At 35.2% G+C, this 57,671-nt stretch carries 56 protein-coding genes, 1 tRNA gene and 3 pseudogenes (1 of these 60 running past the window's edge); 16 read left to right on the top strand and 44 right to left on the bottom strand.

What is annotated here, in order from left to right; translation table 11 throughout:
* From ACFQU5_RS13200 to ACFQU5_RS13140, 13 genes are all read right to left on the bottom strand, one after another.
* On the bottom strand, positions 1 to 233 hold the 5' portion of the coding sequence (locus ACFQU5_RS13200) for a MaoC family dehydratase N-terminal domain-containing protein (RefSeq protein WP_390288477.1). The gene continues 217 nt to the left of window position 1, outside the view; the window shows 233 of its 450 coding nt (coding positions 1–233); its start codon is at positions 231 to 233; its stop codon lies beyond the left edge, outside the window.
* Between the two features lie 17 nt (positions 234 to 250).
* Positions 251 to 1,015: a beta-ketoacyl-ACP reductase gene (locus ACFQU5_RS13195; protein WP_390288475.1), complete on the bottom strand. Its 765-nt coding sequence runs from the start codon at positions 1,013 to 1,015 to the stop codon at positions 251 to 253.
* Between the two features lie 105 nt (positions 1,016 to 1,120).
* Positions 1,121 to 2,089 (bottom strand): MBL fold metallo-hydrolase, encoded by a 969-nt coding sequence (locus ACFQU5_RS13190; protein ID WP_390288473.1) that lies wholly within the window; start codon positions 2,087 to 2,089, stop codon positions 1,121 to 1,123.
* A gap of 100 nt (positions 2,090 to 2,189) precedes the next feature.
* Entirely contained in the window at positions 2,190 to 3,812 is a 1,623-nt protein-coding gene (locus ACFQU5_RS13185; protein ID WP_390288471.1) for an ABC transporter substrate-binding protein, read from the bottom strand.
* Between the two features lie 40 nt (positions 3,813 to 3,852).
* Positions 3,853 to 4,758: an ABC transporter permease gene (locus ACFQU5_RS13180; protein ID WP_390288469.1), complete on the bottom strand. Its 906-nt coding sequence runs from the start codon at positions 4,756 to 4,758 to the stop codon at positions 3,853 to 3,855.
* 45 nt (positions 4,759 to 4,803) lie between these two features.
* Positions 4,804 to 5,751, bottom strand: coding sequence for an ABC transporter permease (locus tag ACFQU5_RS13175; protein WP_390288467.1), 948 nt, complete (start codon positions 5,749 to 5,751; stop codon positions 4,804 to 4,806).
* Complete coding sequence (locus ACFQU5_RS13170; RefSeq protein ID WP_390289317.1) at positions 5,744 to 7,747, bottom strand: ABC transporter ATP-binding protein; 2,004 nt, start codon at positions 7,745 to 7,747, stop codon at positions 5,744 to 5,746. Before ACFQU5_RS13170 ends, ACFQU5_RS13175 begins: the two co-directional genes overlap by 8 nt.
* A gap of 72 nt (positions 7,748 to 7,819) precedes the next feature.
* A complete protein-coding gene (locus tag ACFQU5_RS13165; protein ID WP_390288465.1) occupies positions 7,820 to 9,370 on the bottom strand; it encodes a class I adenylate-forming enzyme family protein in 1,551 nt (516 codons plus the stop codon).
* Positions 9,371 to 9,681: 311 nt separating this feature from the next.
* Positions 9,682 to 10,893 (bottom strand): MFS transporter, encoded by a 1,212-nt coding sequence (locus ACFQU5_RS13160; RefSeq protein ID WP_390288463.1) that lies wholly within the window; start codon positions 10,891 to 10,893, stop codon positions 9,682 to 9,684.
* 294 nt (positions 10,894 to 11,187) lie between these two features.
* Complete coding sequence (locus ACFQU5_RS13155) at positions 11,188 to 11,586, bottom strand: Zn-ribbon domain-containing OB-fold protein (protein ID WP_390288461.1); 399 nt, start codon at positions 11,584 to 11,586, stop codon at positions 11,188 to 11,190.
* Complete coding sequence (locus ACFQU5_RS13150) at positions 11,587 to 12,726, bottom strand: acetyl-CoA acetyltransferase (RefSeq protein WP_390288459.1); 1,140 nt, start codon at positions 12,724 to 12,726, stop codon at positions 11,587 to 11,589. It lies immediately after the preceding gene.
* A 147-nt stretch (positions 12,727 to 12,873) separates the two neighbouring features.
* Positions 12,874 to 14,040, bottom strand: coding sequence for an acyl-CoA dehydrogenase family protein (locus tag ACFQU5_RS13145; protein ID WP_390288457.1), 1,167 nt, complete (start codon positions 14,038 to 14,040; stop codon positions 12,874 to 12,876).
* A gap of 370 nt (positions 14,041 to 14,410) precedes the next feature.
* A complete protein-coding gene (locus tag ACFQU5_RS13140; RefSeq protein ID WP_390288455.1) occupies positions 14,411 to 15,142 on the bottom strand; it encodes an alpha/beta fold hydrolase in 732 nt (243 codons plus the stop codon).
* Between the two features lie 201 nt (positions 15,143 to 15,343).
* Here ACFQU5_RS13140 and ACFQU5_RS13135 point away from each other — a divergent pair, with 201 nt between their 5' ends.
* Positions 15,344 to 16,801 carry a M20 family peptidase gene (locus ACFQU5_RS13135; RefSeq protein WP_390288453.1) on the top strand — a complete coding sequence of 486 codons (1,458 nt, stop codon included), beginning with the start codon at positions 15,344 to 15,346 and terminating at the stop codon, positions 16,799 to 16,801.
* 53 nt (positions 16,802 to 16,854) lie between these two features.
* Here the strand turns inward: ACFQU5_RS13135 and ACFQU5_RS13130 are convergent, their stop codons facing one another.
* Positions 16,855 to 17,214 (bottom strand): DinB family protein, encoded by a 360-nt coding sequence (locus ACFQU5_RS13130; protein WP_390288451.1) that lies wholly within the window; start codon positions 17,212 to 17,214, stop codon positions 16,855 to 16,857.
* Between the two features lie 263 nt (positions 17,215 to 17,477).
* Complete coding sequence (locus ACFQU5_RS13125) at positions 17,478 to 17,990, bottom strand: hypothetical protein (RefSeq protein ID WP_390288449.1); 513 nt, start codon at positions 17,988 to 17,990, stop codon at positions 17,478 to 17,480.
* A 170-nt stretch (positions 17,991 to 18,160) separates the two neighbouring features.
* Here ACFQU5_RS13125 and ACFQU5_RS13120 point away from each other — a divergent pair, with 170 nt between their 5' ends.
* The 5 genes from ACFQU5_RS13120 to qoxD all read left to right on the top strand — a co-directional run bounded on the left by ACFQU5_RS13120 (position 18,161) and on the right by qoxD (position 22,438).
* Entirely contained in the window at positions 18,161 to 18,301 is a 141-nt protein-coding gene (locus ACFQU5_RS13120; protein WP_390288447.1) for a hypothetical protein, read from the top strand.
* Between the two features lie 322 nt (positions 18,302 to 18,623).
* Positions 18,624 to 19,544 carry a cytochrome aa3 quinol oxidase subunit II gene (qoxA, locus tag ACFQU5_RS13115; protein ID WP_390288445.1) on the top strand — a complete coding sequence of 307 codons (921 nt, stop codon included), beginning with the start codon at positions 18,624 to 18,626 and terminating at the stop codon, positions 19,542 to 19,544.
* A gap of 68 nt (positions 19,545 to 19,612) precedes the next feature.
* On the top strand, positions 19,613 to 21,559 hold the full coding sequence (gene qoxB / locus ACFQU5_RS13110; RefSeq protein WP_390289314.1) for a cytochrome aa3 quinol oxidase subunit I: 1,947 nt from the start codon (positions 19,613 to 19,615) through the stop codon (positions 21,557 to 21,559).
* Positions 21,559 to 22,155 carry a cytochrome aa3 quinol oxidase subunit III gene (gene qoxC, locus ACFQU5_RS13105; protein WP_390288443.1) on the top strand — a complete coding sequence of 199 codons (597 nt, stop codon included), beginning with the start codon at positions 21,559 to 21,561 and terminating at the stop codon, positions 22,153 to 22,155. The genes qoxB and qoxC overlap by 1 nt, the downstream gene beginning before the upstream one ends.
* A gap of 1 nt (position 22,156) precedes the next feature.
* On the top strand, positions 22,157 to 22,438 hold the full coding sequence (gene qoxD, locus ACFQU5_RS13100; RefSeq protein WP_390288441.1) for a cytochrome aa3 quinol oxidase subunit IV: 282 nt from the start codon (positions 22,157 to 22,159) through the stop codon (positions 22,436 to 22,438).
* A 50-nt stretch (positions 22,439 to 22,488) separates the two neighbouring features.
* Here qoxD and ACFQU5_RS13095 read toward each other — a convergent pair whose 3' ends face one another.
* The 11 genes from ACFQU5_RS13095 to ACFQU5_RS13045 form a co-directional block, all read right to left on the bottom strand.
* Positions 22,489 to 22,692 carry a hypothetical protein gene (locus ACFQU5_RS13095; RefSeq protein WP_390288439.1) on the bottom strand — a complete coding sequence of 68 codons (204 nt, stop codon included), beginning with the start codon at positions 22,690 to 22,692 and terminating at the stop codon, positions 22,489 to 22,491.
* 667 nt (positions 22,693 to 23,359) lie between these two features.
* On the bottom strand, positions 23,360 to 23,980 hold the full coding sequence (locus tag ACFQU5_RS13090; protein WP_390288437.1) for a dihydroxyacetone kinase subunit L: 621 nt from the start codon (positions 23,978 to 23,980) through the stop codon (positions 23,360 to 23,362).
* A gap of 9 nt (positions 23,981 to 23,989) precedes the next feature.
* Positions 23,990 to 24,988, bottom strand: coding sequence for a dihydroxyacetone kinase subunit DhaK (locus tag ACFQU5_RS13085; protein WP_390288435.1), 999 nt, complete (start codon positions 24,986 to 24,988; stop codon positions 23,990 to 23,992).
* Positions 24,969 to 26,036: an ABC transporter permease gene (locus tag ACFQU5_RS13080; protein WP_390288433.1), complete on the bottom strand. Its 1,068-nt coding sequence runs from the start codon at positions 26,034 to 26,036 to the stop codon at positions 24,969 to 24,971. The genes ACFQU5_RS13085 and ACFQU5_RS13080 overlap by 20 nt, the downstream gene beginning before the upstream one ends.
* Positions 26,037 to 26,048: 12 nt before the next feature.
* Positions 26,049 to 27,062: an ABC transporter permease gene (locus ACFQU5_RS13075; RefSeq protein ID WP_390288431.1), complete on the bottom strand. Its 1,014-nt coding sequence runs from the start codon at positions 27,060 to 27,062 to the stop codon at positions 26,049 to 26,051.
* A 7-nt stretch (positions 27,063 to 27,069) separates the two neighbouring features.
* Positions 27,070 to 28,575: a sugar ABC transporter ATP-binding protein gene (locus tag ACFQU5_RS13070; RefSeq protein ID WP_390288429.1), complete on the bottom strand. Its 1,506-nt coding sequence runs from the start codon at positions 28,573 to 28,575 to the stop codon at positions 27,070 to 27,072.
* A gap of 36 nt (positions 28,576 to 28,611) precedes the next feature.
* Positions 28,612 to 29,658 (bottom strand): autoinducer 2 ABC transporter substrate-binding protein, encoded by a 1,047-nt coding sequence (locus ACFQU5_RS13065; protein WP_390288427.1) that lies wholly within the window; start codon positions 29,656 to 29,658, stop codon positions 28,612 to 28,614.
* 17 nt (positions 29,659 to 29,675) lie between these two features.
* On the bottom strand, positions 29,676 to 30,482 hold the full coding sequence (locus ACFQU5_RS13060; protein ID WP_390288425.1) for a BtpA/SgcQ family protein: 807 nt from the start codon (positions 30,480 to 30,482) through the stop codon (positions 29,676 to 29,678).
* Between the two features lie 11 nt (positions 30,483 to 30,493).
* Positions 30,494 to 31,582, bottom strand: a complete 1,089-nt coding sequence (locus ACFQU5_RS13055; protein WP_390288423.1) for a M42 family metallopeptidase — start codon at positions 31,580 to 31,582, stop codon at positions 30,494 to 30,496.
* 17 nt (positions 31,583 to 31,599) lie between these two features.
* On the bottom strand, positions 31,600 to 33,096 hold the full coding sequence (locus ACFQU5_RS13050; protein ID WP_390288421.1) for an FGGY-family carbohydrate kinase: 1,497 nt from the start codon (positions 33,094 to 33,096) through the stop codon (positions 31,600 to 31,602).
* 41 nt (positions 33,097 to 33,137) lie between these two features.
* Positions 33,138 to 33,857 carry a DeoR/GlpR family DNA-binding transcription regulator gene (locus ACFQU5_RS13045; protein ID WP_390288419.1) on the bottom strand — a complete coding sequence of 240 codons (720 nt, stop codon included), beginning with the start codon at positions 33,855 to 33,857 and terminating at the stop codon, positions 33,138 to 33,140.
* 630 nt (positions 33,858 to 34,487) lie between these two features.
* Between ACFQU5_RS13045 and ACFQU5_RS13040 the strand changes: the two genes are divergently transcribed.
* Both ACFQU5_RS13040 and ACFQU5_RS13035 read left to right on the top strand, forming a co-directional pair.
* Positions 34,488 to 35,606, top strand: a complete 1,119-nt coding sequence (locus ACFQU5_RS13040; protein WP_390288417.1) for an S-layer homology domain-containing protein — start codon at positions 34,488 to 34,490, stop codon at positions 35,604 to 35,606.
* A gap of 181 nt (positions 35,607 to 35,787) precedes the next feature.
* A tRNA-Val gene (locus tag ACFQU5_RS13035) sits at positions 35,788 to 35,860 on the top strand.
* Between the two features lie 79 nt (positions 35,861 to 35,939).
* Here the strand turns inward: ACFQU5_RS13035 and ACFQU5_RS13030 are convergent.
* Positions 35,940 to 36,605, bottom strand: a complete 666-nt coding sequence (locus ACFQU5_RS13030; RefSeq protein WP_390288415.1) for a site-specific integrase — start codon at positions 36,603 to 36,605, stop codon at positions 35,940 to 35,942.
* A pseudogene (locus ACFQU5_RS13025) lies at positions 36,595 to 36,765 on the bottom strand (ArsR/SmtB family transcription factor); the annotation flags it as partial. The gene ACFQU5_RS13030 and the pseudogene ACFQU5_RS13025, both read right to left, overlap by 11 nt.
* A gap of 195 nt (positions 36,766 to 36,960) precedes the next feature.
* On the opposite strand from ACFQU5_RS13025, the pseudogene ACFQU5_RS13020 reads away from it, so the two are divergent.
* Positions 36,961 to 37,219 (top strand): annotated as a pseudogene (locus ACFQU5_RS13020) (IS3 family transposase); the annotation flags it as partial.
* Between the two features lie 119 nt (positions 37,220 to 37,338).
* Here the strand turns inward: ACFQU5_RS13020 and ACFQU5_RS13015 are convergent.
* Positions 37,339 to 38,340, bottom strand: coding sequence for an LLM class flavin-dependent oxidoreductase (locus tag ACFQU5_RS13015; protein WP_390288413.1), 1,002 nt, complete (start codon positions 38,338 to 38,340; stop codon positions 37,339 to 37,341).
* Between the two features lie 257 nt (positions 38,341 to 38,597).
* Here ACFQU5_RS13015 and ACFQU5_RS13010 point away from each other — a divergent pair, with 257 nt between their 5' ends.
* Positions 38,598 to 39,005, top strand: a complete 408-nt coding sequence (locus ACFQU5_RS13010; RefSeq protein ID WP_390288411.1) for an Lrp/AsnC family transcriptional regulator — start codon at positions 38,598 to 38,600, stop codon at positions 39,003 to 39,005.
* Between the two features lie 156 nt (positions 39,006 to 39,161).
* On the opposite strand, the gene ACFQU5_RS13005 is transcribed toward ACFQU5_RS13010, so the two are convergent.
* A complete protein-coding gene (locus tag ACFQU5_RS13005) occupies positions 39,162 to 39,611 on the bottom strand; it encodes an Lrp/AsnC family transcriptional regulator (protein ID WP_390288409.1) in 450 nt (149 codons plus the stop codon).
* 114 nt (positions 39,612 to 39,725) lie between these two features.
* Between ACFQU5_RS13005 and ACFQU5_RS13000 the strand changes: the two genes are divergently transcribed.
* A complete protein-coding gene (locus ACFQU5_RS13000) occupies positions 39,726 to 40,268 on the top strand; it encodes a cysteine hydrolase family protein (protein WP_390288407.1) in 543 nt (180 codons plus the stop codon).
* A 259-nt stretch (positions 40,269 to 40,527) separates the two neighbouring features.
* Here ACFQU5_RS13000 and ACFQU5_RS12995 read toward each other — a convergent pair whose 3' ends face one another.
* The 9 genes from ACFQU5_RS12995 to ACFQU5_RS12955 all read right to left on the bottom strand — a co-directional run bounded on the left by ACFQU5_RS12995 (position 40,528) and on the right by ACFQU5_RS12955 (position 47,084).
* Positions 40,528 to 41,466, bottom strand: coding sequence for an anti sigma factor C-terminal domain-containing protein (locus ACFQU5_RS12995; RefSeq protein ID WP_390288405.1), 939 nt, complete (start codon positions 41,464 to 41,466; stop codon positions 40,528 to 40,530).
* Positions 41,459 to 41,965, bottom strand: a complete 507-nt coding sequence (locus ACFQU5_RS12990; RefSeq protein WP_390288403.1) for an RNA polymerase sigma factor — start codon at positions 41,963 to 41,965, stop codon at positions 41,459 to 41,461. Before ACFQU5_RS12990 ends, ACFQU5_RS12995 begins: the two co-directional genes overlap by 8 nt.
* A 357-nt stretch (positions 41,966 to 42,322) precedes the next feature.
* A complete protein-coding gene (locus tag ACFQU5_RS12985) occupies positions 42,323 to 42,820 on the bottom strand; it encodes a hypothetical protein (protein ID WP_390288401.1) in 498 nt (165 codons plus the stop codon).
* 237 nt (positions 42,821 to 43,057) lie between these two features.
* Complete coding sequence (locus tag ACFQU5_RS12980) at positions 43,058 to 43,417, bottom strand: DUF3221 domain-containing protein (protein ID WP_390288399.1); 360 nt, start codon at positions 43,415 to 43,417, stop codon at positions 43,058 to 43,060.
* A 161-nt stretch (positions 43,418 to 43,578) separates the two neighbouring features.
* Entirely contained in the window at positions 43,579 to 44,418 is an 840-nt protein-coding gene (locus ACFQU5_RS12975) for an aminoglycoside adenylyltransferase domain-containing protein (protein WP_390288397.1), read from the bottom strand.
* A gap of 215 nt (positions 44,419 to 44,633) precedes the next feature.
* Positions 44,634 to 45,338: an MraY family glycosyltransferase gene (locus ACFQU5_RS12970; protein WP_390288395.1), complete on the bottom strand. Its 705-nt coding sequence runs from the start codon at positions 45,336 to 45,338 to the stop codon at positions 44,634 to 44,636.
* 844 nt (positions 45,339 to 46,182) lie between these two features.
* Positions 46,183 to 46,476, bottom strand: coding sequence for a YolD-like family protein (locus ACFQU5_RS12965; RefSeq protein WP_390288393.1), 294 nt, complete (start codon positions 46,474 to 46,476; stop codon positions 46,183 to 46,185).
* A 48-nt stretch (positions 46,477 to 46,524) separates the two neighbouring features.
* Positions 46,525 to 46,866: a YhjD family protein gene (locus ACFQU5_RS12960; RefSeq protein ID WP_390288391.1), complete on the bottom strand. Its 342-nt coding sequence runs from the start codon at positions 46,864 to 46,866 to the stop codon at positions 46,525 to 46,527.
* Positions 46,863 to 47,084, bottom strand: coding sequence for a transcriptional regulator (locus ACFQU5_RS12955; RefSeq protein ID WP_390288389.1), 222 nt, complete (start codon positions 47,082 to 47,084; stop codon positions 46,863 to 46,865). Before ACFQU5_RS12955 ends, ACFQU5_RS12960 begins: the two co-directional genes overlap by 4 nt.
* 483 nt (positions 47,085 to 47,567) lie before the next feature.
* On the opposite strand from ACFQU5_RS12955, the pseudogene ACFQU5_RS12950 reads away from it, so the two are divergent.
* Positions 47,568 to 48,745 (top strand): annotated as a pseudogene (locus ACFQU5_RS12950) (IS110 family RNA-guided transposase).
* A gap of 153 nt (positions 48,746 to 48,898) precedes the next feature.
* Here ACFQU5_RS12950 and ACFQU5_RS12945 read toward each other — a convergent pair.
* Positions 48,899 to 49,564, bottom strand: coding sequence for an HAD family hydrolase (locus ACFQU5_RS12945; protein ID WP_390288387.1), 666 nt, complete (start codon positions 49,562 to 49,564; stop codon positions 48,899 to 48,901).
* A gap of 815 nt (positions 49,565 to 50,379) precedes the next feature.
* Here ACFQU5_RS12945 and ACFQU5_RS12940 point away from each other — a divergent pair.
* The 3 genes from ACFQU5_RS12940 to ACFQU5_RS12930 all read left to right on the top strand — a co-directional run bounded on the left by ACFQU5_RS12940 (position 50,380) and on the right by ACFQU5_RS12930 (position 52,618).
* Positions 50,380 to 51,387 carry a DUF3231 family protein gene (locus ACFQU5_RS12940; protein WP_390288385.1) on the top strand — a complete coding sequence of 336 codons (1,008 nt, stop codon included), beginning with the start codon at positions 50,380 to 50,382 and terminating at the stop codon, positions 51,385 to 51,387.
* 97 nt (positions 51,388 to 51,484) lie between these two features.
* The gene (locus ACFQU5_RS12935; RefSeq protein ID WP_390288383.1) at positions 51,485 to 51,868 is read left to right on the top strand and encodes a hypothetical protein; all 384 of its coding nucleotides are present in this window, start codon (positions 51,485 to 51,487) and stop codon (positions 51,866 to 51,868) included.
* 429 nt (positions 51,869 to 52,297) lie between these two features.
* Positions 52,298 to 52,618, top strand: a complete 321-nt coding sequence (locus tag ACFQU5_RS12930; protein ID WP_390288381.1) for a hypothetical protein — start codon at positions 52,298 to 52,300, stop codon at positions 52,616 to 52,618.
* Positions 52,619 to 52,631: 13 nt separating this feature from the next.
* Here ACFQU5_RS12930 and ACFQU5_RS12925 read toward each other — a convergent pair whose 3' ends face one another.
* The gene (locus ACFQU5_RS12925) at positions 52,632 to 53,072 is read right to left on the bottom strand and encodes a GNAT family N-acetyltransferase (protein WP_390288379.1); all 441 of its coding nucleotides are present in this window, start codon (positions 53,070 to 53,072) and stop codon (positions 52,632 to 52,634) included.
* A gap of 450 nt (positions 53,073 to 53,522) precedes the next feature.
* Positions 53,523 to 54,917 (bottom strand): MocR-like pyridoxine biosynthesis transcription factor PdxR, encoded by a 1,395-nt coding sequence (gene pdxR, locus ACFQU5_RS12920; protein WP_390288377.1) that lies wholly within the window; start codon positions 54,915 to 54,917, stop codon positions 53,523 to 53,525.
* Positions 54,918 to 55,025: 108 nt separating this feature from the next.
* On the opposite strand from pdxR, the gene ACFQU5_RS12915 reads away from it, so the two are divergent.
* Positions 55,026 to 55,571 (top strand): pyridoxamine 5'-phosphate oxidase family protein, encoded by a 546-nt coding sequence (locus tag ACFQU5_RS12915; protein WP_390288375.1) that lies wholly within the window; start codon positions 55,026 to 55,028, stop codon positions 55,569 to 55,571.
* A gap of 205 nt (positions 55,572 to 55,776) precedes the next feature.
* On the opposite strand, the gene ACFQU5_RS12910 is transcribed toward ACFQU5_RS12915, so the two are convergent.
* Complete coding sequence (locus tag ACFQU5_RS12910; protein WP_390288373.1) at positions 55,777 to 56,913, bottom strand: MFS transporter; 1,137 nt, start codon at positions 56,911 to 56,913, stop codon at positions 55,777 to 55,779.
* 213 nt (positions 56,914 to 57,126) lie between these two features.
* Positions 57,127 to 57,671: IS3 family transposase (locus ACFQU5_RS12905; RefSeq protein WP_390288371.1), on the bottom strand; the 545-nt coding region annotated here is incomplete at its 5' end.

Here is a 57,671-nt window from a genome sequence, read left to right as displayed (position 1 = left end):
CCATGGATTAACCCTTTTAAAGGCAGCTTTAGTCCTTCAATTGAACCCGACCTTAACACTCGCGGAAATGTAGGAGGTGCGATGTTCGTACCGAATCTAGATTGCTTTCCTGTTTCTTCATCTACAAAAATTGGGTGATTATCGCCAATTGACTCTGCAAAGCGTCTAACCAATTCACTTTCAACGACATTTCTAACTTTGATGGAAGTTAGACCAATATAGTCTTTATACATTTCGTCTCTCCTTTCTATTAATTTGTAGGTCCGCCCGCTACATAAATTACTTGACCGTTTACGAAAGAAGAATTTTCATCTGCAAAGAAGGCAACTGCATTGGCAATATCACTAGGTTTACCAACTCTGCCAACCGGGATTCTACTTGCCCCAGCTTTTAAGAAATCTTCAAAAGGTACGCCCATTCGTTGTGCAGTTGCTTTTGTCATATCTGTCTCAATGAATCCTGGTGCGACTGAGTTTGACGTAATTCCAAACTTCCCAAGCTCTCTAGCCAGCGTTTTTGTTAAACCTTGCAGACCAGCTTTTACAGTAGAGTAATTAGCTTGGCCAGGGTTCCCGAGTGCAGAAGTTGAAGAAATATTGATTATTCTTCCATACTTTTGCTGAACCATATATTTCTGTGCTGTGCGTGTTGTATTAAAGGCTCCTTTTAAATGAACGTCAATTACTTGATCCCAATCACTGTCCGTCATTTTAAACAGTAAATTATCTCGAATGATTCCCGCGTTGTTTACTAAAATATCAATTGAACCGAACTCTTTAACTACCTGCTCCATGGCAGCTTCTACTTCATCAGCTTTTACCACATTTGCTTGGATAGCTAAAATATTAATTCCTTTTTCCTTAAATTCCGCTTGAACTTCTTGCAAAGCTTCTTCATTTATATCAATAATGGCTATCTTAGCCCCATCTTCTGCGAAAGTCTCCGCAATTCCTTTGCCGATACCACGGCTGCCACCTGTAATAAATGCCACTCTATTTTCAAATCTTCCTGTCAAATCAAATTCCTCCTAAATTTATACTAAAATTATGTCCTAACATTCTATTAGCAGTTTTATAGAATTATTCAGATAAGCGTAATATTTCTTATAGTCCATAGCTTTTCATCGTTCATTTACTAAACGATATTGATAGACCCCGTTTTGTTTTTCAGCAATCACAATATTTCGCTCTTGTAATAAGTCCAGGACACTGACGATTTCAAACACGAATGTGATAACAGCCTTTTCGTATCTACCTCGATACATATCTTGAATGATTTCAAAACCTGTTGCCTCGCCTCCTGCTTTTTTCAAAGTGTTGATTACACGTTGTGTACGGTTTTCAATATTTCTTATATGTCCATCAATCGCTTCATTTAGATTGTCAATGACAGGGCCGTGACCTGAATAAGTTAGTCTGACAGGTAGTTTTCTGCATTTTTCTAAATTATTTAGGTATTGCAGTAAAGGTTTTGGTCGCTCAGTCCCTTGTATAGGTGCGTCTAAAAAAATCCCGCCATGGACCCCTTTAATGATGTTATCTCCACAAATAAACAGTTGTTCATCTGCATTATAAAGGGAGATATGATCTTGTGAATGACCTGGGGTTTCAATAACTTGAAACCCAGGTAAACCTGGTACGTAATCTCCTTCTTTGAGCACTCCATCCACCTTGGCAACCTCAAAGTAACCACGATGACCTTTACGATAGGCCCACTGTGTTGCCATTTCCCTTGTTAATCCGAATTCAATGAATAACTTCTCAAAAAATTCTGCGCTCCATTCTAAGTAGTTTTCATCTTTTAAAATCATTTCAGTATCTTTGTGGGCATAGATGGAAAGTGAGGGGTTCTTCTCCAAGATCCAATCAACCATACCCGTATGATCATTATGATGATGTGTTAATACAATTTGCTCGATATCAGAAATGCTAATACCTAAACGATGAAGGCCACTGTTTAACTCTTTCCAGCCCTGTTCATTTTTTAACCCGGCATCAATCAGTGTTAATTTCTCTCCAAACACAACATATGAATATACTGGACCAATGGGAAAGTTGGTTGTTAGCTCCAATCTTTCAACTTTATGCAAAGTACTCAATCCCTTTTTTATAAGAATGTGTTCTCACATACCTTTCGGAAAACTATTTATTTAAGGAACTTAAATGCTTTCAAACTAGTAGCTAAAATGATTATTTATCTAACCAAACATCCTTCAAATATCCGTATCCATATGAAGCATGTGGATAAGAATCTTTTATATAAGCGTGTCTAGGTGTTTTTGTATAATAAGTAGAAAGTGGTACAGGGTTAACTAGATTTTCTAAAACATATCTTTGAATTTCATATACATATTCTTTTCTCTCTTCCACGTCTAAAATAAGTCTTTGTTCATCAAGCATTTTGTCTAATTCCGGATCACTAATGTTGTACCAATTCCGTGATCCGTTTGTGTGCAGCTGCGTACGAAGCCACTCATCAGGCTCCTGGAAATAAGTTTGATATCCAACGCCCATGTCATAATCCACGTTTGGCCATCTTTCAGAGAAGTAAGTTGCATATTCAACGATTTCCATTTCAACATTAATGCCGATATTTCTTAAATCTTCCGCTACCCACTGAGCGACACGTACTAATTGTTCTCCGTATCCATTTGTTACAATCATCGTCGTATCAAATCCGTTTGGATAACCAGCTTCTGCCAGCAGCTTTTTGGCTTCCTCAGGGTTATATGGTAGTAGTGCTTCCCTTTCTTCCAAAGACAATGCCCAATCACCTAAAGATGGATTGACAGGTCCACTCGTTTCACCGCCTCCATAAATGGCCTCTACCATTGATTGACGGTCTACTGCCATACTAATCGCTTTTCGAACTTTTATATCATTAAAAGGTTCTCTTTCCATATTCATATATAACTGTTCCTGAGTTGCAAACAATGCTTCAAAAATTTCTACATCAGAATTTGTTTTTTGAAGTTGAGTTAGTTGCTCCGGTGATAAGGCACCGATAGAATCTGCTTGACCGGTTCTAAAAGCAGCAATACGGGAACCTTGGTCTGGAACAACTTTATAAATCACTTCATCTAAATATGGCTTTCCTTCTTCATAGTATTTTGGATTTTTTGTATATGTTGCCTGCACATTATCTTCCCACTCTTCTAATACAAAGGGGCCCGTTCCTATTGCATCAGTGGCTAAATCCACTTCACCATCCACTGCTTCTTTTGGTAAAATCCACATAAAATGATTCGCCATAAAGTTTAAGAATGGAGCGAATGGTTGCTTTAATGTAAAGACAACCGTTTGTGGATCTTCAGCTACGACACTTTCCACTTCCGAGAGCATAGCTGCTTGATGCCCTGGTAGATTAATAATTCTTTCCATTGTCGCTACTACATCCTCTGATGTAACCTGTCTACCATTTACCGGTTCTTTATCATGCCAGTACGCCTCACGCAGATAGAATTTATATACTTTTCCGTCTTCGGAAATTTCCCAACGCTCTGCAAGATCCGGCACTACATTATAATCTGTATAGTCAACACCTGGCCCAGTTTCATAGGAAACTAGCTTGTTATAAACTAAACCTGCCATCATATGCGTGTAAATTGAAGACTGTTTATGTGGATCGAGCATATCCGGATCAGCAGCAGATAGAATTGTATATGATCCACCACTCTTAGGTTCTGAAGATTCTGTTCCTGGACTCTCTGTTGTCGTTTCATTTTTTGTTGTGTCAGAGGAGCATGCACTGATTACTAGCAGCAGCAATCCCAAAATCAAGAGGCTTACAATTGATTTCAACTTTTTATCCATAACCATTTCCTCCTATGAAATAGCAATCTCTTTTTAAACTCTAAGACATCTTTGGATCAAGGAAATCACGAAGTGCATCCCCAAATAAGTTAAAAGCCAAAACCAATATACTTAAAGCTAATCCTGGGAAAAGAACGAGCCACGGAGCACTTTCCATATACATGCTCGCATCACTAAGCATCAACCCCCATGAGGGATTCGGTGGCGGTGTTCCAATTCCAAGAAAACTAAGTGATGCCTCTGCAATGATGGTCTGACCAAATGCAAGACTTGCCATAACAATAATGGGAGCCATCATATTTGGTAAACCATGCTTCATGATAATTCTGAGTGAGCTTGCCCCTACTGAACGGGATGCTTCTACATAATTCGATTCACGGATTCTCAGCATTTCTCCCCGAACAATCCTTGCAAAACGAGGTACTTCTATGATGACAAGTGCGATAATGACATTTTGGATTGCAGGTCCTAATAGTGCTGCGATAAATAAAGCTAGTATTAAAGCCGGTATGGACATAATTGCGTCCATAATTCGTTGAATAATCATGTCAACAATTCCACCAAAGTAACCTGATACCATACCAATCAAAGTTCCTAAAATTATTGAAATAACTACTGTTACAATTCCAACAAGTAACGATATTTGAGAACCATAAACAAGTCGACTGAACACGTCTCGACCTAAGTCATCAGTTCCCATCACATGCTGTGCATTTGGAGCTGCCAGAAAAGCGGCACGATCCTGACTTATAGGGTCATAAGGTGCAATGATTGGAGCAATGATTGCAACCGCCACCACAACAAGGATAATTAAAAGAGACACGAAACCAATTTTTTGAGTGATGATAAAGCGTTTGCAGTCCTGTTTGAGTTTTCTCAAATGCAGATTCTTACCCGCCTTTATCCTCTCATTTGGCAATTCAGAGTCTAATTGAACTTGGGACATGCGAATCACTTCCTTTTCTTGAAACAAGAATATTGAAGAACTATATTATTTAGCTCTAATTCGTGGATCTACCCAGCCATACATAACATCCACAACCAAATTAACTAGTAAAAACATCGCACCAAACACCAATACTGTTGATTGAACAATTGGGTAATCCCTTATTAATACTGATTCAAAAATCAAACTGCCTAGTCCTGGAAGTGCAAAAATCGATTCAAGCACAACTGTTCCACCAAGCAAATAGCCAATTTGTAAACCGATCAAGGTAATAACTGAAACTAAAGAATTTCTAAGCGCATGCCTGAATATAACAATTCCTTCTTTTGCACCCTTCGCGCGAACTGTTCTGATGAATTCAGAATGCAATACTTCAAGTACCGCAGATCTTGTCATACGAACAATACTTGCACTAAGTGTTATAGCTAAACAGATTGCCGGTAAAAACATTTGTTGCAAGTTTACAAAGGGATTATCAACAAAAGATTGATACCCTAATGGAGGAATCCAGTTTAACGCCAATGATAGAACGGTTAGTAATATTAGCCCTAACCAAAAATTTGGAATAGATAAACCGCCTATTGAAATTATTTTTAAGAAGTGATCGATAAAGGAATTCTGTTTAACTGCTGAAATGACACCAATCGGTATTCCAATGATAATGGCTAAAACGATTGACATAACTGCCAATTGAATGGTCACTGGCAATCTTTCCAGTATAATTTGTGATACTTGTTGACCTGACCAAAGCGAATTTCCTAAATCTCCTTGTACAGCTTTCGATACCCAATCAACCAGTTGGCCTAGTACACTCTTATCAAGACCCATTTCCGCCTTCAATGCGTCCATTTGCTCGGCAGTAGCCCCGGAATTAGCCAATTGTAGTGTGACAACATCACCAGGAACTGCTCTCATGACGATAAAAATAAAAGTGGTCATGATGAATAGAACGAATATTCCGAAAATTAAACGTCTAACGATATATTCAATCATGCCTTTGCTCCTCTCCATAGAGATGACATGAAACGGTATGACCTTCAGAAATGGCTTTTAATTCAGGTTTTTGATGTTTGCAGACATCCATTGCAGCCGGACATCGCGTATGGAATTTACAACCACTTGGTGGGTTTGATGGACTTGGTACTTCTCCTCTTAATATAATTCTCTCAGGTTCAATTTCCGGGTTCGGTACTGGTACGGCCGAAATAAGTGCTTTTGCATATGGGTGCAGAGGCTCCTTGAATAAGGTATCAGAATCAGTCACTTCAACAATTTCACCCAGATACATAACCGCAATTCTATCGGAAATATATTTGACCACATTCAAATCATGCGAGATGAACAAATAGGATAATCCCATTTTAAGTTGAAGATCTTTCAAGAGGTTCAAAATTTGTGCTTGAACAGAAACATCTAAAGCAGATACTGCCTCATCACAAATCAAGAGATCTGGTTCAGTTGCAAGAGCTCTGGCAATACCAATTCTTTGTCGTTGCCCCCCAGAGAATTGATGCGGAAATTTATGCATATCATTTTTAGATAATCCTACAATTTCAAGCAACTCTGCTACCCGTTGTATTTTAGTAGATCCTTTTGCTAAATTGTGAACTTCTAGAGGTTCACCAATAATATCCAAAATTGTCATTCTTGGATTTAACGAGCTATAAGGATCTTGAAAAACAAATTGAATACGTTTTCTTATCCCTTTTTTATCTTTTCGATTTGCACTTGAAAATTGTTTCCCGTCAAAGCTGACTTCTCCATTCGTTGAATCAATCAGTCCTGTTATTAAGCGTCCGACTGTTGACTTCCCACAACCCGATTCTCCAACAAGACCAAGAACTTCGCCTTTATGAATATTGAGTGATACCCCATCAACTGCCTTCACGTGACCTACTGTTCTTGACAGAATTCCTTTTGTTATTGGAAAATATTTTTGCAAGTTATTTACATCTAACAGCAATTGTTTACTGACAAGATGTTCATTCACTTCAAAGTCAGACTCTTGCTCTTCTATTAAAGCAGGGATATCCCTCTTTTCCTGAAGATTTGGATCGGCCATCCAGCACTTACTAACCCGATTGACAGCTACCTCAAAAAGTGGGGGCTCCTCACTTTTACATTTTTCTGTAGCAAGAGGACACCTAGGGTGAAAACGGCAGCCGGATGGTATTTCTTTTAAACTTGGCACATTCCCTTTTATTGTTTGTAGCCTGCGGTTTTTATCAGTATCTATTTTGGGGATACTTTTCATTAATGCTTCAGTATAGGGATGTTGTGGTTTATGAAATAACTCCTTAACATAAGACTGTTCAACAACCTGGCCGGCATAGACAACAACCACTTTGTCCGCCATTTCAGCTACAACTCCCAAATCATGCGTAACAAGAATAATTGCTGTTCCAAATTGTGATTGCAAGTCTTTCAGTAATTGCATAATCTGCGCCTGAACCGTTACATCAAGAGCTGTTGTCGGCTCATCTGCTATTATTAAGTTTGGCCTGCAAGCCAGAGCGATCGCAATCATTACCCTTTGTCTCTGACCTCCGGATAGTTGATGAGGATACGCGTCAATTCTGCTTTCCGGGTCCGGCAGTCCAACTAATTTTAATAATTCAAGCGCACGCTCTCGTAGTTCACTTTTGCTTAGGTCTTCATGAATTTTTATCGTCTCGATAATCTGATCCCCAATGGTATAAACAGGGTCCAAGCATGTCATGGGATCCTGAAAAATCATCGCAATTTCGTTACCTCGAATTTTTCGAATTTCTTCATTACTTAAGTCTTTCAAATTTAGATCATTGAATAAAATTTTACCTGAAGTTACTTCACCATTACTATCTAGTAATCTTAAAATGGAAAGTGCCGAAACACTTTTACCAGATCCTGATTCTCCAACGATAGCAACCGTTTCACCTTTTGATATACTAAAAGAAACACCATCAACAGCCTCTAAATTTCCCGTCCTCGTTTTAAAAACCGTTTTCATTTCTTCCACTTGCAAAAGTGTGGTAGAGTTTTGGGCCAATCAAATTCCTCCTTTCAAGTTTATGACATACCATTAATTGTCTAGAGAAAGTGCGGCAAATTGTTCTCGCAACTTCGTTTTCAATATTTTCCCTACACCATTTCTAGGAAGTTCATCAATAAACTCAATATGACGCGGCGTTTTATATTTTGCTAAATTCTTTTGGCAGTATTCTATTATTTCTTGTTCGCTTACAATTGCGTCCGTCTTCTTCACAATACAAGCAAGAATTTCTTCACCCATTCGTTCAGAGGGAACCCCTATTACGGCAGCCTCCAGAACTGCCTCATGTTTGACCAGCAATTCTTCCAAATCCCGAGGGTAAACATTAAAGCCACCTCGAATGATTAAATCTTTTTTACGATCCACTATATATAAATAACCCTCTTCATCTACCTTTGCCATATCACCAGTATGAAGCCATCCATTTACCAAAGTCTTTTTTGTCGCTTCTTCATTTTTATAGTAACCTGGTGTTACATTATCACCTTGGACTAATAATTCTCCTACTTCACCAACTGGTACCTCTTGCCCTTGTTCATCGACAATTTTGATATTTACTCCCGGCATCGGAAGACCTACAGAACCTTCTTTGATTGGCATATTATTACGTTGGGAAGCAACACCCGGAGAAGCTTCAGAAAGTCCATAAGCATCTCGTACTTCTGCTCCAAATCTTTCTCTAAATTTATGGCGTAAACTGATCGCCAAAGCTGCGGAACCCGAACCTACTGTTTCTAGACTCGACAAGTCATATTGTTCGGCATTGGGATGGTACAGCATAGCATGCACCATTGCAGGAACAGCTGCAAAAGATTTCACTTTATGCTTTTCAATTACTTTAAATACTTCTTCTGCATCAAATTTGGAGAAAATAACAACAGAACTGCCAAGCAAGAACATGCCGTTCATAATTCCAAACCCATAGATATGTGCTAGGGGAAGAACACCTATCGTAGTTCCTCTAGTATCCTCTTCATCTCTCAGTGCCAGCCCTGACATAGAATTCGCATATAGATTTTTATGTGTTAGCATAACGCCCTTTGGAGCACCAGTTGTACCGGAAGTATATAAAATAACGGCAACATCCGATTCTTTCATTTGCAACGAATCATTTTCATAGAGTGGCATATTTGACAGTGCCGTATCCCACTCAATCACATCGATTCCTTCTTTTAAGTCGGTTTCATTTGGTTGATCGATACAAATAATTTTTGGTTTAACACTCAAACCATTTGTTGCGCCGATTATTTTCTGCAAGAGTATGGAAGAAGTTATGACCACTTTTGCTTCGGAATTTTTCAAGATAAAGTTAATTTCATTTTCGTGTAAGAGGTACATGACAGGAACAATGATACCTCCTACTCCTAATACTCCTTGGTATGAGAAGATTACTTCTGGACAATTCGGCATGCAAATTAATACCCGTTCCCCTTTTTCTACTCCTAGAGAATGAACTAGACTTGAGACTTTTTTGCAAATGATTTCCGTCTCACAATTCGTATAAGTTTTCTCATTATAGTAAAGAAGGTTATACTCACCAAACTTTTCAATATTTTCACCCAATAATTCAGTTAGTAGCATGTTACCCTCCTGATTTTATTTACTATTTTCATAATAAGGTTAACTATCAAATGCGCCTTGGCGTATTTGCGACTGCAGCAAGTTTTCGTCGCAGTCAAAACATATGCGCCCAGATTTTTATCGATCCTGCTCGATAGACTTCCGCTAAACAATCTGTGGCATCCGCCGGAGGCTTTAACTTCATTCAGCCAAGGGTTATACCCCAGCTGTATGGATTATTTCTGCCCTCATCACACCACATAAAGAAGTGGCAAAATTCTTCTGAATGAAGTTAAAAACGCTTTCATTTTAAGGAGCCAACTATTCGCTAATTATGAGTTACTAGTGTCTTTTTGTTCAGGTATAGCAATTTGAATTTTCTGCTGATAAGTGGTTAAAAATGCTATGCCGATTAGAAGTGCCGTGATAATTGCGGAAGTTATAAATGGAGCTGATGCCAAGAATACAAATACCCATCCCCCCCAAAGAGGACCTAGTATTCTCCCAAGACTATCCATAGAATTTTGGAGTCCCATTGTTATGCCTTGCCCCATCTCGTTACGTTTCGATAACATCGCAATCGTAGTAGGACGTACCAAGGACTGACCAAGACCGGTTAGTATACAGCCTAATATCGCTACCCAAATAAATGGTGCAAAACTGATAAAGCAATATCCAACCGTTGTAATGACTAAACCCATTTTTGTAATAGTTTCTTCATCCCATAATTCGTAGCATTTCTTAAGCAAAAAGAATTGCACGATGACAGAAATGCCTGCTTGTGCACTAAAGGCAAGACTGACAAATGCAGGGGTAGCATCAAAACGTTCAATCATGAAATAACCTAGTAGCCCAAAGAAACTGGAGGCAGCGATCGATAATCCTAAAATAATTGTATAGTGGTTCCAATAACCCGGTTTTGCTATCATTAAAATAGATTTCCAAAAGGAGATCGTTTCCTTTTGTGAAGATGACTCATTCTCATCATCACTGATCATCTTGTCTTGAATGTAAAAGTGCGCAAATGGAATTGTAATCAATGCTAGAGAACCTGCAATAATGAAAGGAACAACTACGCCCAAAGGAGAAAATAACCCCCCTATGGCAGGACCACATAAAAAACCGAGACCATTCACTGCGCCCATTTTAGCTATGGATTCATTTCTAAACTCTTTCTTAGTTTGGTCTGCTACCATCGAAAAAGCAGCAGGGTGAGCACCAGATGAAATTGCTGCACCAATTAGTCTCACTAATAATAATTGCCAATAATTTTGTGCAAAAATTAACATAAGGAAGGCTATGCCAAAACCAAAAACCCCCATTATTAACACTGGTTTTCTTCCTATTTTATCAGCCAAACGACCCCATATTGGTGAAGTAATCATCTGTGCAATAGCCCAGACAATAATTAATGAGGACATCTGGACTGATGAGAGATTTAAATCGTCTGCTAAAAATGGCAATGTAGGAAGTACTATTCCATAACCTGTCATCGTTAAAAACATTATGAATCCTAGTAAAAAGAATGCCTTCCTATCCATCATAATTTTTCATCTTCTTTCACTTTGATAAGTAAAGCACTAGTTGATCGAAATAACTTGCGAAAGCAACTGGCCGACAAAACGCCACATCTTGTGAGGATGTTGCAACTTTCCATCCATATACTTTATTGAGAAGTGCGAAAACAGTATGCTATCAAGACGGTTTCCAGTTGCCTTCGAGGAGCGAATACCTGCAGCAGCTACGCATTTTTCAAAAGCTTATACTTTATCTTTAAAAAAGAACGGAAGATGATTGATTCTTCCGTTTTGTATTTTTCTCAGGATTATTTACCTAAATCAAATTACTTCAAAATATGGAAGAACGAGGTCATCCTCTACCGTTTTAAATACTACTGACACACGATTATCTATTGCAATAAGATCCCTATCACCAAGAATTCTTGTCATCATTCTTACTCCCTCATCAAGTTCAACAATGCCTACGACAAACGGAGTTTCACCTTTGAACGGTCCAAAAGCTTGGTGCACAATTGTAAAACTATATATTTTACCTGTTCCTACCGCTTCTTGCCAGCTTATATCTTCTGAAAAACAATGAGGGCATATAGATCTTGGATAAAAGATAGACTGGTGACAATCTCCACAACACTGAATGAGCAGTTTCTCTTCCTTTAACCCATTCCAATATGGTTTTGATTCTTCATCGATTGCAGATTGAATCAGATCTTTTATCATTTAATCCCTCCCTAAAATTACAGTTGACGTAGAGGAAAGAACTCCTCCTGTACCATGCACTAATGCAATCTTTGCATTATCTATCTGTCGTGCACTACATTCACCTCTTAATTGACGAGCAGCCTCGATTAATAAAAAGATTCCATACATTCCAGGATGGCAATAGGATAACCCTCCGCCATTAGTGTTCATAGGGAATTCTCCCCCTGGGGCTGTTCGCTGACCGCTTACGAATGCACCGCCTTCACCCGGTTTGCAAAAACCTAGCGCTTCAAGAGTCAATAATACCGTTATAGTAAAAGAATCATAGATTTCGGCGACATCTATTTCATCATGGCTAATACCGGCCATTTCGAACGCTCTTTTGCCAGATTCACGAGCACTTGTAACGGTCAAATCAGGCATATTGGTAATCGTGTTGTGGGAATGTGCTTCGCCGTGACCCAATATCCAAACAGGATTTTTTCTTAATTTTGTTGCCACGTTTTTAGAGGCAACAATCACTGCACCACCACCGTCCGATACTAAACAGCAGTCTAATAAATGCAAGGGTTCGGCAATTTTCCGCGAATTCAGGACATCCTCAATCTCTATCGTTTCTTTCATGTAAGCCTTTTCATTCAACACTGCCCATTTCCTAGTTGCTACGGCGATTTCTGCCAATTGTTCTGATGTTGTCCCATATTGATGCATATGTCGCATCGCGGCTAAAGCATATGCTCCGACAGGTGTCGGCAAACCATATGGCAATTCATACTGAGCTGTAAGCGGCGATTTAAATGTCGAATTAGACGGATTTGTTCTGTTTGTGCTTCCATAAGTAATGAGTGCCACTTCGAATAATCCAGCCTTTATCCCCGCTACAGCATGCCCTACATGAGCCTCAAAAGAGGAGCCCCCAATATTAGTTGAATCTGTATACTTTGGTTGGATTCCAAGATATTCAGCCAACATTAGGTTTGGTGCCCATGCCCAATTTCCTGCAGTGAACACAGCATCAATATCGTTTTTTGTTAACCCGGCATCATCCAACGCTAATTTTGCTGCTTGGGCTTGAAGTTGCAACACATTTTTGCCGGGGGTTTTTCCTATATCAGACTCAGCAACACCAACAATGGCCGCAATTCTATCAGATCTCATATTTGCCCCCTTTCTATAGGGTTATATAAATTTTGGCTAACAGTATATTCATTCAAGGGTATAAATCGTAACTAACCGGTTAGTATCAGTACGGCATAATAACTGACTGGGTAGTATGTTAACAAAGCAAGTGATCACGAGGTTATCTTAAAGCAACTCCCCAACTTTTGCATGCCCTTTTATTAGATTGCGTGCAATCGTACGGCGTTGAATTTCGTCAGTACCTTCAAAAATACGATGTAATCTTAGTTCTCTATACCAGCGTTCAATCGGTAACTCTTTTGTATAGCCCATACCACCATGAATTTGTAATACACGATCCACTACCTCGTTTGCCATAATTGCTCCATTTAATTTCGCCATTGATGATTGATGACGTGCGTCCATGCCATTTTCCGCCATCCATGCAGCTCTAAATACAATCCATTTTGCCGCTTCAATTTCAACAGCTGAATCTGCAATCATCCATTGGATTGCTTGACGTTCTGCAATTGGTTTACCGAATGTCACACGAGTTTTTGAATAATCAATCGCGATTTGTAATAATCGTTCTGCTGCTCCGATTGCACCCGCCGGAATCATGTAGCGTCCTTGACCAATCCATTGCATACCCAGGTTAAACCCTTGACCTACTTCACCTAAGATATTTTCTTCTGGAACACGTACGTTATCAAATACTAGAGTTGCTGGTCCCCACTCACCCATTGTATAGATATATTCTGATTTCCAACCCATTTCTCGGTCTACAAGGAAGCAAGTAACTCCACCATTAGCACCTTTTTCTTTATCTGTTACGGCGAAAACCATCGCAAAATCCGCTTCATTTCCGTTTGTAATGAAAACCTTTTCCCCATTTAAAACCCAATGATCTCCATCTTTTACAGCTGGCATTTGTATTCCCCTTGCATCAGATCCTGCACCAGGTTCAGTTAAAGCAAAGCAGGACCGTCTTTCTCCATTGATAGTTGGAATTAAATACTTCTGTTTCTGTTCTTCATTACATAAATAGAGAATATTGTCAGCTGAACCTCCAAAGTTAAATGGAACAAAAGTTCTTCCTAGTTCCATTGCGATTAATACTGACATAATCGGCCCTAAATCAGCTCCACCATATTCTTCTGGCGTATTAATACCCCAGAAACCTATTTCTTTGGCCTTGTCTCTTAGTTCCTTTACCTTCTCGCGAGAAATACCTGGTCTACCTTCTCTTTCGTTTTTCAATACTTCTTGCTCTAAAGGTTTAAGTTCTTTATTTACAAAGTCTCGAACTGTTTTTTGAATCATTTTTTGTTCATCAGTTAGTGTAAAATCCATTTAAATACATCCCCTTAATAATAAATTTATTTGAGTATAAAATTGTCAAACAATATTCACAATTTCTTAGAATACTCAGTTACAACACGTTATGAATTTTCCAACTCACTTATGCAAAAAAATAAAAGCGTTTTCATTTCTCTATTATTACCTTCTCGACTTTCTGGAAAATAATGTGGTAGTAATTGATTGCGATAGTGAATACTCTCAACAAAGGAGAACGAGAAAAAAGCTTAGTTCCAATATAAGAACTAAGCTTCAGACTGTTGACAAACGCTCGTATGCTGCAATTAATGACATGCGCGAATGAACTTATAAATTACGAAATCAACAAGTGAAATATAATAAATAAGTTCACTTATCAATAACTTTAGGACATGAAATGGTGAATTGCTTTTAGAAAACTTTGTGGATCTTCCAACATTCCAAGATGAGCTGTGTTCGTCGCTATCTTTTGGATATTTGGATTTTTATTTTCAATAGGTTTAACAATTTTATCTTGGGAGCCTTCGATAATTAAAACAGGAATAGTAAGTTGTTCAGTTAAATCTCTCTGATTTGATCGTGATTTCATAGCTTCCAAAGCTAAAATTAACCCTTCTTCAGAAGCTTGGTAAGCTATATTTCGAGCAAAAACAATTGATTCTTTTTTCGCATTATTACTAAAAAATGCATCGATTATTTGATCAACAAATTGTTTGACCCCAATTTCAGGAATCTCGGATTGTTGATTGGTTCGTTTTTCTATTTGTTCTTCTGTATCAGATACATCAGATGAATAAGCTAATATTGCCTTGTTAATTGGAGCTATATTTTTTTCAAGTGCTGCTAAAACAATATAACCTCCTAAAGAATGACCAAGCCAACTTGCATCTGAGACATTCTCATGACGAAGAACTTCTGCTATCTCATTCGCATAATCATAAACGGAATAGCTTTTCTTTTCTATTTGACTTGTACCATGGCCAGGTAAATCAACAGCGATTACATCGTATTCTTCTGTCAAATCCTCCATTACACTAGAAAAAATCTCTTTTGCTCCTAAAAAACCATGCACTAATACAAGTGTTTCCCCTGTCCCTTTTCTTATATAAGATAACATTTCAATTCTCCTCTCCAACTTCTATTTATTATTTTTTCCCTAAATCTAAATCGAGAAAACAAAATAAGCAGCAACTATTTAAAAAATGGTCTTACAGATTTAATCGTTTGAATTGTCTAATTTTTATACTAATCATATATTCTCAACTTTAGCGTAAAATTAATAGTATAGAAATTTAATCTCTTTTGAATGGGGAATTTTGTGAATAAATATAAGAAAACTTTATTAATTGTGACTGCACTTTTAGTCGTATTTGCCGGATATACTCTATCAAAGTCGTTATTTATATCATCAAAACAACCTCCTCCGGCGCCAACTACAGTTGAACTTAATGAAGATGGAGCCGTTCAACGTTTTTCGAAAGCGCTCACTTTTAAAACTGTCTCCTATCAAGACCGTCAAAAATTTGATTTCAATGAGTTCAATCGCTTTATAGCTTTTTTAAGAGATAGTTATCCAAACGTTCACGAAAAACTAGAATTAGAGTTTATTAATGATTACGGGCTTGTGTATAAATGGATGGGGGCAAATCCAAATGAACAACCCATTGGATTTACAAGTCATTATGATGTCGTACCAGTACTTAGTGGCACGGAAAATGAATGGGAGTACGATCCTTTTAGCGGTTCCGTTAAAAATAAAATGATTTGGGGACGGGGTACGCTTGACGACAAAATTGGTGTCATTGGTATATTAGAAGCTGCAGAATACTTACTTAATGAAGGTTTTGCACCAACAAGAGATATCTATTTTATGTTCGGCTTTGATGAAGAAATTGGAGGAGAACTTGGAGCACAAGCAATAGCAGAAACTTTAAAACAACGCGGTATACAGTTTGATTTTATCCTCGATGAGGGTGGTGCCATTGTCGAGAATATGGTACCAGGCGTGGATCAGCCAGTAGGAGTAGTTGGCATTTCTGAGAAAGGTAGTGCAACAGCAACCATTTCCATAAAAGGTAGTGGAGGACATTCCTCACAACCTAAAAATCGAACAAATATCGGAAGAATTGCTAGTGCAATTTCCAAATTAGAAGAAACACAATTTGATGGAAATTTAAGAGGTCCCGGCAATGACTTATTCGAATTTGTTGCTCCAGAGATGAACTTTGGCATGAAGTATGTATTTGCTAATAAATTTCTATTTAAACCTGTTATTGAACACATTTTGCTTCAAAAACCTGCAACGGCAGCACTAATTCGTACAACCATTGCCCCAACCATCTTCCAAGCTGGAGAACAATATAATGCATTGCCAGAAGAAGCCTCTGCAATTGTTAATTTACGTTTAATGCCGGGTGATTCGCTAGCAGATGTAAAGAAATTTATTGTCAACACAATAAATGATGCAGAGATTACAGTCACGGTTACAGGTTCAGAAGCATCTAATGTATCGTCTATAGACGGACCACAATTTAAATCAATTCAACAAGCAGCACGAAATGTCTATAATGAAGCCATTATCGCACCATATTTAATGTTTGCAGGTTCTGATGCAAAACATTATGACATGATATCCGATAATACTTATCGATTCTTGCCAATTGAAATAACCTCAGATGATTTAAACAGAATGCACGGTACAAATGAACATATAAGTATTAAAAATTATCTTAGTGCAATAAAGTTTTATATTGAAATTATTAAAGAAACAAATTAGTAGTTGGCAAGACTAAAAAGGTTGGATATTTTCCAACCTTTTACACTTAAATCTTATGAAGTTCTTACATATTTAAGATAATCTGTTGCAACGCGCTCATACCCCATTTGCCTAATCATCGCTGCTACGTTCCCTCGATGATAGGTTCCATGATTCACCATATGCTGAATCATTTCAGAAATACTATTCCTAAATTGTTCACCTTTTGTATTTTTATAATCTATTTGGCTTTCTATATTCTTATGTAAAAGATAATTGCGTAGGTCTGAATATAGGACAAATGATTCTCTTTCAATATCTTCAATATTCCTTATTGATTTAGCTGTTATGATTTGTATATCATTTGCTTTTTCTTGCATTCGAAGGAACCACGTTTCATCAGCTGCTAAAATATGGCCTATTGTCTTTTGCAATTACAGGAAAAACACTATTTAATTGATGGTTTAATAGGTCATTTGGCAGTTTTTTTAAATGTTGTGTTATTTGTTCATTTGCCCATAGATGATAATCGAATAGATGAAGAAAATAGTCTTTCAAAACCAAATCATTCCCTCCTGCATTCGATTAATACATAAAATTTGTTCACATTATGAAAAATACTATTGTTATGTTGAGTTAATTAATCATCAAAAAAGAAGTGTTGGTGAAGCCCGATCAAGATGTTTTGTCTAATTTTCTAAAACGAATTTGTTGGGAGATAAACACTAATATAAAATTGTACCTTACTGCTAGAAAGTGCTAAAGCTCTTAAAAATAAAGCATTTTGAGCAGTTAATGCTAATTCTGAATGTGCAGGAACAATTTCTTCAACTAGCACTTCTTCATCATCTTCAATACTTATTAACACGTCGTTATCAGACAAATTACGCGCAATTACGGTCATTAGAAGTGCCGCACGCATGGGTGATGCCGGAGCTGCATAAATGAGTGTATAATCTTGATTTTTGGGGGCTTCCTCAACTGTTTCCATTTCTTGAAAAAAAACAGAGGATTCTTCAAATTTCTCTTCATTTTTATTTGATACATTATTATCCTCAATGATTAATTTCTGCTCTTGACCAATAGTTGCGTTTACACAAAAATTTTGACCGATGATAAGCGAATTCCTCTCAAAAATTACTTCACCTTCAATACGATTACTTCCGCGATCATCATTTGTATCTTTATTGGAATTCCAGTCTAAACCCACTGTCAGCCCTCCTTCTATTTACTAGTAAATGCTGGTTCCAGTCAAATGGAAGGGCTAATCACTAAAAAATTTAAAAAAATGTAACAAGATTGATTTTTATTGAAGCATTTTTTAGTAAGTGAATTGCATTCTAAAAAAAGCACAAAATACAAAATGGAGGTGAAGAATCTATGGCTAAAAAATCCAGTACAACATTCAGGAAAATGAAAAAACCAAAAAACCATAATAGTCGCGAAGAAATTTCTCAGGAACAAAATTTTGAAAAAGCTTTAAAGAAGATTGAATACCAGGATAATAAAATTAACGATTAGCTTTTAAACAAAAGGTCTCTTTCATAGAGATCTTTTTTTATTTCGAAATAACATCATTTTTAAAATCATAAATAATATGCCCTCTTATTTAGATGTAAAAACGTATAATGAACACGTTTTCATACCATGATTTTACATTTTTAAGCAGTTGTTGATAAATCGTGAACTTTATGTGAATAACTTTTGAATAGATGGTGAACCTTTTGTGAATTCACCCTTAAAACAAAGATTTTACTATTTCTATGATTAAAATAGAGTTATAGTGATGGAGGAAGTCAACGGGTGATTTTCTTTTGACTAATAAGGGAAGGTGAATATCTTTATGAGAAAAAAATGGACATTATTAACGTCCATGATGGCACTTGTCTTTATACTAGCTGGTTGTGAACCACTTTTAGTGTTAGATCCAAAAGGTCCACAAGCTGAGAGACAAGCAAATGATATTTTGTTATCAATTGGCATCATGTCTGTTATTGTAATCGTTGTCATGGTCATCTTAGCATATATTCTATTTAAATATCGTGCTTCAAAAATGCCTGATGATTACGAACCACCACACATCCATGGAAATAAATGGGTTGAAATCATTTGTGTGGGAGTTCCTATATTAATAGTAGCTTACTTATCATTTGTTTCTGTAAAAAGTAATTATATTGTAGAATCAACACCAGAAGGTTATGAAAATCAAGAACCCTTAGTTGTATATGCTTCCTCTTCAGACTGGAAATGGCACTTTAGTTATCCAGAAGAAGGTATCGAAACGGTGAACTACCTATATGTTCCAACGGACCGTCCGCTAGAGTTTAAACTTTATTCTTACGGACCAATCACAAGCTTCTGGATTCCACAACTTGGTGGTCAGAAATATGCGATGTCTGATATGGTAACTACACTTCACCTAGCTGCTGATGAAGCTGGTGAATATATGGGTCGAAATGCAAACTTTAGTGGTAAAGGATTCGCAGAAAACACGTTTAATGTAACTGCGATGTCCCAAGCAGATTTTGATGAGTGGGTAGATGAAGTTCACGAAACTGCTGAACCAATAACTGAAAGTGAATTTGATAAATTATTAGAACCAGGCCATCTCGGCCAAATGACATTCACAGGAACACATTTAGAGTTCAGTCCTGCTCCAGAGCATGCACATAACGAAGTTTCTGATGAAGCTAACGATGGAAGTCACGAAGATTCTAATCACGAAAATCATACTGAAGAAGAAACAGATCACAGCGGTCATTAATTTGAAAAGATAAAACAAGTTTCATAGACTGGTATTTTATCTTGAAAGGAGAAAAAAGGATGGAATTCTTGGAATTCTTTGAGCGTTTTGCTATCCCTCATCCGAGCCCGGCTATTTATGCCTCAATGGTTGCCATTGCTTTAACTAGTATTGGAATTCTTGCAGGCTTAACATATTTCAAAAAATGGGGCTATTTATGGCGCGAATGGTTAACGACAGTCGATCATAAAAAAATTGGGATCATGTACTTGGTCTCTGCCCTACTAATGTTATTCCGTGGCGGCGCGGATGCTATTATGATGCGTGCCCAACTTGCTACACCCGATGCTAAACTACTTGACGCACAACACTATAATGAAATCTTTACAACTCACGGTGTTGTTATGATTATCTTTATGGCGATGCCATTCATCTTTGCATTTATGAACTTGATCGTGCCATTACAAATCGGAGCACGTGACGTGGCCTTCCCACGCTTAAATGCATTAAGTTTCTGGTTATTCTTTGCCGGAGCAATGCTATTTAATATTTCATTCGTAGTCGGTGGTTCACCAGATGCAGGCTGGACATCTTACTTCCCTCTTGCAGGAAATGATTTCAGTGAATCAGTTGGTACGAACTACTATATGCTAGCAATACAAATTTCAGGGATCGGCTCGTTAATGACGGGTATTAACATGTGTACAACAATTTTAAAAATGCGTGCACCTGGTATGACCCTTATGAAAATGCCAATGTTTACATGGTCTGCATTTATTGCGAACGTCATTATTGTTTTCGCTTTCCCTGTATTAACAGTTGCTTTAATCATGGGTACAACAGACCGATTATTTGCAACGAATTTCTTTACAACAAGCAACGGTGGTATGGATATGCTTTGGGCCAACTTCTTCTGGATTTGGGGACACCCTGAAGTTTATATCTTAATCTTGCCAGCCTTTGGTCTTTACAGTGAAATCATTTCAACATTCTCAAGACGTAACCTTTATGGCTACTCATCAATGGTCTGGTCGATGATTCTAATCTCCTTGCTATCGTTCTTAGTATGGACTCACCACTTCTTTACAATGGGTCAAGGAGCGCTGACAAACAGTATCTTCTCCATTACAACAATGGCGATTGCTGTACCGACAGGGGTTAAAATCTTTAACTGGTTATTTACAATGTGGAAAGGGAAAATCCGCTTTACAGTTCCAATGCTTTACTCTATTGGCTTTATCCCATTATTTACTATTGGTGGGGTTACAGGAGTAATGCTGGCGATGTCCGCGGCAGACTATCAATATCATAATACAATGTTCTTAGTTGCCCACTTCCATAACACAATTATTCCTGGTGTAGTATTCGCTATGCTAGCTGGTTTAACTTACTATTGGCCAAAATTCTTTGGGTTTATGTTAAATGAAAAAATCGGTAAAGTTACATTCTGGTTATTAACAGTTGGTTTCGTACTTGCCTTCTTCCCTATGTATCTTACAGGTTTAGATGGTCAAGCACGTCGTATGTACACTTATTCAGAAACAACTGGTTTTGGACCATTAAACATGCTGTCATTTATCGGTGCTGCTCTTATGGCAATCGGATTTGTGACTATAGTTTATAACGTTTACTATAGCTTTAAAAACTCGTCTAGAGATATCGGTAGTGACCCATGGGATGCTCGCTCATTGGAATGGGCTACTCACACGCCAGTTCCGGAATACAATTTTGCTAGAACACCACAAATCAGTTCAAGTGAAACATTCTGGGATTCAAAGAAAAATGGTCATGTATTGTTCAAAGGCGAAATCGAAGAAATTCATATGCCGAATAATAGTGGTGTTCCATTCATTATGGGTATGATTTTCTTTGTTGCCGGATTCTCATTCATCTTTGCTCTATGGGTTCCAGCATTGATATCTCTAATTGGTATCTTCGTTTGTATGGCGATGCGTTCTTTCGAAAAAGATCATGGGCGTCATATTTCTGTGAAAGAAATTAAAGAAACTGAAGAAAAACTTGGAGGTGCAAAATAATGCATATCGATAATTCGCAGCCTCTTGAGTATAGTACTCAACAAAATCAGTTAAATATATTAGGATTTTGGATTTTCTTAGGTGCTGAGATTATGCTGTTTGCTACCCTTTTCACAGCATACTTCACACTTGAAGGTCGTACGGGTTCTGGTCCGGCTCCTGCTGATATTTTTGAAATAACGCCAGTTCTAATCGAAACGCTTGTTTTATTAACAAGTAGTTTCACAATTGGACTTGGTATTCATGCAATGAGACTTGGTCGCAAAAATGCAATGATTACATTCTTTGCCATTACCCTACTGCTCGGTCTTTGTTTCCTAGGGGTAGAGATATATGAATTTATGCACTACTACCATATTGGGGCAACTTATCAAACAAGTGCCTTCACAGCAGCACTTCTAACAACATTAGGAACACACGGTGGTCACGTAACGCTAGGTTTATTCTGGGGAACATTCATCATTCTCCAAGTCAAAAAACGCGGCTTAACACCTGAAACAGCAAATAAATCATTTATCTTCTCTCTTTACTGGCATTTCTTAGATGTAGTTTGGATCTTTATCTTCAGCTTCATCTATTTGAAAGGAATGATGTAATATGAAAGAATTATTCCCAGCAAAACAGGTTATGGGCTTTGTTGCATCATTAGTACTTACTGCTGTCGCTTTATTGGTTTACTTTACCGATATGACTTATACAGTGGGTATGACGATTCTTTTGGCAACAGCCTTTATCCAGGCGTTCCTGCAAATTGTTGTTTTCATGCACGCTGGTGAATCAAAAGATGGTAAAGCAATCTATACAAATATTCTATATGCTGTAGTCATCGCCCTTGTTACGGTTTTTGGAACTTTGCTGATTCTATTATGGGATATGTAGGAAATATCAAAAAAAGCTTGAGATTTTTTCTCAAGCTTTTTTTATTTTATTTATTTTGCTATACTTTGTTGTGTTTTTTTAGATTCATGCTCTGATAGTAGATGTAAGAATAAAAACATTATAAATAAAGCTCCACCACATTTAGCGATTTCAATACCATACCAAATTGAGAAGTTTGCAAAGAAACTAGCAATCACAAGAAATATACCTAGAACTACAAGCATCCCAGAAAGTTTTGTGTATAAATTAAACATTTTTTAAATCACTCCTTCTTGGATTTTGATTATTTATATATATTATACCCCCTACTTCACAAATTAGCCACATTTTATTAACAATTTCGTCACACTTTATTCACCGATAATTTGTTTTTAGTTATTGACATTCCTTAACATTGTCGTTCTCTCGATTTTTTTATTAAGCAATAATAAAAGAATCGAGTTGAGTTAGATTTACGAGTTGTCATGCAACTAGTGAATGAAATGAAATCTGTTGTTATTCTATATATGAATAATAAAATGGAGAAGCAACGAAAACTTAGCTAATTAAAATCTCTTTAATTTTAACCCCCCCATTCATGAAATATAGGATCCTATTTCTAAAAAACATTACTTTCAAGTAGTTAGAGCGATTGTTTTACTTTGAGCTAAGACTGTATCCAAATATGCAGCTGATTTTTCTTTTATACTACGTATAGCATCCGATAATCGAGCGATAATTGAAACATCAAAGAAACATTCCCTTCAAAATAAGAATGGCTTAAGTTCGTTAAAAAACCGAACTTAAGCCAGATACTCATCCTCGAGCAAAATATAAAATATTTCATGTATACTATTTTAGCAATAGCTTAAATTATTTTACCAATTAATCACATCTATCTTTTGTAAACTTAGTATTAACAAAAGCAAACCCTTTTTTAAATTAAATTCTATAAAGCTGATAAAAAATTTGCGTTAATAGTTTTGCAACAACACTACCTGAATCAATTAATCCTAACGATTTATTTTCATATCTCGCTGCTCTACCATGCTTAGCTTCAAGCTGTTTCGTATTTTCTACAGCTTTTTCCGCTACTTTAACAGCCTTTTCAAAAGCATCTTTAAGATTTAAATCAGTTGTTTCCTTAAATGAATCTGCAATGGGTTGTAGCGTATCCAATATAGTTTTATCACCAATAGCTGCCTTGCCTCTTTTTTGAATGCCCTCTATCATACTTTCATAAAAAACTATAAAATCATCTTGATTGAGCTGTTCCTTACCCTTTAAATTCTTGCCAACTTGCATAAATCCAGAAGCCAATAAAGTCCCCATTGTAGAAGCTGCATTTTCTGTTATATCCATTCCCGCAAGATAAAAGAATTTCCCAACATCTTGCCCTTCAAATTCTTGATAGGTTTGTTGAAATGACTTCATTACCTTACTAAACGTAATTCCTAAATCTCCATCTCCATTTTGACTATCTAGGTTACATAAAATCTCCATGTTCTCATTTGCAATATGCATGCCAATCTCAATAAATTTATGAACGTTATTAATATTCATTTTATCCTCCTAAAATTGGCGAACGAAAGGTGTATTATGAGGTTCGTCTATTAAATTTTTTAACTCACTATCTAATCTTAATACACTAATAGAGAACCCTACCATTTCCATAGAAGTTGCATATTCACCAATATAATTCCGATAGATTGATACGTTTTTACCCTGACTATATTCAAAGACATGCTTATAGACAATGTAAAGTTCTTCAAGTGCAGTTGCACCAAGACCATTTACTAATACAGCAATTTCTTCCCCAGCGGCTAATTCTAAATCATTGAAAATTGATTGCAAGATTTCCTCTACTATTTCTTTAGCTGGCTTTTGTGGTCCACGATATGTACCAGGCTCTCCGTGAATCCCGATACCTAATTCCATTTGTCCATCAGAGATTTCAAATGAAGGCTTACCTTTGATTGGAATTGTACATGGTGCCAAGCCCACACCCATTGATCGAACATTTTCATTCGTCTTTAACGCAATATTCTTAACTTGCTGTAAATCATATCCTTGCTTTGCAGCTGCTCCTGAAGTCTTATAGACAAAGAATAAACCAGCTACGCCTCGTCTACCTTCCTTGTTATCTTTAGTATTTGAAGCAACATCATCGTTTACAATAATTGTTTCATTTTCTATATCCTCAAAATCAGCCATTTCATTAGCAAGTTCAAAGTTCATTACATCACCACCGTAATTCCCAATAATCGAAAGAACACCCTTGCCAGTGTTAATGGATTTAATCACCTCGAAAATTTGCTTTGGACTTGGTGATTGGAAAATATCCCCAACCGCTACTCCATCTAGTAGACCTTCACCTACATAGCCTAAAAACAGAGGTAAATGTCCCGATCCGCCACCAGTTAAAATCCCAACTTTTTTCTCTGTATTATTTTGACGAACTATAGATTTATTATCTTCACGAACACTTGTAATATAACTTGAGCTTGAATATAAAATTCCTTCGAGCATTTCTTTTTCAAAATTCTCAGCACTATTCATAAACTTTTTCATTTAAATGCCTCCCTTTACTTTTCAATTCTTTACGCTTATTTATAATTCTAGATATTTCTTTTACTGACATGATTAATAATAAAACTGCTCCCCAGATGAAATCCTTAAAGAAGTTACCTAATTGTAAGGCATTTAACCCTGTTGAAAGGAATTGTAAAATCAATACGGCCATTACGATACCAGCGACTTTACCAAAGCCACCTTTAACACTTACACCACCAAGTACTGCAACAAGTATAGTTTGCAAAATATAAGATGTTCCAAAATCTGCCTTAGCCGAGTTGGTAGATGCAATAATTAATAAACCTGTAACCGCACCAAACGCTCCAGAAATCATATATGTTTGTAATGTAACCTTCAAATTATTGATTCCTGAGTATTTAGAGGACTTTGGGTTTGCTCCCATAAGTTGAAGTTCAATTCCAAATTTTCTTTTATTAAGTAAGTAAAATGTTATTGCAACCATTACGACAAATATAATTAAGGGGAAAGGAATTCCTAAAACATTTCCATAACCTATTTCACTATACTGTCTTGGGAGACCAATAACAGCTTGCCCTTTTGTAATAACTATGGCTAATCCCATAAACAATTGGCTCGTACCTAATGTTACTAAAATGGCAGGTATGCCTATAATGGAAATAGCAAATCCATTAAAAAAACCACATAATATACCAACAATTATTGATAGAACAATTGCAATCAAAACATATACAAATACCACTGTTCCAGATGCATCAGCTGGAATAAATTTAGACATAAATAATGCCGCTACAATACTAGTTAAATTTGAAATTGCTACTAATGATAAATCAATACCGCCAGATATCATTGTCAGCATCATTGCAAGAGACAATATCCCTAAAATTGGGAATTGAAAGCTAATCGATTTGAAACTAGCGATTGAAAAAAATGAACTTCCTCCTATTATCCACATCAATAAAAATATGATAATCATGAAACAAAATAATTGAACTAAGCTATTATCTTTCGTTTTTAAAAAATTTGTAGAAGTAAATGGTTTAATTGCTATATTCTTTTCCTTCAAAAAATTCACCACCTACGTTTGATTTATAATATTTTCTTTCTTACTTTGTGATTTCACCAGTTGATAAGCTGCAATACCTGTACCTAATAAAATTAGACTACCGATTACAACACGTTGCCAATAAGAAGGAATACCCATTAAAATTAAACTGTTTTCAATAGTTACTACAAGGATAATCCCTAATAATGCTCCTCGAACACTACCAAATCCACCTGAAATTTTTGCTCCACCTAATACTGCAGCAGCAATGATTAATAATTCTCCGCCTATTAAGTCAACTGGATTTGAGTTACGCATCATAATTGTATGACTCATTCCAGCAATTCCCGCCAACGCACCTACTAGACAATACACAAAGAACTGAGTAAGTATAGGAGAAACTCCTATACGTTCCGCAGACAACGGATCTCCACCAAATGCATAAATAGAGCGTCCAATTACAGTGAATTTTAGAAGTAAAGCAACAAAAATGATAATAGCCACTGTGATTAATACCGTTATTGGTAAACCGACAGTAAGACCATCGTCAGTTGTGATTTTAAAAATTTGTGTACGTGCCATATTAGCCATCGAAGGTGGTAAATTGTGAATCTGCCCATCTCCAATAAACGTTAACAAGAAACCACTAAACATCGCTGATGTACCTAAAGTTACAATTAAAGTAGGCAACTTAAGTAATGCAATAAATACAGCATTAATTAAACCTAGCAATAAACCAATAAAAGCACTAATTAGATACGGTACGAACACTGGACCTTGGAAATCTATATTTACAAGTAACGATGATGTTGTATACATACTGAACGTTGCAATTGAAGGGAATGAAACATCAATTCCACCAGAAATTAAAACAATTAATGTACACACAACAAAAATTCCAGGTACAATTAAACTTCTAATTAAATCAAAGCCATTATTTATAGAAAAAAACGCACTATTCTGTGATCCGATTACCAAAAATAACAAGATTACGATTAATGCGAGCACAAACTCTGAATTTAAAAATAAATTTTTTATTCGATTCATAGAAATATCACCTACTTAGCACTTTATCTTCTTGCATGGAATTCCAAACATCTTCTTTAAATTCTCTTCCTGAAATTTCGCCCACTAATCGCCCCTTGTTCATTATCAGAACTCGGTTACAATTTTGTCGCAATTCCTCAATATCATCAGTAATCATTAAAACACCCATACCATCCTCCGCTAAATCTTTAATAAGGTTATGAATGTCCTCTTTCGCTCCAATATCCACTCCTACTGTTGGTCCATTTAAAATAAGTAGCTGCGGTTTTTTAGATAACCACTTTGCGATAACCACTTTTTGTTGATTACCCCCAGAGAGAGTTCTAACTGGTTTTTTCGGGTTATCTGTTATAATCCCTAACTTTAAAACCCAATAGTTAACATCTTCTTTAATTCTATCTTTATCTATAGTTTTAGATTTTTTTATAAACTTCCTCAAGTTACTAGCAATTAAATTATTTTCAATTGAATGTTCTAAAAATAACCCCTCAGTTAAACGATCCTCTGGCACATAAACTATTCTATTGTTGATAGCATCTCGAACATCCGAAATTTTCACAACTTTATTATTAATAATGACTTCACCACTATTATGAGGGTGGATACCAAATAGAGCTTCCGCTAATTCCGTTCTACCCGAACCAAGTAAGCCAGTTAGTCCAACAATTTCCCCCGGTTTAACTGATAAATTTATATTTTCAAATACTCCAGTTAAACCGAAATCCCTCAGCTCTATAGTCGGGGTAACACCTTTATCAGTAAATTCAAAAAATTTATTTTCTAATTTTCTACCCGTCATATGATAGACTAGTTTTTCAACATTTAAATTTGTTGCTTCTTCACTTACTACATTTTGCCCACTACGTAGCACAGTTATTTTCTCTGAGATTGTGAAAATCTCTTCCATCTTATGACTAACGAAAAGCACCGAAATTCCTTTGCTTTTTAAGTCCAAAATAACCTCGTACAACTTGTTAACTTCTTTATGAGTTAATGCAGTTGTTGGTTCGTCCATAACAATTAGCTTTGCATCCTGAATCAATGCCCTAGAAATGGCAACTAGCTGTTTATTAGCTACTGATAGATTTTCAAGTTTTTCATCTAAATTTAATTGAATATTAATCTTGTCTAATGCTTCTTTAGCAACCTTCTTCATAGATTTCCAGTTAATTAGTTTCGATTTCTCCGATTTCAGCTTTGGTAAAGCAATGTTTTCTGCCACTGATAAGTTTGGAAAAATTGAAAAATCTTGATAGATTACTTGAATACCATTTTGAATAGCTATCATTGGATTAACACTTGGTAATAACTTTCCATCAATATAAATTTCGCCAGCATCTGGTGTATATACTCCAGAAAGCACCTTAATCAAAGTTGATTTACCACAACCGTTTTCACCTGCTAAACAGTGAATTTCACCAGGTTGGATGACTAAATCAACACCTTTTAAGGCCTTTATCCCTCCGAACGACATTACGATGTTTTTCATATTTATTAATGGTGTTTTCATCATTTAATCATCCTTCCTAGTAAATAATATTTTTTCAAATTAGAAATTATAATCAGATAAGTTCTCTTTGTCAGCACCAACTTGAGCGCTACCATAAATATATTTACCGTCAACAACTTTAATTGACTCATAGCCAGGAATTCCTAAATCTGCGCCTTCTATGATTTCATCTTTTTTACCATCTAAAATCATGACTGCTAATTTGTTCATAATGTATCCTGCATCTGCTGGATCCCAGAATGCGATTGTTGAAATTGCACCACTGTCAATATATTGAGCGCTTGCTGAAGGAACAGAAGTACCAACAATTGATACTTTACCTACTAGTCCCATTTCTTCACTAGCTAAAGCTGCACCAGCAACGTCGTTACCAGCTGCTCCTTGGAACCCTTTTAAATTCGGGAATGCTTTAACTGTTTCACGGAACTTTTCACTTGAAGTAGCTAAATCATCATTTGTTTCAATTTGACGAGCAACCGCTTTCATATTAGGGTATTTTTCTTCTTGATACTTAACAGCCGCTTCTTCCCATTGCATATGGGATTTAGAAGTTAAGCTACCTACAGTTGTCATGTACTCGCCTTCTTCTCCCATTGCCTTAGCAAGATTATCCATTAAAAAACGACCATAATCTGCGTTATCAAACGCTTCAATATTAAAATCAGTGTTTTCAAATCCGTCTGCTTCGTGAGTAATTACTACGATTCCTGCGTCACGAGCTTTCTTCAACACTGGTTCTAATGCTTCAGCAGAAAACGGAACAACAGTAATTGCATCTACATCTTGAGCGATTAAGTCTTCAATAATTTGAACCTGTAAAGCCGCATCTGCCTTTTGGGGTCCTACTTGATATGCTTCATAACCAGTATCATCAGCAAAACGATTTACGCCGTCTTCCATTCGATTAAACCAAGCTACTCCTGTCAGTTTAACTACAGTAGCTATCTTGTATTTTTCTCCATCAGAAGAACCACCAGTATCACCTGAACTAGACGTATCGGAACCACTCTCACTATTACCACAAGCAGCTAAAATCATAAGCAACCCAACGCAAAGGAACAATGCTAAAAACTTATTTAATTTCATCAAATAACCCCCTAGTTTTATGATCTAAAAGCTTTTACCTTATCCATAAATTCCTTCACTCGATGGATATCTACACTATTTTCAAACTTACCATCAAATTTGAATGTAGTTCCCGTAACAGCGCCGTCTGCAATTGATAACTGCTGTTCCAAGTTTGATAAACGTACACCTGTATTCGCTAAAACTACTGTTTCTGGAACAATCTCTTTCACCTTTTGCAATAACTGAGAGTCAGTTTCTGCACCAGCTGTTAAACCTGATACACATAAAGCATCGGGTTTATTATTGAATACTGTTGATTTTGCAATGCTTTCAATATCACGATCAGCTAAATAACGTGCTGCTTCAGGAACTATGTTAAATAGTAGCTTTACTTTTTCTGCACCAATACGATATTGATGTCTAATTGTTTCACCAACATTTGTATCCCAAGTACCAAAATCACTCGCATAAACCCCAGTGAAGATTTCTCGTACAAACAGTGCATTTGTAGCAGCTGCTAAGTCTAATGATTTTTTGGCATCCCATAAAACGTTAACTCCATAAGGAATTTTAATCTCCGATTTCAACTCCCCAATGATACGAGCCATAGCAGCAACTGTTTCAGTTTTTACGTCTGTCAAATATGGTAAACTAAATTCATTTGAAAACATTACTGCATCTACACCGCCATCTTGTAATGCGTGTAAATCTTTACGTGCCATTTCAACTACAAAGTCCATGCCTTTTTCCTTATCATAGAATGGATCGCCAGGTAGAGCTTGTAGATGACACATGGCAATAATAGCTTTTTCAGTTCCAATTACTTCTTTTAACCACGTCATATTATTTCCTCCTATCCCCTAGTAAAATTGCTATCTTGATTTAAACTTTCCGAAATCGCTACCAATAAATTCACTAGCGATTCTACATCCGCTAGATCTATAGACTCAATTGGCGCATGTGAATATCGAGTAGGAAATCCTAAATCTATAATAGGAAAGCCATTATTCTCAAGTTGACTAAATGAGGCATCAGTTAAAATCCCCATGCTTGCATAACGTTGTAGTCCTATTTGAGATTTTTGTGCAACTTCCTCGATAAATTTCACATACTTCGGATTTGGTATCACCCCCCCTAAAGTTCCTCTTCCATGAAATGTATAGTATCCAATACATGGACCGTTACCTAATTTTATGTCATCTCTACCTTTTAAATCTGGCGTATCTGAGGCAATTGAAATATCAATTGTTATACCAAAGTCTGGATTTATTTTTCGAATAGCCGGTAAAACTCCTCTAAGGTTAAATTCCTCCTGTACAGAAAAGACGATATATAATTCTATTTCCAGTTTATGAGTTTCAATTCTCTTTATAAGCTCAAGTAGGGTTAGGCAACCTGCACGATTATCTAGGGAGTTACTGAAAACTCTAGTTCCATTTGTAAAAAATCTACGACTATAGCCTACTGGTGTTCCCACCTGAATACCTGCTTCTAAAACCTCGGATTTACTTGAGAATCCTAAATCAATAAATGTTTCACTCACTGTCTTTACCTTAAGTTTCTCATCCTGAGGTGTTACATGATGAGATTTTGTACCGATTACACCTTGATATCTACCAACTTGTGTTTGAATTAAAATTTCAGTTCCTGCAAGACTCTTCTCTGGTATACCTCCCAATCGCTCAACCTTTAAAAAACCATCTTCTTCAACCTTTGTAACTACTAGTCCTAGCTCGTCCATGTGAGCAAAAACGACTAATCGTTTTACACCTTCTTTTTTGTTCAGCTGAACAATTACGTTACCTAAAGGATCAACCTCATATTCAACATTTTTTTGTGAAAACGTCTGTGTTAAATAACTAATAACTGAATCCTCATATCCTGATAATGCAAGTAAATTACATAGTTGCTTTAGTGTATTTTCCATGTAACTTAACGACATATATTCACTCCCTTTGGTTACATTAAATTTTTTGTTTGTTCATAAATCAACTTAAACTTTTTGTAATATTCAGTATATTTTTGATAGTTGTAGCTATTTGGCTCAATTACCTCCTTTATTTCTAACCAATTTGCAACTCCATGCAAATCCGCCTCCTTATTTAAAGCGAGATGACATAGGAAAGCATTTCCATAGGATGCACCTACTTTATTTTCCGTAACAACCTGCTTAATTCCGCAAACATCACTCACAATTTGTATTAACAACTCGTTTTTAGTACCGCCTCCTATACTAATAATTCGTTTAATATCAAAACCTAAATCATTCATATACTCAATATTTTGTCGGATTGTATATGCAACACCTTCTAATACAGCTCGGTATAAATCTGCCTTCGTATGCTTTAAAGTTAGCCCCCAAAAAATCCCCTTTGCCTCAGGATTATTGAGAGGTGTCCTTTCTCCACTGAAATACGGAAGACATATGACCCCGTTTGCACCAACCTCACTCTGTGTAGCTGCTTTCATATTGCTTTGGTATCTTTCATCTGTTGTTAAGGCTAGATCATCGAATTGATCAATAAACCATCTCATTAAAGAACCCGCAGTTGACGTTCCACCAGTTAATGAGTAAATACCTGGCACAGCATGAAGGTTTGGCCACATCTTATCCGAAGTTGTCATCTCATTAATATTCAAAATGAAGAAGGTAGAACTGCCATACATAAGCATTAAATCTCCAATTTCTACTGATCCACTACTAATTGCTTCAGATAAAGCATCTGTAGAGCCCGCTAATATTTTGGTATCCGAAGCTAACCCTAACTCTTCAGCTATTCTTGGATTGAGCGGCCCAACTATTTCATTCGCCCAATAAAGCTCAGGCAACTTATTAGTATCTGTTATATGTTCAGCAAACTCTTCTGACCAACTATAATTACTAAAATCGTATAGTGGTGCAAAGGAAGCGGCTGTATAATGATCAATTACTTTTTTGCCGGTTAATTTATGTATTACAAAGCCTGCTCCACTTAAAAAAGATTCTGTTTGTGCATAAATTTCCGGTTCATTTTCTTTAATCCAAAGGATCTTGGGCCCACCTGCCTGAGTTGTAAGCGCTTGCTTTGCGTGCTTTAAAATATACGCTTCGCTAAGTTTTTCGTTTAATATCTTAATCTGTTTAGTAGTTCTAGTATCAATCCCATATAAGATGCCATTTCGCAGTGGTTTTCCTTGTTTATCAATAGGTACAATCGATGGTGCTATAGAGCTTAATCCGATACATTTTATTTCAACTGGATCAATCTTGTTGTCATAACAATAACGCACAATCTCTTTTATGATTTCTTTACTTCCATCCCACCAAACAGTTAAAGGTTCGTGCTCTGCCCAACCACTTCTTGGTATAGTTAATGTATGTGGCACGTTGTGTTGGTGTAAAATCTTACCTAGCTGATTAACTAAAACGCCTTTCGATTCGTATGTCCCAATATCTATTCCAATATAATGTTCCAAGGTTTCTCCTCCTCAAAAAAATGGCATCCAACACTAATGCATTATCTCGTTCCATCTAATTTTCGGTCTGAAATAATTTCCGACACTTGACTTTCATTACAAACTTTTATTAAGGCAGTCTTACCGAATTTTGTGTAATCTGCTAAAACTATAATCCGCTTAGATTGTTTCATAAAAGATTTTTTCACTTCTGATTCTTCAATAATATATTCATAAAGTAACCCCTCTTTTATCCCTGCCACACTCATAAAAAACAAGTCGAAATGAAGCTTATTTATTAATTCAATCGCCAGACTCCCACAAATTGATAATTCTGTATTTCTAACTTTCCCAGGAATTATATAAACATCAATTTTTTCATTCTTTACAAGTACATTTGCAATTTGTAGAGAGGATGTAAAAACGGTTAGATTCTCAGATTTTTCTGCTATTAATTTTGCTAGTTCTAATGTTGTACTCCCGAGATCTAATGCAATAACATCACCAGATTTGATTCGGTCAAAAGCTAGTTGAGCTATTTTGGCCTTTCCTTCAACATTTAAGTGAATTCGGGAATTAAAAATCAATTCGTGTTGCATTTCGTTATAGATGACAAACCCTCTATCTAATAAAATATTTCCTTTACTTTGTAGTATCGAAATATCTCTTCTAATAGTGATTTCCGAAACGCCGAGCTTCTCAGAAAGCTCTTTAATTGATAATTTTTTTGATTCCCTTATCAGATCCTTAAGAAGCTCTAACCTTACCTTCTTCAAATCCATCACCTCAAAATCATTTTAACACCTTTTTAGCTAAAAAATAGCATTTTTTTCTAGTTGAAATCGCTTTCTCTTTATAATAAATATATCGATAAAATAAAATTTATTAGGTATTTAACCCATTTTTTACAGAAAATAGGATTTCACTTCACCATAGAGAGCAATATGAAAATTACTAATAAGCAATTTACTATTTTAATATTGAAAAAAATTTTCATTTGTTTCAAGTTTTTATCTAATTTTCATCATTAAAACAACATTTAGTTAGAATTACAAAACACAATATTATTGCACGTACCACTATTAAAAAACCTACCAAACTTATAAATAAGTAGGTTAAGATATGTGATTCAACAAGAGTACAACTTCCGTTCAATTTCCCTAACCTATGTTAAATAATTGATATAGCTAGATTTACAGCACACCTATGCATTAAGACAGACTGCAGTTGAGTACACTTCCCATACAGCTGCCTTTATTACTTTCTACAAATTCCGTACAAATAAGTGTTCTTAAGTGGAATACTTCTATCAACCAACCTTTTACCATAATTTCCACATAGTATTATTTTTATCTTTCATGTAAACTTCTAATGTTAGTAAAAGTTTGATAGAAGAAAGTGGAGGAAAACCTTTGAAAGCACTATATGTTTTTTTAACTTCTCTTGTTTTATTTGGATTTTCTGTTTCGCCAGCATTTGCAGCAGAAAAATCCACGGATCTGTATTTTTTGGATGATGTTGATTACGAACATTGGGCGTACACTGAATTGGAACGCTTCTTATATGCAGATATAATTGACGGGTATGTGGAGATGGAAAAGTATGAGGAAGATGGAGAGGAATTTGAATATCCATTCATCTATATTAAACCAGATAATACGATTACTCGTGCTGAATTCACTAAAATATTAGTCAATGCGATGAATTTACATGTAGCGAATGGTGGAAAATCGTTCCCTGATGTCAAACCATCCAACTGGTATTACGAGTTTGTTACTGTTGCTAGTAGCCATGGCATTATTAACGGTAAAACAGATGGCACCTTCCGTCCAAATGACAAAATCACTCGTGATGAAATTACTGCTATGATTTATCGTGCATTCCAAACAACGATTGATTTTTCTGCAACAGGTAAAGTATTCCCGGATGTGCCACAGGGAAATTTCGCTTATGAAGCAATTATGAAAACAGCTGCTGTTGGTATAATTAAAGGTTATGGAGATATTTTCAAACCTGCTAATAATGCAACACGTGCTGAAGCTATCGTGATGATTGACCGTGCTTTACATCTAGAGCACGGAACTGGTGAAGATCAACTTGCCGTTGTTCAAACTGTTGATCAAAACATCAAAGATGAAATGAAATTTACTGAACAACAAAACACTGAAGCATTAGAAGCCCTTTATCGTGATACAACTGTTGGTTACTATCTAGCCTTTTCACTGGAAAGTTTGTATACAGAGGATATGGCTGAAGAATTGGATAGTACATTCACGATGGAACAAGTGGGTGAACATACGATTAATGCTATTTCCGTAAACAAGAATTTTGCTCAAGTCCGCATTGAAGATTTACGTTATAATGTTTCCATGACAGCACCAGACATGTCTGTTAACATGACAGTAGACTTATCCGGAACAGCATTTCTAAAGAAAAGCGATGATGGAAAATGGAAAATTTACAACATTCTTTTTGATGAAGAGGACTATGGCCAAGATTGGGAAGAAACTGTAGCGTCTTCAATTAAATAAGAAACTCATTTAAAATAAGACTTGGTTCAGCATTTCGAACCAAGTCTTTCTATAATTTCATACCATTTTAATTAATCAATAGTTCAGAAATTTCATTGTAGAACAAACACGGTAAACTAAAATTAGAAACAAATTTTAGTTTGGTTATTTTTTATTTTTATGTTAATATATAGTAAATAAGGGTCTTGTAGCTCAGTTGGGAGAGCACCACCTCGACAAGGTGGGGGTCATGGGTTCGAACCCCTTCGGGACCATCTTTATTACAGCCTAGAAACATTGATATACCAATGTTTCTAGGCTTTTTATAATACTATTTGCATCTTTATTAAACCATTAATTGCCCTCTTTGTCCGCAGATTGTCCGCATGATTTTTCCCAATTGCTTTTTAAAGCATTATGAAAAATATCAGCTAACTCATTATCGGAATTAGGTAATAAATGTGCATAGAACTCCAAAGTAATTTTTGGATTAGCGTGACCCAATCGTTTAGAAATTTTCACAATATCTATTCCAGTAGAAATAAGAATGGATGCATGGGTATGTCGAATATCATGAAAACGAATATTCGAAACACCTGCAGATTTTACTAATCGTTTCATCACACGGACTACATTTCGCGGATCTTGTGCAGTTCCATTGTTTGTACAAATAACGAGATCCTGATCCAGATAAAAATCTCCTACTAGTTCTTTCCATTCTTCTTGCTGCTGTTTATGAATCATTAATTCATTTAGAACTACTGCTGGGATTGGAATACTTCTAATTGAGTTAATTGTTTTAGGAGTTGTAAATATATATCCAACTGAAGGAATCGTTGAAAGCGTCCGATTTACTTGAATAGTTCCTTTACTAAAATCAATATCATTCCATTTTAATCCTAAAATCTCTCCCCTACGCATTCCTGTATAAATGGCTAATAAAAAAATAAGGTAATGTCTTTCTTCTTTACATACGTATAGGAAGTCGTTTATCTCATCGTAAGAAATCTTGAGATACATTCGCCACAGACATTGTCGTTGCTTTCGCTAAAGCTTCCACTGACTTTGGACCTTGAGATAAAATATCGAGAAGCTCTAATCTTTTCGGACTCGAAAGACTTTTACCAATTATAGCAATCTCTTGATACAATCTATCCCTTAAATTTCTTTCATTGAACATAAAATCGCCTTCCATTCAAGAATGTTATTGAATAGTTGAATTGTAAATTTTTCTAAGCCTCTACTCTGTATGTTTAGCTCTAATTAATTTGGTAGAACCTACATAAAAGCCAATAAAACTTGTTTCGAAAATGTTAGACAAAGCTTTTAAAATGCTTATCTAAAGGAGATGCCATGTTATACATTCAGATCAAGGTATTATCAAATGGAACAATACTCTGATGAATTAAAACAAAGTGGTATTACTCAAAGTATCTCTCTTAAAGGCAATTGTTTAGATAACGCAGTAATTGAGAACTTTTTTGGTCTATTAAAACCTGAATTATTATATATGCAAAAATTTGAAAGTATGACTCACTTCAACCGTAAGCTTTAACTCTATATCGTATAATCACAGAAGTGTTAAAGGGAAATTAAAAGGATTGAGTCCGGTACAATACCGAATTCAATCCTAGCTGCATAACTTAATAAAATGTCTAACTTTTTGGGGTCACTTCAATTCAAGAAAAGCGCCCGATTGTTGAAGATCATATTCTGATGCAACTGACTTTCACTTCTAGAGAATCTTAAATTTTTATTCAAATAACTCACCCACAACATGTTTTAAAATCTCATAAGAATGAATTTCTTTTTTCGTTTCGTAAATATTAGATATCGCAATGATTTCATCTACTTGATACGTTTGTTGGAATTCAATTATATCCCGACGAATTGTTTCTGCATCACCCATGATTGTATACCCTAGTCGATGATGAAGAATTTCTAGTTCAACTTGTGATAACGATTCAAGGAAGTTTTTAGTTGGTGGGATAAGCTGACTTAAGTTATTTGTATAAATATCGATATACACCTGCAAATGACTTGCAGAAATGAATGTTGCCTGTTCCATCGAATCTGCTGCAATCACATTAATACAAGCGATCACATAAGGCTCTTGTAAATACGCAGACGGTTTAAAATTTTCTCGATAAATAGCGAGTGCTTCTTCCATCGTTTGAGGTGAAAATTGAGCGCCAAATGCATAAGGAAGACCAAGATTTGCAGCGATTTTAGCTGAACCTGCTGAGGAGCCTAATATAAATAATGGTACATTCGTTCCAATGCCCGGATAAGCACGAACCTCTCCTTGTACGCTCTCATCACCTACATAACGCAAAATATCTTGCACTTCTCGTTCAAAGAAAAACACCCCATTATGATTCGAACGGCGAATCACATCGGCAGTTTTTTGATCCGTACCTGGTGCGCGCCCTAATGCTAAATCCACACGATTTGGATACAGTGTTTCAAGTGTTCCAAATTGCTCCGCTACTACCAATGGGGAATGATTTGGTAGCATAATACCTCCTGAACCAACGCGAATGTCTTCTGTATTTGCTAATATATGTTGTACAATTGAAACGGTAGCTGAACTAGCATAAGCGTCGTGGTTATGATGCTCTGTAAACCAAATCCGTTTATAGCCCATTTTATCTACAGCTTTGGCTAATGACACTGCAGAATCAATCCCTTGTTTCATTGTTTCACCTTGTCGTAATGGAGCAGCTGATAAAACTGATATATCAAATTTTTTCATAATTTCACCTCTAAAATAGATATTTCCTTTTATATAACGTTATACAAATCAACGAAAATATAACCTCAAATTAAATGGTGTACAATCTCTTTTGACTTGTATGCTTATAAATATATAGTTTTTCAACTGTTCAATACATAGGGAAAATAAAGTTATTTAGCGATTTCACTTTACTTTTAAAGTTTTTAAGTAAGCATAAAAAGTATATAGCTAACAGATTATGTAAACATCTTATTTATTTTGAAAGGATCCATAAAATGATTGATGAAATAGATAAAAAAATACTAGAAGAGCTGTCTAAAAATAGTCGCCTGACAATGAAAGAATTAGGAGGAAGAGTACATCTCACAGCACCAGCAACCGCATCAAGAGTAGCAAAGTTATTAGACAATGACATCATAACAGGATGCAGTATTGAAGTGAACCAAGTGAAATTAGGTTTTGCTATACATGCATTTCTAAATATTTATATCAATAATATCCATCATCAACCTTATTTAGATTTTATAGAAACACAAGATAACTATGTAATAAACAATTATAAAATCAGTGGAGACGGTTGCTATTTGCTTGAATGTAGATTCCCCTCAAACGAGGTATTAAATCAATTTTTAAATGACTTAAACAAACAAGCAAATTATAAAGTGTCGATTGTTATAAGCTAATAGATTATTTAATAAAACGGAGATGTTCGGTCATAAAAAATATGATGTATGTTTTCTCTAAAAAGCCCAAGCTGGACTTAAAACTTACCAAGCTAGGGCTTTTTTATACTTAATTTAGTAACTGCCTTTCCATTGATACATGATGACTACAAAACGTTATTCATCAGACACTAATGACGCATTATAATGCTTTTTTACTTCCTTAATAGACAAATAAAGCTGATAATTTCCATATTTCAATAAATCATTCAAAAGTTGATTTAAAGCTTCTTGTGAACGAACCGTTATTTTCAGATGATAACATGCATCTCCTGAAACACGATGTGCTTCGCTAATTTCATTACGAGTACCCATAAATTTCAATAAATCATCATGCGTATTTGCATTCATGAAAAAGATAACAAAAGCTGTAAAAGAAACCCCCATCTTCAATTCATCAATCACAATCGAATATGCTTGGATGATGCCGTTATCTTCCATTTTTTTGATACGATTGCCTACCGCCTGTCCTGTCATATGGATTTTTTCACCAATTTCTTTCCATTGTATCCGAGCGTTTTTATTTAATAATTGTAGAATTTGAACATCAACTGAATCAATTTGCATAGTAACTCCTTTCACAGTGAAAAAGTTTTGACTGATAGTATTTCATTAGACCATCGAAACTTCATTCAAATATGTATATCCTTATACTATACAAAATTTTAAGAGGTGAAGAAAATGACAACTGCTTTATTAGTAATTGATATCCAAAATGATTATTTTCCAAATGGAAAGATGACTTTAACAAACCCTGAGCAAGCAGCACAAAAAGCTGCGAAACTGCTAACACACTTTAGACAAACGGGCGCACCAATCTTTCATGTACAGCATATCACAGAAGGTGAAGTGGCTCCTTTTTTCCATCCAAATACAGAAGGTGTCGAAATTCATGAGTCAGTACGCCCATTAGAAGGCGAGACAGTCATAGAAAAACATATGCCGAATAGCTTCTTCAATACAAACTTACATGAAAAACTACAAGAGCAAGGGGTTAAAGAATTAGTCGTTTGCGGTATGATGTCACATATGTGTATTGATGCAACAGTACGTTCAGCAGTCGAACACGGATATACATGCCAAGTGATTGAAGATGCTTGTGCAACAACAACATTACAAATTGAAGATAAAATCATTCCCGCTGATCATGTTCATTATGCATTTATGGCCGCATTAAATGGCACTTATGCAACAGTGAAAACAACAGAGGCATTTTTAAAATAAAAGAACTTCTTTTGAATCATAACGCCATTTCTTTCGTAAGAAAGATATTTCAGAACCTAAAAAAAGGGTGTCCAGAAAAAAATAACTTCTGGACAGCCTTTTATATTATACTTTATTTTGTTTTTCGAAATAAGTATTCCTATCTAAAAAAGATCAAGACCCTTTTTTGTCCATAGTAAGACGACGTAGGAGAGTTACTCCACAATCTGGCCCTATTTGTTGAATACTCGATAATGCAAGACAATATTATTTATTTTTTCTAATAATTTTCAATGACTCCTCCAAGTGAAGAAGCTTTAATGTTAGGATTCTCAAGGATTTCTTTTAATTCATCTTTCGTTCCATAAACGACCACCCCTAATATTTCTACATCCTCTAACTTGATATCTTTCATCTTGTTAAAAGCATTTTGGTGATCAGGGTAAATACTCATTTGCAGTAAGTCTAAAAATCTTTCATACTCACCTTCTAAATCATGGCTTGAAATATAAGGTGTATTTATTGAGAAACCTAGTGCATCTTTTTCTCTAATAAATGTTGAAGACCAATCGTTTTCTTTTGCCTCTTTTTGAAACTTGTTTAACTGTTCACTACTATATGTGTCTATCCAAAACCATGTCATTTCAGGAAGTTGCATAAAAAGTTCATTTGGTTTGTAAGGCTGACCAAAGGAAAGTGCTACCTCATAAACTTTGTCTCCCTGCATACCGTTAATCAACTGTTCATCATCTTTATATTGTTTATAAGGTACATTGGGGTGGAAAAATAGCATTTCTCTCCAACCATTTTCTTTATAGCTAAATTGCCAATCTTCACCTGTAATTCCCACGTTTCCACCTGAACTTCTTGAAATTAAAACAGATGGGATTAGACCAAATGAATATTGTTTTTGTTCTATAGCGATCGATTTAATTTTAAAGTCCTTTGAAATTTCATAGTTGCTTATTCCTCCCAAGAATCCTTTTGAATCCACTGTTTTACTTATATAGCCGTTAGGAGTGCTGAGGCGGACATAAGCATCCCATTCCCTAAATGCCTTTTGACTATAGTGGGCAGAAATTGCAGAATTCGCCACGTTCAAAACAACGAAAACCACTAATGACACGAGAATAATTGTAATAATCGTCTTTATTTTCCCCCTTCTTACTGCCTTCTTGATTTTCTTCTCATCAAAAAGATCCTCTGAAAAATCATTCATGTCGTTCCCTCCACTTTTTCTGAAATTCTTTCCTAGCTCGAAATAAATATGTTCGAACGGTTTCTTCCTTCATCCCTAGTAATAAAGAAATCTCTTTATAACTAAGTTCAAGCTCATATTTTAATAATAAGAGCTGCTTATAAGTTTCTTGAATATGATCTAAAACAAGTGAAATTTCGTGATTCATTTCCATATTTAATACGCTCAATTCAGTATCATGGTCATTTGCAAAATTGTTCCAGAAGCGATGATCATCAATCGAAATAGCTCTTTCTATCCCTTTTTTCTTTAACCACTTTTTAAATTCATTCATTGCAATGGTAAAAATATAAGAAAGAGCTTTCTCTGAAGGAACACCACTACTATAAGCGATAAATTTCGTATAACTCTCTTGAACAATATCTTCTGCATCTTCATGACTACAACCGTTCTTTTTTAAATAAAAATAAATCATTTTTGCTTGTTTATTGTATATATCCAACAATAGATGAGAATCCATAGCTCCTCCTTTCAAAGTCTTCATTAATAAAGAGTCCATTTTCGCAAAAAAGTTTACAACAAAGCTGGATATAGTTTTAAAAATACGGAATACCTGTGTTAGAGTTAGGGACAATAAAAACTGAATTGGTTTATGTAATGGCTAATTCTCATTTAAGGATACTCTTTTTGCCAAAATAAAAAAGCTACCCTTCTTTTGAAGAATAGCCCCCTATTGCTGAAAACGGCACAATTCTACTCAAGAATTGCGCCCGATAGTTGAATAACGATCAGCTTCTATTAGCTGGTTTAATGGAATAACTAAGTTGAATATTAATGGTTAATTCTGATATAACAGTAGAAGATCATTATCTAATTATTATTGAATATCTAATGCTACTACATAAGTAGCTGTACTACCTTCCCATGTTCCTACTATTTCAAATATATATTTCCCTTTTTCTTTTATTTCTTCAAATGAATTATACGTTGCAATCACATTATTATTGTCCCAGATTCTTATTTCGTATTGAGTTGGTTCTTTTTCAAAATCTAATTTTACAGGTTCGGTTAGATTAACTCTAACACCTTGTTCGATATTTACCATCTCGGTTGGAGGTGCATGATCTGTCACCGTAGTTACTTCTTGCCCTGTGCTTTCATCAAAATAGCTCCAACTATAAGTTCCTCGGTAAGTCTTAATCTCGTCTTCACCAATTTTTAATTTTATAGAGGGTGGTTTTTCCTCATTATTTGACATTGAGATTATATTATTTTTTTCATTTGTACTTTTAGATGTATCTTCTTCGGCATTACTACACCCTATTAATGAGAATAACATCATCAAAGAAAATCCCATTCGAATTAATGTATACACAATATTCCTCCCTTATAAATTAGTCGTTATTTTCAAAATAAAGTTACAAAACCTTCTGCAACCTATCTGACTGTTACTTTAAGTTTATTTTTTCAAAATCTTATCTAAACTTTAACATTAATATCCAATTTTTTTGTGGAGTGTTATTCAATTAAATGACCCTTTAATGAAAATAAGCGCTTTTCCTTGTTACAGAAAAGCGCCCGATTGTTGAATATCTGATTTTCACTAAATATCTCATTTTTCATTAATCTCAACTTTATCCGCACTCGCTTGCCCTGGATAACTTGTATCTATTGCACTTGTCCAAACAGAAACATTTTGTCCTACTTTTAGAGATTTAATATCATCTGTTGAAAACCAAATCGCATCGGGACTCCCATCTGGTAATTTTTTAGTTGTACTTTCCACTAAGAATCTTCCATTTTCTATATTAACAATTTCTCCTGTAATTGAAGGTAAAACATCATTTTCAAGTTTAATATTTTCAGTATTTTCTTTTGAATTATTAAATTTTTCGTTTTCGTTATTGCAAGCAACTAAAATACTGAACAAATTCCTATTAATAAAAACTTTTGCATTTAATTTCACCTCCATAAATCAGTCGTTTCTAAAGTTTATAAGTTTCAACATTCTTCCAGGCCCTTTTCATGAATAAAGACGCGTTCTTTATTAAAGAAAAGCGCCCGATTGTGGAATAAAAAGTAAATGATCACTGACTATCTTTAGTCAAACTGGAAAAGGGATGTTTTACAATCCTATCTGTTATGAGAAATTCGATTTCCCATATTGTTACAATGTGTGATTAAAAATTTTGAGAAACTAAGAGTCTGTTCAATTCGCTCCGTATCTGAGCTGAAAATATTTACTTTTATACCTTTACGTATATTTATTGCCTCTTGTATGATATTGTGCCATTCCGATGAAATTTGCGTTAATCCATATTCACCAGCGTCCAACTTAGAAACAATATCGTACTCCTTTAGAGTAAAGAACTGACGTAATAATCCAAGAACGGTCCATTCTACTTCAAAATCGATTTTGTTCTTAGGCAAATTTATGATTTCATGAATGGATTCTTCTGCAGCTTTAAGTCTTCTAGCCCAATATGTATTCATATTTTTTAGAACGTAAGATAACAATTCTTCTGGTTCAATATCTAATTCAATATCTTTAGGTGCTGGTCCTAATATGTTGATCCCCTTATTTTTCAACACCCACCAAGTTACAGGGTTAAAATTAAAGTAATCACCGTAACCTAGATTTTCATTGTTATAAAATAGATAACTATGATTATAATCATTGGTGTCAGAATAGAGTTTTCCCATATCTCTTAATTGAATATAAACTCCGTCCATTTCTGGTTGTTTATATTTGTTTGCTATCGTTGAATGAATATAAGATAAAACATTTGAATCTTTCTCACCTAATGGTCGATATGTTACTGTAATAAAGTCAATATCACTTGAATCTTCAACATACGCATTTAGAGCAATAGAGCCATGTATATATATCCCCTCTATTGTGTCAGGTAAATATACATTAAATAAGGTAATATACTCATTTATTACTTCTTCTACGATAGGTGGTATTGCCATAAATAAACCCCCATTGTGTTAGTTTTTAATTTCCATATTATAACAAAAAAATTCTAAAAAAACACCTGCATCTTTTGCATAAATACTTTCATTTCACTTACTAATATTTACTAAATACTAAACCTTTAATGAAAAAGGACACATTTCTTATGAAAGAAATGTGCCATTTTACTGAAGACTCGATTCTAAGAAAATTTAAAAACAATAGGATTTTATTAAATAAAGCGATGTCTACTGGATAACTGAGAGAAAGCCAAAATAACCGTAAACCCAATAACCAGATACCATACTATATTAAAACGAATCACAAATATTATTAAGCTAAATAAAAGAGCTACTAAAGAGCTAATTATAATTGATTGTACACTCGTTATTTTATTTTGTAATAAAAGATACAAAACCAATGGTAATGTTAAAGAAAATATCGGAATATAAATCATGACAAAAGACAGTTCAAGTAAGGATAATGATAGTACCGCTATTATAAAACCGATGGATGTAGTAAAAGTTCTTCCTATATTTTCTTCACCTGAAATACAGCCATATAGCAGCACCAACGTAATTGTTAAAACAGCACATATTCCTATCATTGATACAAATGAATGACCTATAACAATAGCCGATATGGTAAGACAAACTAAAGAAATACATGGTAACAGCAAGATTAAAGGTTTTTGCTCTTTTTCTACATTCATTACATTTGTAAAACCTACAAGGAATAATAAAGAAAATGGAATCGATAAATATCCTAATTCAATTTGACTAATATGACTAATCTTAAGATTGCCAAACATTATAATGATAAATGATGCACTAATTTGACCAACTAACAACCAAATGCTTGATAATTGTAGATTTTGAGTAAGCTTAGTTGTAATTACAATTAAAGTCAAACCTATTAATAAAGTTAAATATAACAAATTACCACCTCCTGATTATTTGTCTAATGCTGCTACTGAATTTTTGTGAATTATTATATTACTCTTTATATTTTAACATAAATATCCATTTCCCTTAAAGAAGTTATTCAACAATATGGCCCGATTGTTGAATAACTCAAGTATTAATATATTCTAATAGAACTTGTTATTCTGATTGCGACTTTAGTTTAAAAGCTACAAATATAGAACACAAAAATCACCATGCTCTATCAGTCCAAATAGAGGCATGGTGATAATTAGATCAAGCATAAAATTTCCTAAAATAAAATAAAGCATAAAGTTTCCAAACGGAAATTTTATGCTTTACGTCACAACAAAATGTTTATCCAATGATTACTTCGTATTATGGAGACGGTGGGATTCGCTAGAATTTTACTTATATCAGAAACCTCTACTTATGTTATCAAGAACTTTTTATCATAACAGATATAACAAAAAAATTAAAAAAGAGTAATACAGACCACCTGTTTACTCTTTTGTCTGCAATTTGTCCGCAGAATTATTTTTTTGTATTTAACTTATTTAACAGAGCTAATTACAATGACCTTATAAAGCTTTATAAATCAAACTTATTTAACTTATTTTAACGCCATTTAATTATATCGCTAAACTCGACAAGGTGGGGGTCGCAGGTTCGAACCCTGTCGGGACCATATTACCGAAAGCCTTTTAAACCAAGGGTTTTCGGTATTTTTATTTACTAAGAAAACACTCTTTACTTTCGTTTTTTCGCTCTATCGTGACTAACTTGTGACGGATTTTAAAAATACATAATTTTAGACATTATTTTTGAGCTAATTCTACAGTTTTTTAGTTTAAAATCTTAATCGTAAGTATCAAGTTTAATAATGTGCTGCAGGTAAAGCTTTGCATTGTAGATATCTGCTTGAATTTTAATCGCCTGCTCATTAACTAGCAAATCAACTACTAGTCCCTCGTGTACTTCTACCCGTTTATCGCTCCAGTAATATATACACACATTAGCTTTAGCTTGATAAGCAATGTTTAAATCATCGGCTATTGAATTTAAACTAGCTTCATCGTAATCAGGTTCAGGGACGTCAAAATCACTCTCATACCAATCACGTAAGTCCCTTACATGCTCAGTCAACATCATTGCAGTCCACTTTTTATTACCGCGATTTTTTAATATTCGATTTCCTCCCTATTGTGTTAAACCTAACAATCGTTTAATTTCTTCTTCACAATGGTTTCTAAGTGCGATGTTTGAATATCTCTTTTCTGAAACCGTCCCTTTTTCTACTACTGTATATATTGTAAAATCCCCGTCTGTTTTGCTTGATTGTATTCTTACACCATTTTTACCTAGTTCAGCTTTTATAATTTTTAAATACGTGTGTAGCTCCGTTATTTTTGCATCAAACCACATCTCGAAGACCCTTTTCATTTTAAAATTATCAATATGTTTACGGTCACGTTCCATGGTGCGAATTGTTAAGTCTAAGATTATTTGTTTATCTATTAGCTCGAAGTTATCAAAGTTCAAATTACCTCACGCTCATTTCGGATGACTGGTGATAATGCGAGAACATTTTCAATAATGAAAGTACGCTTTGCATGCTTTACAAAGCAATAAGCACTAAATGAATCATCTGCTATTTTTGTAACTTTAATAGGCCTTTTTGTAATTTCGCCCGTTCTTGAAATGTACATCATATCGGCCAACTGATTACGCTGCAGTACTTTTAAAAGCTGTTCTTTCATTTTATTCACCCCCACAAAATCGAACTTACGTTCTTATCATATATAACCAATTATAGAACGTTTGTTCCCTTTTTGACAATAAGAAAAACCAGGTAATAATTACCTGGTCTATTCCCTTTTACTTAAGGGTTTGTTTAAGTATTGATGTAGTAGCTTATTCCACAATCGCGCCCGATCGTATTATAAGGTCAGCCAGAAAATATTTCTGGTTGACCATTTTTTATATCGATATATGATAACGGTAGCCGGGGTAGAACGTTTGCGCCCGTGGGGCTAAGACCCCGTCCGCAAAACAATTCGCCCCCTACTTGTAGAAACATGTTTGAGGCTGGTTGGGACATTGATCTCGTATAACAAGCGAAGCTATGACACTACAAAGAGGATTTAGGGGTTACCGGCAATTATCATTTTGAAGGAGGAATTATAATGAATCCAGTCATTGGTCTGGATGTAGCGTAAGGTGAAAGTCAGGTTCAAGCATACTTGGAAAGAAAGAAGCCCTACAAGAAAAGTTTCAAAGTTAAACATGACATTGAGGGTTAGCTATTTTATTAGATTTTATTAAAGAATTAGAAGATATTTCAGGGGAACGCCCCCCTCTTGTTATGGAATCAACGGGTCATTATCACACATCAGTTGTTCAATATTTTGAGGACAAAGGCTATTTAATAATTATCGTAAACCCACTCATCTCTTATAAAGCTAAAAGTTCTAGTTTGCGAAAGGTAAAAACAGATATCATTGATGCCAATCACCTCTGCGAGCTGTATTATAAGGAGGATTTAGAGCCTTATAAAAAGCGTGGTATCCAACTTACGAACTTACGTCATCTTACGAGAAAGCACGATAATATTACAGGCATGTTTGTACAAAAAAAACTACAATTCCAGGCAGTTTTAGATCAAGTTTTTCCTGGATATAGTAATGTTTTTGGAGACTTATATTCGGATGTTTCTTTAAAAATACTACATACATTTCCTACTTCAGAGGATATATTGAAAGCCAATAATGAAGTATTAGCAACTAAAATAAAAGAATTCTGTAAATCTCGTTCTTTACAATGGGCAAACAAACAGGCTGAAAAGCTAATGACTGCAGCTGCTCAAAATCCTTTTCAAAAGGCTTTATATTCTAGTCTTGCCCTAAGCTTAGACATGTATATTAATATGCTCTTTGAATATCAAAAACATCTATCCATATTTGAAAACGAGATAGATGCTTTAGCAAAAAGTATTGAAGAATCGAAGATTATCCGATCAATTCCCGGTATCGGCGAAAAAATCGCTGCCACGATTATTTCTGAAATTGGGGAAATTGAAAAGTTTAATCATCCTAAGAAACTAGTCGCATTTGCCGGTCTTGATCCAAGTGTCTTTGAATCTGGTACCTTCAAAGGTACCTACAATCGAATAACCAAAAGAGGCTCTAGCAGACTACGGCAAGCTTTGTATATGGCTGTTAAATGTGCTATTCGTGACTGTCGTAAACAGAAAACAACGGATGAAATCCTTCCTCGTAATAAGAAATTACGGACGTTTTATGATAAAAAACGGGAAGAAGGAAAACCATTTAGAGTAGCTGTAATAGCTTGTGCAAACAAACTCTTACATTGGATTTATGCACTATTAAAAAACAAAACTTCTTTCCAAGACTTAGCTTGATTTAACAGTTTAACCAAGTGGCCCTGAACTTTCCAAATCTAATTTGGATGGTTATTTGGTATGCACAAATTTAGTATAACATGATATTTTTATTATTTTTAATGAAAATTATTGACAACTATTAGCTGGTTTTGTGGAATAAATGTTAATCACTTATCTACACAATACCAACTGATTGAATTGCTCTACTGTTTCAAAGTAATATTTAGACTCTCTTTTCATCTGCTCCTTAATTTCAGGAATACTGTGAGACCATCCAGCAGCCGCAAAATCTACATCACAACTTTTCGCCATCTCCAATCCAGGTTTTAGGTCATCCAGCATTAGTACCTCACTTTCTTGAAGGTTAAAGCGTTTCAAAATTTCCTTTATTGGGTACTGATGTGGTTTTCTCTGGTGTTCTGGAAGTTCCCAACCAAAGATTGCGTCTGGCACAAATCCACAATGAATAGAATAGTCTCTTTCAATTCGGTTCCTCTCAGAATGAGATACAACCGTTACTATTCCACCTTGTTTTTTAAATTCTTGAATAGTCTCTACAAACAGTTCATAGAATTCTGGTACAGTTGATTCAGTATATTTTTTCCATACCAATTGCTGATGTTTTTGTTCCTCATCTGTGAATTTAATGATGTCTTTGCATAAAGAAGAAAACCCTGGATTGAAACAGTATCTAACAAAGTCTTCAAAGGTAATAGGTTTATCATTTGGTCGCAAGTCTCTAAGAGCCTCTACAAATGATGGAAAGTGTATATCTGGTGTGCTTTTTACTCCTGTATCATCGTGGTCTAAGATTAAACATTTATATTTTAAAGCCATAATATCCCCCTATAAATTTGTTATATTAATCATTTAAACATAGTTTTTTTAGTATTCCATTTATATTTTTATTAAAGCTAAATTATCTTTACCTATTAAAATCAACAAATCCCTATAACAATACATTTTTAAATGAAAAGTCCCCTAAAAAATTTGAATTCTTTTTGCAGTAACCTACTATTTCGTTTAAGATATTATTTTATAAGCTACTTTACACTTTAACATAAGTATCCAATTATTAATGGCGTTATTCCAGAAAATGGCCCGATTCATGAAGAAAGACACTTTCCTTAATTCAAGGAAAGCGCCCGATTGGTTGAATTAGATCCGCATGATTTCGACGAATTGTTCAGTAGGTGATACGCCCTGATCGATAAATCGTGTTTGAATAACATTATATGAAAGCAGAAGTTAACGAGAGATTTCTATTTTCCTAATTATATTTTCTTTCAAGACATATATCTTGGTGGTTATGGTGGTGACCACATCCGCAAATATAGTGTCCAAAAGGAGGCTGTCCTGGTTCAGACAGTCTCTTTTTTATTGCGTCCATTCTTCGAAATTTTTCATTATATTCTGTATCCATTTAATATAAAAAGCCATAACACTATTAGACAAAAAATACCAATAGTTATACCTATCATTTTAAGTAATAACAATCATGGAGCCTCCATTTGCCGTTTATATCTGTGTATCCAAAAATCATTCCCTTTCTACTGAATAATTTTGTCCAAGTATGCAACTCTTATTTTTTATCCTGAATACATTTTTACTTATTATCTAATAATAAATTATCTGATTTCTGGAGGGATTATATGCAGGGAGATTTAAATTCAAGATTAACATCTTCTGAAATTTCGGTAATTTGGAGTAGTTGTCAGAACAACAGTTTTTCAATATGTATCCTACAATATTTCATAGCAAATGTTGATGATGAGGATATTTTGTCCGTTTTAGAATTTGCACTCGATATATCACAAAAAAACTTAGATATGAGCAAAGAAATTCTTAAAAAAGATCACCGACAAATTCCAGTTGGTTTTACAAATGAAGATGTAAGTCCAACAGCTCCTCGTCTATATTCTGATGCGTTTTATCTGTATTATCTTAAAAATATGGCTAAGATTGGTTTATCAGTTTATGGTGTGGCTTTGGCAACTGCCGCACAGCCCGATGTCCGTAATTTCTTAAGTCAAGCTATACAAACTTCCACAGAGCTTTATAATAAAACCGCTAACGTTTTGTTATCAAAGGGGTTATTTGTAAAACCTCCTTATGTTTCAACTTCTGATGAAATTGATTTTATCGATAAAAAAAGTTATTTAGGTGGAGTATTAAATATTAATAACAGACCTCTAAATGTGATAGAGATTACACATATTGAAGCAAACATTGAAGCAAATACAGTGGGTGAAATTCTTTTAGCAGGTCTTTCCCAAGTAGCAAAGTCAAAGAAAGTTCGTGAATATTGTCTAAGAGGTTCAGCGATAGCAAAAAAACATATTCTAGTTTTTGCATCACTGCTAACGAATGATAACCTTCCTGCCCCAATGCCTTGGGATCTCGAAGTAACAGAGTCTATTATCTCACCCTTTTCGGACAAATTTATCATGTTCCATACAACAATGTTAATACAATCCGGTATTTCAAACTACGCAACAGCTTCAGCAGCAAGTTTACGAAATGACATATCTACATCCTATGTTCGTTTAACAACAGAAAATGCTCAATATGCAAAAGATGGTATAAACCTTATGATTAAACACGAATGGATGGAACAGCCTCCACAAATTCCAAATCATAAAGGATTAGCAAAGGAATAGTGTTCTAAAGTATCAGGGAGAGTAGGTTAATGGTGTGAACAAAAGTTCAATTGAAAAATTGCTCTGATCATTAGCCTTACCGGGATTTGGGCAACTTTTGAATCAAAGATATAAAAGGTATAACCTAATCTTTTTAGAACTCTTGATAAATGTACAATCTAACTTAAACACAGTAATCCTTTTAAGCTTTCAGGGGGATATTCCTTCTTCTATCAAAGAAACCAACTATCAGTGGCTTATGTTTTATCCATGCTTATACTTTTTTTCTATGTGGGATGCGTTTAAAGATACGGGTGGAGGAAAAGACCCATTTTCTTTTCTTCCTTTCGTATTTGCAGCGTATTTATTTACTATTGGGACAGTTTATTCTGCAAAACTTACATTTTTTGGTGTGTTATTTGGACCAGTTTTTTTACCTTGGTATTTGTCGTCCTTGGTGTTTGTTATCGTAAAAAGATGCATTATATTCTTAATCAAATAAGAATAAAGTTATTCTCAGCTATGTTTAATATAAGTTGGGAGTTATTGTTTCTTTTTAATACATCTTTATCCTTAACTTGTAAAAGTAAATTCTGTTGTATATGCTTACTTGCTACATAGGTAAAAATATTGTATTGATTGCGAACAACATAGTAATAAAATAGATTTTCAATTTAGGGGAATTTTAATATGCAAACCAATTGGCGAGGGTTAGTTAACTTATCATGGGAGTTCATACTCTCAAATGGAAAATTGGTTAAATGAATCTTTATTTAGTTTTGTTTGGTGTGTTCTTTTAGTTACTTCCCTTGGACTTTTTATTGTATGGGTCAGATTGTAGATAAAAAGAGAATTTTTGAGATTCTTACATACGGATTAAAGGTTTCAATAACAACCAACCATAATATTAGACTCACAAGGAGTTTTACTGATGTTATGGCAATATAATCACACGTTAACGCCTTTCTCTATAATTATTGAAATTCATATTGTGCAGATGCCTATTATTTATATGATTATTTATCAGTATTTTCATACATGGAAAGCTTTTTTAATTGCTGTCACAATAAATGCTGGTGTTTTCGCATTTATTCTAGAACCATTGTTGGTGTGGTTACAAATATATGAACTATTTCACTGGAAACACATCTATTCATTTTTCCCTTATATCATTTTAGCTGTGGTTTTCCAGAAAATGCCCCTTTTGCTGAAAAAGGCACAATTCTATTCAAGGATAGCGCCCGATTGTTGAAGATGCATAGATATTATTCAGATTGAGGTAACATTTTAACAAAATATTTTGGCGATTCCTTAAACCCTTGTTTTATATAAAATCTATGTGCATCTATTCTTCTTGAATGACAGTGTACTTCAACTCTATCGCATTTTCTTTTTATAGCTAAGTCATTACAATATTCCTCAATCTTACGCCCTATCCCCTTACTTCTTATGTTTCTATCAACTGCAAAATAACTTATTCTAGCGAAATCCCCTTTTACAGCTAATTGAGGTATAAAATGAACGGAAATTAAAGCAATAATATCTTTATCCTCTTCCTCTTCAAACACTAGTAATTCCTCATTTGGGTCCATAAGAAGTATTTCAATTTTTTCTTTTATAAAAGCTTCAGTATCTGGATAATCCAACTGTGTTAATAACAATGAGATCTGTTTGTAATCCTCAACTTTTGCTTTTCTAACCTCCATTTATTCCACTCTCCCATCTTTATTTATGACCGTTAAGAAGTTTTACATGTTATCTAACTAAACTGCTGCGGGTTTAAGAGTAATCCTTCTCAATCAAGATTGTATTATATAAATATTTGTTTATTACTTTCCTCTACAATTCACCCCCTTTAATGAAAAATGAACGCATATTCTTTTTCAAGAATTGCGCCTGATTGTTGAATAACGATCAGCTTCTATTTGCTGGTTTAGCAGCTAAGATTAACAAAATAAAATAAACCAATAGGTTAAAAGGTATATTATAGGAATAAGAAAAGCAAAATGAAGTTAAGGCACTTTTCATTCCTGTTATAACAAACTTATTTCTTTTCTTAACTTAAACAATTACGGCGTTTTATCCTTTACGTATATAAATGAGGTTTCCTGCTATCAACTTATTATGATTAAGCCAATATGTTACAGATCTCCCTCTCATGGAAAGCAGCTTGCAAGTAATTGGACTCCATTATCAATCTCTTCAATCGATAATCCTCCAAATCCTAACATGATATAAGAATTACTTTCAGAAGATGGATTAAGCCAAAATCTTACCGGAGAATAAACTTTGACTCCCTTCTGGAGACCCTCTTCAATTAGCTCTGAGTTTGATACGTTGTTTAGTTTCAATAAGATATGCAATCCCGACTTTTCTCCAACTATTTTTACTCTCGTACCCATATATTGTTCAATACTCTTCAGCAAAGCCTGGTGTTTTCTTTGGTACAGCTTGCGCATTCTTCGAATATGCTTTTCAAATTCTCCAGATTGCATAAATAAGGCTATAGCCTTTTGAATTATAGGAGAGACTGATTGGTTGTAATCCGCGAACTTTTTTGAGTATTGAACCATTAGAGAAGGTGGAAGAACAATATAACTTAATCGTACTGAAGGAAGAAATGATTTAGAGAATGTCCCTAAATAAATTACCTTTTCCTCTTCATCCAGTGATTTCAGTGAAGGAATTGGCTGTCCACGGTACCGAAACTCGCCGTCATAATCATCTTCAATAATGTACCCCCCTGTTTGATAAGCCCATTTTAATAATTGGATTCTTTTCGAAATAGAGAGCACCATACCAAATGGAAATTGGTGCGAAGGTGTTACGTATGCTGCTTTTGCACTGCTCGTTTCAAAATGCTCTATTGATATTCCGTCCTTTTCAAGAGGTACAGGTTCTATACAGCATCCCTGATCTTTAAAGACAGATCGTACTCCACTATAGCCTGGTTCCTCCATAGCCACGATTTTTTCCTGGAGTTCTAAAAGACGACAGATCAATGCTATAGAATTTTGTGTTCCGGACGTTACAACAATCTGTTCCGGTACACACCGTACACCTCTAGAGTGCAGTAAATAGGTTGAAATCTCCTGCCTCAGTGCAAACTCACCTTGTTTTTCACTATACTCAAATAACCAGTTGTTCTCTTGATCAACAGCATCGGACAGACATTTCTTCCACTGCTTCACGGGAAATTTGTTAAGATCTACATTTCCATATTCAAAATTCACAAGAAATTCGCTTGATGACTTACATTCCGACCGAATGGGTTGTACCTTCTCAATCGAATATAATGAAGGTTTCTCAATCTCAGCTACCCATATACCACTTTTAGGAACACTTTCAAGGTATCCCTCTGATTGCAACTGCTCATATGCTGACACGACTGTATTCCTACTGACCTTTAAATGTGTCGTTAGTTGGCGAATTGATGGCATTTTCATTCCTGGCAAAAGCCTGCCTTCTTCAACTTCCTTCTTAATCCAATGATATAACTGGCTGTATAACGGCTCTGGCGACTCCTTTTGTAAAAACGGGGAAATTTCCATTGTATCCCCTCCTTCTGTCCCTATCAAAATTTTCAATTCTGTCACTTTTATCATGTACAGAATACTTCTAAAATTATTTTATCACTAAGAAGAGGGATGGGATACACAATGAATAAGATCCGCCAAGAAAAATTAGTATGTACAGATGAAAAGCGTATTGATCAGTTTTTAAGCCAAGCACGGACGGGTTACCTTGGATTAACAGATGGAGAGCTCCCTTATGTAGTACCTTTGAATTTTATCTGGATGAATGAAGCGTTGTATTTTCATGGAGCTGCGCATGGGAGAAAAATAGATTTAATTCATGCCAACCCCAACTGTTGTTTCACAGTATCTGAAGATTACGGAACCATGGTAAGTCCTATACCTGCTAAAACTGATACTGCTTACATGAGTGTGATGCTTTTTGGAGTACTAGAAACAGTAAGTGATTTGATTGAAGCTACCTCGGCAATGCAGGGAATGTTGGATAAATACGTACCCGGCTACTATAATAAAAACCTTTCGCAATCCCATGTTGAGAGATATCGCTCCTCTCTAGGGAGTCATACAGTTGTTTTTAGACTTACTCCTAAAGTACGAACAGCAAAAGAAAATCAATTGAATCCTCAGTTGTCTTTCTTCCCAGGTAGGAACGTTGAGAGGGAAATCTAAAGTTTTAATCAAGACATCATTATCAACTAGAAAACCATACAAAAATAATAGTGGCACAATACTTATGATATAAGGCTGATAAAGAGCCTATGTTCCACGACGCATCGGCTCCCTTTTATAGGTCAATTTGCTTAGGGTATGGGTACCGTGGTGTATTTGTTAAAGAAAGATGATAAGGTCATGTATCTGCTTTAAAAACTGAATCCTATTTGGCTTCTTGTACCTTTTGTGTACTAAGTGCAAAACTTATAATTGCTGCAACGCTACAAACATATGGAAGCATAGAATAACCCCAATTAGATATGACATAACCTCCAATCAGTGAACCAATTGTGATGCCAATATACAGTGCTGTATTATTCCATGCCATAACAATACCTCGTTCATTTGGATATTCCACCACTAATCGTGCTTGGTATGAGGTGAATCCTGCATAGCCAACTAATGCCCATAAAAAAAGAAAGAAATAAACCCAATCTCCAGATGAAAAGAATATCCCTAAACCAATAAGTATCAGAGTCAATAAAATTAGTGCAGATTTCGAAATTTTCCTTGCTCCGAATTTATCTGTTAATTGACCACTTGTAAGGCTTCCTAAAACAGCACCTACACCATAAAAAGTAACAGCTAATGCGATTTCTGAGGATGAAAATCTATTTTCGGAGTAAAGTGCTGCACCTAAATAAACATAAATTGCATACATAGAAATTGCCCAAATTGTGGTAACACTTACGGAACCAAGTATTCTTAGTAGATTTCCTTCTGGTAGATTTTTTGTTAAATCGCTTTTAGGATTAGATTCCCATGTTTTGAAATTCACTACCGCCAATATGGCTCCTATAATCGCCATTACAACAAATACTGATCGCCACCCAAGAACATGTTCTAATAAAGCACCTAATGGCGCTCCTGCCCAAAGAGCAGTTAAATGTCCAGAGACAACTATCGAAAGCCATGTTCCTCTTCGATTTGGCGGCGCAATATCCCCAATGATTGCGTATATCAAAGGAGTGATTGAAGCAACGGACAAACCAGCTAAAATACGGCTAACAATTAGCCATAAAAATGAGGAAGCAAAAGCAGTTAGTATGTTGGAAATAACGAACAATAGTAAACCAAATATAATAAAAGTTCTTCGTCCTTTTCTATCTGACAGCCACCCAAATATAGGCGCCGAAAAAGCATATGTTACCGCAAAAACAGTTACCATCCATCCTGTCGTTTCTGGACTAACCCTATATGCTTCCGAAATGAACGGTAGTAACGGAGACACAACAAATAAGTCAGTACCCATTAGAAACAAAGTTATCCAACCAACACTTAAACTTATCCTTTCTCGCAACTCCAGCCATCTCCCCTTATAAAAGTATATATACATGTATATTCCAAAGGTTATAAAAAGGATTGCTTCAAAAGTTCTTATTAACTGAATAGATTAGAACTTCATTCGCTTTCGAATAATTACTCTCTTTATTCAACAATATGGCCCTATTCATGAAGAAAAGACCCTCTCCTTATACAAGGAGGTAGTGACCCCTTAAAGTTAGAGTTTTTCTTATGCAGCTAATTGGCTGGCATGTTTTCGGTAATTTACTGGACTCATGCCGGCCAGTTTTTGTTTAATACGAACATGATTATAATAATTGATATACTCTTTTATTTTCTTTTGTAATGCTTCGTAAGAGATTAATTGTTCTCCATAATACATTTCCTGTTTTAGTAAGCTAAAGAAGTTCTCCATGGCCGCATTGTCTGCGCATGTTGCTTTACGAGACATGCTTTGAAAAATCCTATTCTGCTTTAATGTTTTCACCCACGTATTGTGTTGATAGTGCCATCCTTGATCGGAATGAATTGTTGTCCGATATTCGGCACGTTTCTGAATGATTGGAAGTACTTGTTCAAGTGAATCTAATACAAAATCTAGGCTTGGCCGTTTTGACATACTAAACCCAATAATTTCACCATTATATAAGTCCATTATTTGACTTATAAATAGTTTTTCATCATCTGTACATTTAAATTCAGTTACATCAGTCACCAATTTTTGAAGGGCATGTGGCGTTCTGAATCTACGATTCAAAAGGTTTTTAGCGACTT

Origin of the sequence: Ureibacillus sp. GCM10028918, from assembly GCF_042666115.1 — a bacterium.
GTDB lineage: Bacteria > Bacillota > Bacilli > Bacillales_A > Planococcaceae > Ureibacillus.
Note: the sequence above shows the minus strand (reverse complement) of the source record. Positions and strands in the feature narration are given on the sequence as shown.

Excerpts from the sequence above, each read along its gene's own strand:
- ACFQU5_RS13010 (WP_390288411.1), top strand. The coding sequence starts at position 38,598 with ATGATTGATGAAATAGATAAAAAAATACTAGAAGAGCTGTCTAAAAAT.
- ACFQU5_RS13120 (WP_390288447.1), top strand. The coding sequence starts at position 18,161 with ATGGCTAAAAAATCCAGTACAACATTCAGGAAAATGAAAAAACCAAAA.
- ACFQU5_RS12930 (WP_390288381.1), top strand. The coding sequence starts at position 52,298 with ATGTTATGGCAATATAATCACACGTTAACGCCTTTCTCTATAATTATT.
- qoxA (WP_390288445.1), top strand. The coding sequence starts at position 18,624 with ATGAGAAAAAAATGGACATTATTAACGTCCATGATGGCACTTGTCTTT.
- ACFQU5_RS13170 (WP_390289317.1), bottom strand. The coding sequence starts at position 7,747 with ATGAAAACGGTTTTTAAAACGAGGACGGGAAATTTAGAGGCTGTTGAT.
- ACFQU5_RS13185 (WP_390288471.1), bottom strand. The coding sequence starts at position 3,812 with ATGGATAAAAAGTTGAAATCAATTGTAAGCCTCTTGATTTTGGGATTG.
- ACFQU5_RS12980 (WP_390288399.1), bottom strand. The coding sequence starts at position 43,417 with ATGGAGGTGAAATTAAATGCAAAAGTTTTTATTAATAGGAATTTGTTC.
- ACFQU5_RS13145 (WP_390288457.1), bottom strand. The coding sequence starts at position 14,040 with ATGGATTTTACACTAACTGATGAACAAAAAATGATTCAAAAAACAGTT.
- ACFQU5_RS13160 (WP_390288463.1), bottom strand. The coding sequence starts at position 10,893 with ATGATGGATAGGAAGGCATTCTTTTTACTAGGATTCATAATGTTTTTA.
- ACFQU5_RS13175 (WP_390288467.1), bottom strand. The coding sequence starts at position 5,751 with ATGATTGAATATATCGTTAGACGTTTAATTTTCGGAATATTCGTTCTA.
- ACFQU5_RS12955 (WP_390288389.1), bottom strand. The coding sequence starts at position 47,084 with ATGAAAGAACAGCTTTTAAAAGTACTGCAGCGTAATCAGTTGGCCGAT.
- ACFQU5_RS13085 (WP_390288435.1), bottom strand. The coding sequence starts at position 24,988 with ATGAAAAAGTTTATGAATAGTGCTGAGAATTTTGAAAAAGAAATGCTC.
- ACFQU5_RS13055 (WP_390288423.1), bottom strand. The coding sequence starts at position 31,582 with ATGTCGTTAAGTTACATGGAAAATACACTAAAGCAACTATGTAATTTA.
- ACFQU5_RS13090 (WP_390288437.1), bottom strand. The coding sequence starts at position 23,980 with ATGAATATTAATAACGTTCATAAATTTATTGAGATTGGCATGCATATT.
- ACFQU5_RS13070 (WP_390288429.1), bottom strand. The coding sequence starts at position 28,575 with ATGATGAAAACACCATTAATAAATATGAAAAACATCGTAATGTCGTTC.
- ACFQU5_RS13060 (WP_390288425.1), bottom strand. The coding sequence starts at position 30,482 with ATGACGTGGTTAAAAGAAGTAATTGGAACTGAAAAAGCTATTATTGCC.
- ACFQU5_RS13045 (WP_390288419.1), bottom strand. The coding sequence starts at position 33,857 with ATGGATTTGAAGAAGGTAAGGTTAGAGCTTCTTAAGGATCTGATAAGG.
- ACFQU5_RS13165 (WP_390288465.1), bottom strand. The coding sequence starts at position 9,370 with ATGCTACTAACTGAATTATTGGGTGAAAATATTGAAAAGTTTGGTGAG.
- ACFQU5_RS13140 (WP_390288455.1), bottom strand. The coding sequence starts at position 15,142 with ATGTTATCTTATATAAGAAAAGGGACAGGGGAAACACTTGTATTAGTG.
- ACFQU5_RS12990 (WP_390288403.1), bottom strand. The coding sequence starts at position 41,965 with ATGGATTCTCATCTATTGTTGGATATATACAATAAACAAGCAAAAATG.
- ACFQU5_RS13150 (WP_390288459.1), bottom strand. The coding sequence starts at position 12,726 with ATGAGATCTGATAGAATTGCGGCCATTGTTGGTGTTGCTGAGTCTGAT.
- ACFQU5_RS12945 (WP_390288387.1), bottom strand. The coding sequence starts at position 49,564 with ATGGCTTTAAAATATAAATGTTTAATCTTAGACCACGATGATACAGGA.
- ACFQU5_RS12940 (WP_390288385.1), top strand. The coding sequence starts at position 50,380 with ATGCAGGGAGATTTAAATTCAAGATTAACATCTTCTGAAATTTCGGTA.
- ACFQU5_RS12995 (WP_390288405.1), bottom strand. The coding sequence starts at position 41,466 with ATGAATGATTTTTCAGAGGATCTTTTTGATGAGAAGAAAATCAAGAAG.
- ACFQU5_RS13015 (WP_390288413.1), bottom strand. The coding sequence starts at position 38,340 with ATGAAAAAATTTGATATATCAGTTTTATCAGCTGCTCCATTACGACAA.
- ACFQU5_RS13005 (WP_390288409.1), bottom strand. The coding sequence starts at position 39,611 with ATGCAAATTGATTCAGTTGATGTTCAAATTCTACAATTATTAAATAAA.
- ACFQU5_RS13030 (WP_390288415.1), bottom strand. The coding sequence starts at position 36,605 with ATGTATCTCAAGATTTCTTACGATGAGATAAACGACTTCCTATACGTA.
- ACFQU5_RS12925 (WP_390288379.1), bottom strand. The coding sequence starts at position 53,072 with ATGGAGGTTAGAAAAGCAAAAGTTGAGGATTACAAACAGATCTCATTG.
- ACFQU5_RS12975 (WP_390288397.1), bottom strand. The coding sequence starts at position 44,418 with ATGGCAATACCACCTATCGTAGAAGAAGTAATAAATGAGTATATTACC.
- ACFQU5_RS12965 (WP_390288393.1), bottom strand. The coding sequence starts at position 46,476 with ATGATGTTGACTGAGCATGTAAGGGACTTACGTGATTGGTATGAGAGT.
- ACFQU5_RS12915 (WP_390288375.1), top strand. The coding sequence starts at position 55,026 with ATGAATAAGATCCGCCAAGAAAAATTAGTATGTACAGATGAAAAGCGT.
- ACFQU5_RS13155 (WP_390288461.1), bottom strand. The coding sequence starts at position 11,586 with ATGATAAAAGATCTGATTCAATCTGCAATCGATGAAGAATCAAAACCA.
- ACFQU5_RS13180 (WP_390288469.1), bottom strand. The coding sequence starts at position 4,758 with ATGTCCCAAGTTCAATTAGACTCTGAATTGCCAAATGAGAGGATAAAG.
- qoxD (WP_390288441.1), top strand. The coding sequence starts at position 22,157 with ATGAAAGAATTATTCCCAGCAAAACAGGTTATGGGCTTTGTTGCATCA.
- ACFQU5_RS13000 (WP_390288407.1), top strand. The coding sequence starts at position 39,726 with ATGACAACTGCTTTATTAGTAATTGATATCCAAAATGATTATTTTCCA.
- ACFQU5_RS13065 (WP_390288427.1), bottom strand. The coding sequence starts at position 29,658 with ATGAAATTAAATAAGTTTTTAGCATTGTTCCTTTGCGTTGGGTTGCTT.
- ACFQU5_RS13095 (WP_390288439.1), bottom strand. The coding sequence starts at position 22,692 with ATGTTTAATTTATACACAAAACTTTCTGGGATGCTTGTAGTTCTAGGT.
- pdxR (WP_390288377.1), bottom strand. The coding sequence starts at position 54,917 with ATGGAAATTTCCCCGTTTTTACAAAAGGAGTCGCCAGAGCCGTTATAC.
- qoxC (WP_390288443.1), top strand. The coding sequence starts at position 21,559 with ATGCATATCGATAATTCGCAGCCTCTTGAGTATAGTACTCAACAAAAT.
- ACFQU5_RS13075 (WP_390288431.1), bottom strand. The coding sequence starts at position 27,062 with ATGAATCGAATAAAAAATTTATTTTTAAATTCAGAGTTTGTGCTCGCA.